Here is a 53,657-nt window from a genome sequence, read left to right on the forward strand (position 1 = left end):
TCGGTTTTAACGCTTTCAGGTACTTCGGCCAATGCTTGAGTAGCAAAAGCCAGAGGAGCAGCGGCAACAACGGCCAGTTTTGCGCCGTATTTACGGCAAGTGTTCATCAATTTCATGATGTTTTCCTTAACGAAATGTTTAAAAAAATGTGTTTGCGGGCTATGTGAAGGTTTTAGAGACCGCCCGCCGAGCCTCTTAAACTTAATCTTCTTTTGTATAAAAACTGAAAATTAAAAATTCGCCGCCGATTTCTTCAATCGCCGAACTGAAAGCATCTTCATAACTTTCATATTGACCGGCAGATTTAATGTTAGGCGTAAAGCCAATATCGCCGAATGGATCGGGATAGATAAATTCATGGTTTTCGAGTTCTTGTACAATAAATTTTTGCTGATACTTACTCATGATTCAGCCTTTCTTAGGCTTTGGGCGCTGCGCCTTTAACCTGAAAATCAAGCAATTTTGGAACAAGGCCTTTACCTGTTGATTCCATTGCAACGGTTACGTCAACCGCGCATGGGAATTTAAGATTTTTCAGCTTGTCGAAATTATGGCTATCGCCAAATTTCATGCTTGCCGCGGTAAAGCCTACGGCATTGCCGTTTGAAGGCATGGGGCTGGCTACCAAAACAGTGCAAGAATCGATTTTGTTACCGTCGATTTCGCCTTTAAATTGTTTTGCGCCCAACAGGGTTGATGAATACGTGGTTACTTGGCTTTGCTCAAACATTTTGAATTTCCTTTACTTGTTTAAAAAATTTGAAATAATTTTCTCTTCGAGTTCGATGTCTTTAATGTGTTGTTTTTCCCTATCTTGTGGGAATGCGGTTTCTTTCTCATCAAGCAAATCATCAAGTAATGTTTGCATGTTCAAATCATCAATTGCTTTTTGCTCTTCGTGTATATACTGAATCTTTTGTGTCTGATCTCTACAATCGTATTGTTCAGGTTGTAACCCTTTGGGATAACCTTCAATGCCTTTTACAAGTTCATCGACGATTTTTGTATCATCCCAGCCTATATCGCGGAGGAAATTAACCATCTTTCCAACCTGATTACGCGCATGAAACAGTTTATGATCGAAAGATAGATTTACTGTTTCTGTCTTGGCATCCATCCGCTTGGATTCTGTTTTGAATATCGCCGTACATATCGGATAAGCACCACCAAGATACGAACCGGGATAAAGCAAAACATCTAAGGGAATTTCTATATCGCCCGCCCGAAATTCAGTTTCAAACCTGACCCAAGGACTGTTAACATCGCCAAATTGTTTTCCTTTCTCATAAACACGTGTAAATTTAGAATTTCCGCGTTTACCTACATAAAATGTTTTGCCGCTACCATCATCATTGCGCCATGCAGTACCTCGGCATTCGCTTTTAGGCCTCATGTTATGCACGTCAAAATGACCGTTATCATGATCAAGTAATGCCTGATCGGGTGTGTATTCGCCATTAAAAAAATCATGGGCTACGTCAACACGGGTAATTTTTGGACGAATGCACTTACTTAAAAACTCATACAGTCGGTTTTCCCAACCGGGTATAGCAGCCTGACAACCTGTACCATTCAATTCAACCAGCATTGTTTCTCTCTGACCGCCGTAATGAACTTTTCCGTATTCGACGTTATCCGGGCCAAGTTGGTAACAGCTTTTATAGAAAAACTTTCCTTTGAACGGTAATTTTTGTGTAATACCAAAACCTAAAATTTCTTCTAACAGCTCGCTATACTTCACAACGAATTCCGTATCGGATACCAATCCTTTACCTGTTACTTTCGGCAAACTGTCTTCGTGAATTGTGAAAGTGATTTGGTCAATAAATGCGCCGTCATCCCTTCCTCTTCTTAACGGTATTTCAATGAATTTACCTTTTCCATCCGATACGAAATGGCTGAAATATTCAAATTCGAAGTCTTGGTTCTCCGATTTTTCCGCACCCTTCGGATTAGGGGTTTTATTTTGCTCCCCCCCTATTAGCCTAGGGGGGCAGCCTTCGGCGGTTGTCGCAGCCTTGCCGTCCGCTGGCGCGGCCGCCATGTCTGTGCCTACCGCCACGGCTTTATCTTCCCAAGCTTTCACGTCTAAATTCCTCATTCATCAATTCCCTTACTAGAAGTCTTCCGCATTCGTTTGCGGCATTTTCAGCCTTGTGTTTTAAAGCTGGATAAGAAATAGGAAAGCAAAGGGTTTTGACACATTGAGATTCATCATTTATATCCTTGAAAACTTTGAGGATATAAGACTTTGGAAAAGATACTGGTTCGGGATTTACGGTATAGAAAATAAGCATAATTAAAGCCCCTTCACTGGCTTAGTTAAGGGGCTTTACAAGAATTAAGAATATGCGCCCCTGATGGAACGCAATATATAAGGCCGTCTGAATGCTTGAAATTCAGACGGCCTTTAATGTTTTGTCTTAGAACAACGAGGCCAACCAAACAAACAGGATGGTCATTGCAATGGTCAATGCGCAGCCGATTTTGGCCACAGTGCCGATGATGAAGCCGATAAACGTACCGATACCGACTTTGCCTGCCTGCCAAGTGTCTTTGCGTGCGATAAATTCTCCGATGGCCGCACCGGTCAAAGGGCCGAGCAACAAGCCGGGAATAGAGAAGAATGCACCGACGATACCGCCGATAAATGCACCCCAAACCGCGGTTTTACTTGCTCCAGTATATTTTGCACCCAATGCCCCCGCCACATAGTCCATCGCAGTACCGAATACGGCAACGATGGCCAAAAAGGTCAGCGTACCCGAGCCAAACACTTGATAATCGCCGGCATAACCCAACAGCCATGCGCCACCAAACATCAAACCCAATCCGGGCAAGGCAGGGTAAATCGTGCCTAAAATGCCGACAACAATGGCGATCAAGCCGAGAACGATGAGAACAGCAGTCATGAGGTTCCTTTTGAATTTAAGAGTGTAATAACGGCAGTATTATGGGCACGTTTTGTTATATTTTCATGAGAGATTGTGCAATAAAATGAAAAATTATCCGGAGGAGTGCCCAATTAAAATCAATAGATAAATATCTGAGCGAATTATTGTGAATCACGCTCTGAATGATTGAATAAATTTCTATTCAAATATAAAAGCAGGCCTACCAATACGGCCAAGCACACTGCAACCCAATACGCATCTGTATAACCAATAGCCTTTGCCAGACGTAGGGCGGCGAAACCGGCCGCGTAACTGCCGAGCAGGACGACGGAAAATTGCAGGCTGCTGTCGAGTGCAGCGGTGGCGCGGTCGGATTTGTCCATCACCAAGGCCAGTATCACCGGCAGCAGCAGCGTGTAGCTCAGGCTCAGGGCAATGATTTGCGCGGGCGGCAGCCAAGGGTGGACGCGGGCGAGCGCGTCGATGGCGGTCATGGACGCCAAAAGCGGCAGTTGCAGCGCGTAGAGCAGGAACACGAGTTTGCGGCGCGGATAATTGCGCGAAAACCAGCCCGACAGCGGCGTCACAATCAGGCAGGCAACAGGAATACCTACCGCCAAAATTCCGCCCGTCTGTTTCGGAGTGAAGCCCAAATCCGCCAGCTTGGGTACAAAAGTTGCCGCCATAAACGCATATGGCGCGGCAACGGCAAATAGAAAAACCAGCCATCGCCAGCCCGTTTCAGGCTGCCGCCAAAAGGAGACCAGCCGCGCCGCCAACGCTGTCCAACTGCCTTGCGCCGTCGGGCTTTCCGGCTCGCGGTAGTACAAGAGTTGCAGCAGCATCAGTAGGCTGAACGCCAGCATAAAGCCGGCCGCCGCCGTCTGTCCGTATTCCTGATACAGCCACAATACCAGCGCGCCGCCGATCATCTTGCCGCCGCGTGCCGCCATCGTTTGAATCACGCCGCCGAAACCGCGTTCGCGGTGCGGCAGGACGATGCACGACAAACCCAGCATCGCGCAGCCGTACACCGCCGACATCGCCGAGAGCAGTACGCAGCAGGTCAAAAGCAGCGCGAAGTTCTGCGTTATGTCGGTACAGGCCATCAGTCCGAATACTGCCGAAAGCCCCAGCGTCGCCGCCAGCAGCCAGCCGCGAAACCGCCCGAACCACCCTGCCGGCCGCCGCTCCATCAGTGCGGCAAACAATACCTTCGCCGCTTCGATACCGCTGATTAAATGTATCCAGCTCAGTTGGTTCAGGCTGTAACCGTGATTTTTCAAAATAGCGACCAGCGCGACCAGATAAAAACCGGTTAGCGTGAATTTGTAAGTGCTGCCGCCGATAAGCAGCAGCCAGTCGCGTGAGTTTGGGGAAGTCTGATTGTCGGACATCACATGATTCTTTTGAAGATGAGGCAAATAAAGGGACAAGGCCGTCTGAACATATTGGGTGGCAATACTTGATTTGTATTTAAATAGGTTTAGTATCTTTTCAGACGGCCTTCAACGCTTCTTCTGCACGAAGCAGGGCGGTTGTTTCATCTGCTTCGACGATGTAGTTCACACCCAGCGCGGGGCCGAGTTTGGACGATTGTTCACGGAAGAACGCCAGTTGCGCCGCGTCGGGTTCGATAAGGAGCATGGCGGCGCAGCGTTCGGACAGTTGCGGCCGGTGTGCCTTTATCCATTCGATGTAGGTTTTGCGATCGGCAATGCGCTGTTCGTCGCTCACCTGCCGCCGCATCGGGGTGCAGACGGTGGCAAAGCGGGGGTTTTGGTTTAACAGGGTTTCGAATTCGGTCAGCCAGTCGGCGAAGTCGGCGACGTGGGTCAGGTCGGTCAGGTAGATGGTGCCTTCGGGCAGGGTTTTGGCGGGGGTGAAGTAGTGCATGGGATTCCTTTGGGTGTTTTGGAGGAATAAACGGTAGGTCGGGCATAAATGTCCGACCTATGTTTTTTCAGACGGCCTCCATCATTTCAGCTTCATTTAAAACTTCCATTCCGCGCTCACGCCCATGCTTCTGGGGCGTTGGTAGAGCGCGTCTTGGCGGTCGGCGCTGGAAATGAATATGGGTTGGCGGCGGTTGAACACGTTGTCGGCGTAGAGCGAGACGCGGCCTTGTTTGAAGTTGTAGGCGGTGTAGAGGTTGACTTGGTTGTATGCGCTGATTTTGCCTGATTCGGCATTGTCGGCAGCGGAGTAGTAGCCGCCGTAGAAGCGCACATCGCCGCCGGCTTCCCAGCCTTTGTCGTTCAGGTATTTCACGCCGATGTTGGCGGTGTATTTGGGCGCGCGGCCGAGTTTGTTGCCTTCGATACCGCTGTCGGGATAGCTTTTGATTTTGGTGTTGAGCAGCCCCAGTCCGGTGGTGAGTTTCAGGCTGTCGGTCGCCTGCCAGTCGGCGGTAAGTTCTGCGCCGTATGTGTGGACTTTTTTGGCGTTGCGGATGACGACGGAGTTGGTGCCGAGATAGAAGGGAAGCTGCATGTCGCGGTAGTGGTTCAGGAACAGGTTGCCGGAGAGTTGCAGGCGGCGGTCTGCGCTGCGCCAGCGGGTGTACCACTCGTAGTTGTTCACATATTCGGGTTCATAAGTGTAGGTTACGACGGGGCGGCCGAAGGTGATGCCCGCGCCGCCGGGGTTGTAGCCGCGCGCGGCTTTGATGCCGCTGACCCATTGGTCGGTGGGTTTGAAAGCGATGTCGATTTTGGGCAGGAACACGGTCTGGCCTTTGTCTAAATCGAGGTGCAGTGCGCCGCTGCCGCCGCTTCGTTTGTGCGTTTCTTTTTCAAGGCGGGCGGCGGCAGTGATGTCCCATTTTTCGCTGGGGCTGTATGTGGTTTCGGCAAACAGAGCGCGCACGTTGTTGCGGTCATCAAAGGTGTTGCGACCGCCGACGCTGCGGATATCCACCCATTCGTCTTGTTTGCTGTGGAAGTAGTGCAGCCCGGCAAGGCCTTTCAGACGGCCTTTGTTGGAAAAATGCAATACCGGCTCCCATTGCAGTTCGCGGCCTTTGAGTTCGGCGGGTACGCCTTGCGGGCTGACGGTCATCGGCAGATGCAGCCGCTCGTTGTGGTAGCGGCCGTAAACCAGTTTGTTTTCCAGTTTCAGATAGTCGTTAAGCTGCCACGATACGTCCCAGATGCCTGATGTCGAGCCGGTTACGAACACGGGCTTTTCTTTTAAAAAACGGCGGCTGGCGGTGTTACCCATGATTTCGTTTTGCGGCGCGCGCGAACGGATGTGGTTCAGCGTCAGGCGGCTGTAAAAATCGGGATGGCTTTCGGGCGTGAGCAGGAGTTTGAAGCGCACGTTGGAGTTTTCCACGCGGCGCGGGTTGCCGGTCGGCTCATAGGACACGAACGGCTCGTAGCTTTCGCGCTGCTGCCGTTCCGCGCTCAAGCGGAAGGCAAGGTTGTTTTTCACAATCGGACCAGACACTACGCCGGCAATGTTGCGCGTTTTCTGGTTGCCCAAACCCAAGCGCAGCGCACCTTCCCATTCGTTGGTCGGGTCTTTGGAACGCATCACCACCGCGCCCGCCACAGCGTTCTGCCCGCGCACATGGCTTTGCGGCCCGCGCAAGACTTCCACTTGCTGCATATCCCACAGCGACTGCGTGCCGAAGGCGTATTCGTTGTAAGTGGCGGAGCGGCCGTCTATGGACAGGTTCAGGCGCGGCCGCGTGCCCGCAAAAAACACCACCGCACCGACGGCAGGGCCGGAGCCGTCCACGCCGCGCACGGTCGGCAAATCGTTGCCGCTACCCAAGTCCACCGTGTTCACAGTCTGTTTGAGCAGGTCGGTTGCGGAAAGGTTGTGGCCGCTGCGGTCGATGTTCGGCGTGGAGAAAACGCGGTTGGACGTGGCGGTTTCAAAGCCGCTGCGGTTGGTGCGTTCGCCGGTGACGACGACTTCTTCTAACTGCACCTGTTCCGCATCTTGCACCGCATCGGCGGCATAAATCCATTCGGAGGCGAAAGCGGCAGCAATCAATAGGGGGAGGCGGCGGAGGGTGTGTTTCTGCATTTCCTTATCCTTTCAGACGGCATACGTCGGGGTGGATTGAACATCAGGTAATCCAATTGCTCCGTCAGTATGCAAATATTTGTGTTTACATATTTACATAAAACAAACTATTAATGTAAAGTATAAGAAATAAGAAACAGGAATGCAAGTGTTTATCATTCACTTTACTTCCCTCTTATCTTGTGAATTGTCCAAAAAAATCCCTCTCCTATTTTTGGGAGAAGGTTGGAGGAGGCAGATTCTGTAATCTTCATGAATTTGGCCTGCTAAGCATCCGACAGCCTCTATCAGTAGGGCAGTGAAGGAATAAGGAAAGAGGCCGTCTGAAACGCCGCCGTATTGCCATTGCCGCCGTGGGGAAATATGAAACCTAATGAGATAAATATATAGGGAATGATGAGATAAATGGGAAGAAGTGGGAAGAAGTAGGATGATGGGGGATAGGAAAAGTGAAAAAGAGTTACAGGTAGTGAAACAAAAAACGGACGGGTTTTCTCGTCCGTTTTTTGTTGTCAGAGTCCTTTTTTGAGGGCGGCGATGGCGATGTCTAGGATTCGGCGTTCGGCGTCTGGTTGGGGTTGGTTGTTGCCGTTGATGGGGAGATAGGGGCGCGCGGGGAGATTGGTTTTGTGGCCGCGACCTGCTTGACCTCCGAGGTGGTGGATGGCGGCGTATTTTTTGTTGCTGCCGATGCGGGCATAGTTGCTGCCGACCTGTGTTGTCAGGCTGGCGGCAAGTTGCCCACTTTTTTGCAGGGTTTTGCCTCCTTCGTCTGCGGCGCGACGGCTTTGTTTCCATTGCTGTACGCCCCAACTTTCGGATTCGAAGTTCTCTTCGGTCATAGACAGCAACTCAGTGGCGATGCCTCGCATCATGGTGCGGGTGTTAGAGGCATTTTTGAGCAGTGTACTTAAACCGTGATTGAGCCGGTTTGCGTCTAATTTAATTTCAAGCATGGTCAGATCCCCAATAATTCACGTACCCATGCCAACGATTCGGGGGTTAAGGCGTTTTTGAATTTTTGGTTAGTCATCATGGTCTTGATGGCGATACGAGCGATGTCCGGATGAGTTGCCTGTGCTTTGTCTACGGCGATTTGCGCCATGCGAGACAGCATAGATTTGCCTTGGTTGGCATTGAAGCCTGCGTTTGGGGCGATAAATTTGTTATTAATACGGATGCCGGTACGCTGTGCGTAACGATCCTCGCCGGTATAGGGATTTGAACCTATATCGACAGTAATGGTTTCAAGCGTCGGACGGGGTTGGACGCGCCCTTCGCCCGCACTGCGCGACAGGGGTTTGACGCGGCACCGACAGCGGAAATCAAGCGGCGGATATAAGGTATCCCAAACAGGGTCGTCTGCGGCATAGACACGGTTGTGCATCATACGGTGGGTTTCGCGGGTGCGACTGTCGTTGATGGCAACGTACTGCCAATAAGGGTGCGTATCGATGGAGTCCATCATTTCGGCGTAGCGACCCGCCATGTAAGCTGACTGCATATTGGTCAGATAGATGGTTTTCAGGCGGTGGGGGCTACCGAGCTGTACGCTTTGGGTTTCGCCTTCGGGATTTTCAATTTCCTGCCTGCCCCACCAGCCTTTGCGTTGCAAGACGGGGGCGAGTTCGCGGCTGAACTCTTCCAGCGTCCGCCCTTGTTCAGCGGCATCGACGACGGCGGAATAGATGTCTGAGAGCACATCCATTTTGGCGGTTTTGGCCACCGTAAAAGCAGTGGCGTGCGCGTCGTTCAACATATCCTGCCAGTCCCAAGATACGGCAATGCCTTTTTGCTTTAGATAGGCGACGGCGGCTTCCGGCGTCATGCCGAAGACGGCTTTAATATCTTCGGAGTTCACGATTTAATCTCCCGTGCTACTTCAACTTTGCCAACCAATTCGGAAAGAAAAATCAGGCGTGCCAACTCGTTTTGTAAGGCAGTATCGTCCATATTCGGATAGACGGCGGACAGACGGTCAAGCAGGTCTTCGGCGGTTTCTCCCTGCCTTAATTCGGCCACTAGAACGGCAGTCAGCCGTTCGCCTTGTTTATTCAGAATGCCTGTATCGGGGGCGAGTCCGTCGATGATCAAACCTGCATCCATCAAATCAACCTCGGCGAAATCGGCAGTTCTGCCCTCTCGGGTTGGTTGGACTTCGTCCGCCAAATCGCCGTCCTCAAGGCCGTATGTGCGCTGCCAGTATTGATTGGTAAACTTAGCACCGGCATCCACCATCATCTTATCTCTTTCGGCACGCTCTTTTGTACCGCTCTCCTCGTTTTCAAACAGCACGAATTTCGGCGCAGATACATCTCCGAAATTAATCTCTACCACCCACTTTATCAACTGATTTAATGCCGCCTCAACAATACGAGTATCGCCGTCACGGATGTCGTCCGTAACCTCCAAACCGGCGGTAGCGCTGGCATGGGTGCTGTCTTTTTCGGTGGTTTGGTCTTGTCCGAGCAGTGCAATGCTGATTTCGGACCGGCAATAACGGATGAGCTTGTCGTAAGCATCAATAGATGATGCCTTGCCGCTTGCCTCGTGGATTTCAACGCTGGAATCGCTGGGGATAGTGCCGACACTGTTACCTATCAAGGCTTCGAGCGCGTCCAGCAGTTTGTCGGTATCCTGCGGGGTATTGGAACGCGGCTCTTTTCCGATCAGCCAAGGAGCACCGTATTTCTCTGTGAACTGCATCCAAAATTTAAGGCCGCCGCGTTTGAAGGTGACCAGCCAAAAAACCAAGCCTAAATCGCCTAAGCCGTAGGGGTTAAGATAATCTGCCTCATGTGTCGGGCAGAGAAACTTATAAGGTGGGGGAATGGTATCGGTCAGGCCGTTTTGGATGTAACGCAACTCGCCGTCGTCGTTGAAGGCAAACCACTCTTGCGGTTTAGCGATCATTTTGTCCGGCAGCCATGCAGAATCGGTACGCCAAATCAGCTCGATCGGCTGATAGCCGTAAAAAACGGCGTTTAAAACGTCTTTAATCAGGCGGTACACATCGGTTTCAGCCAGCCAGCTATCAATAAAATCACGGATATTTTGGGGCGTATCTTCGCCCTCAAGCCGCCATTCGAGACGTGCGACGGCGGCTTTTCGGCGGCGTACCAACGAGCCGACCAAGGGGTCGCGCATCAGCTCGCGGTAAACCGAGATTTGCCTGCCCATTTTGCGCAAAACGGGGTCGGGATTAGGCAGCCAGCCGTTAAAACCGCTGAAAAACTGGCGGGAAACGGCGAGATGGGCAGATAAATCCTGCGGTTTGAAGGTCATGATGCCTTGACTGGTTTTGAGTTTGAGGTGGGGTTTGGGCATGATATGTACTCTTTAAATACCTTAATAACCTTTGGTTAATGCGCTTTTTCGGCGGATTCGGCGGCTGGCCACGCGTACCGGTCCGGTATTGAGTTCGCGGCTGGCGTAATGGGCAAGGACAAAGGCAATCGCTGCGTCGCCGTGGCGTTTTTTGCCGTCTTGACCTTTGGTTCGGGTGTCTGGAATACGAGGCACGCCTTTGACTAATTCGAACGCACGTAAATCGGTGAGGATGTCTTCATCTCGTGGTAGGCCGTCGAGTGTGCCGTCTTCGAGGGCGGCTTTGAACGGAGCGGTATGGGTGCGGTACCAGTTTTCCGACAGCATCACAGCTTCCACCACTTCTGCGCCGAACGCATCGCGCATGGCTTCTGCCAGAGATTGACCGTTGCCTCGTGCATCTAAAGCCGCGCCGCGCAGATTGGGTAGCTTGGCCAACAGGTGCTGCATAATTTGCTCCTGCTGGGCAAACGGCATATTGCCCAGCTCCAAAACAAACGGCGGTTTTAAAATCAGGTCTTTGCTTTGTAAGAGCGGAACAATCACGGTGCGGTCGCCGCTGCGGGCAAAGTCTTCGCCGACAAAGGAAACCTGGGTTTTATCCAAACCGTCGAGCAGCGGCTGCAGGGTATCGGCTATCCAGTCGGCCACCTCCGTTGCGCGGCGCGGTTCGGGCAGCAGGCCGAAATCGTCGGTCTGGTCGTAGCGGATAACCGGCGTGTATGGGGTCATACGGCTTTCAATTAAGGCACGGTTCAACCATTTGCCGCCGCCGTTTTTCGGGATACAGTCCAACTCTTCGCTGGCATCTTCACCGTAGAAATCACGAATTTCCTTACACCACGCGGATTCACCTTGGGGTGTCCAATCCTTGCCCAAACGCAGACAGATACGGCGGTACAAACCTTGTTCAACCGCTTCGTCAAAGGTAATGCGGTGGACGGAATAAGGTTTTTTCCCTGCACGCACATCGTTAATCAACTCGTTGAACGGGTTGTCTACGCCGTCATGCGTAGAGATGATATGCACCTGGCCGCCCCACATCAGCAAGGCCATTGCCGCTTTAAGCAATTCGCCAAGCTGTTCGTGGAACGCTGCTTCATCAATAATCACGCGGCCTTGTTTACCGCGTAGGTTGGAAGGCCGGCTGGATAAAGCGGTAATGCGAAAGCCGGAAGCAAAGCGGATAACGAAGGCTAACACGGCCTGGCGGTCGTCGCCTTCGACAAACACTTCCTCGGTTTCTTCGATTTCGCCTGCCGCCAGCTGGTAATGCTTCGCCCAGCCTGCACAGTCGCGGATAAACTCCAAGGCCATGTCTTTGTTATAGCCGATGTACCATGCGTCCATGCCTTTAGCGGATGCGGCCAGCAAGGCGGTGTCCGCTGCTTCGCCCCAGCTCAAACCGATACGGCGCGATTTTTCGCACAGCTTCACAGGTGACTGGTCGGCGCACCAAGCCTGCTGATACGGCAATAAGACCGTAGGGGTACGGTCTGCTGATGGGCGGGTATTTCGGATTTCAGACGGCGTCATGATGCAATCCCTAAAATATGCTTGCGGATGGCTTCGACCGATTCTTCAGACAAGCCGCCTTTCTTGGCCTGCTTGGCTACATCTTCGGCGGCCGCCTGTACTTTGGCTTTGACCTTGGCCTGATACTCTTTCAGGCGTGTGCTGGCGGAAATCAGACCGCTAATTTTCTTCGCACCCTCGGCCATCACGCCGAAACGGTCGAGCGCGTTTAATTCTTCGCTGTCCATCTCGCCTATGGCTACCAATGCGTCGAACAGTTCGGTTTGCAGCATGGCCATCAGGGCTTCGCTACGGGTATCGCCTTCATCGGCTGCGCCTTCGGCAATCAGTCGCGCGGCTTCGGTGCTGGATTTGATGGCAGCAAAACGACGTTGCACTTTTTGGCCGTAGCGGTGGGCGGCTGAGCGGCTGATTTCATAGCCTTGGTCTTGCAGCCATTCAGCAATGGCTTGGTAGTCTGAAAAACCGTTTTCTACCAGCTTCCGTTCAAATTCATGTCGGACGGCTTCGGGGAGTTTTTCAATGCTGCTGCGTTGCGCCATGCCTAGCTCCATACTTTCTCAGGCCGTGCAATACCGGCACGGCACTCCACCGTATATTCGGCAATATCGACACCCAAGCTGGTCAAGTCGGCAAACCACAGGCCGTGCGGGGCTTTATTGAGGTCTACCATTTTGCGGTCAGCCAGATAATCAAGTTGTTGGCGTAGCTCCAGTGCGGTGGTTTGCGGATAAATCGCGTTCATGATGTCCAACAAGAAGGTTTCGCTTGTCGTGTGCGGTCGGGCTTTATTAAGGGTGTTGATAATGTTCCAACGCATACCCTCGCGCCGTTGTTTGGCGATCAGTTCCTGGCTAATCATTTTTTTACGCTTTCCATTTTGTAGATTTCAGTGAGTTTTTCTGCGACGTTGTCGAGTTTGGCTTCGAGGACGACTTGATTACGGATGTAGTCTTCGCGCAGGACGTATGTGAGCGGCAGGCCGGCATTGAATTCCGCCAGTTTGTTTTCCATGATTTCGACTTTACCCTGTAGGCGTTCCTGCTGTTTTTGGCGTTCGTCCTGCTGCTCGCGGAATTGAGCCAGCAGCATTTTGCCGAAGGTGAAACAGATGCCGAGGAATGAGAGTAAAAAGCCGACAAGTTGCCAAAACTCGATGTGAATAAAGGTTTTTTCCATTTTTAAGGCCATCCGTGTTCAAAATATTCTTGGCAGACAACGCAGCGCGTACAGCCTTTGACTGCCTGTTGTCTTGCTTTTGGTATCGGTGCACCGCAATCTTCACAATGACTGAGGCTGGCGGTGGTTTCAGACGGCGGTTGATGCTTTGCCAGGGATGCTGCGAGAAAGATGGCTTCGCGTTCGGATGCGCGGTCGGCAAAATCAGTCATTTTTCAGACGGCCTTTCTTGTACCATGTCTGCCAGCCGGAAATTTGTTTTTCCAGTTTTTGGCAGTATTCGCCATAGCGGACGGCGTGGTTTAAAAGTTGTTCGGGAGAGCCGCCACTCAGACGCTCGGGGCGTTCGTGAACGAGCAGCAGCTCGGAAGAGACGGGGGGGATTTCCGCAACGGTAACGGTTTTAATCGTGGCCGAGGGCACGGTTGTAGAGTTGCACGCTGTTAGTGCCAAGGCCGTTAAAACGGTTGCCGTCTTTTTGTACAGTTTCATCAATCTGCTTCTCCAATTGAGCCGCTTGGCGGCCGATTTGCTGATAGGCGGTTGCCAAATCGCGGCTTTGTGCTTGTGCGAAATCAAACCAACGCTGTTTTTCTTCATTAGCCGCTTTGAGCTTTTCGGTATAGAGCTGCTCGGCGACCAAGGCTGAAGCCTGATAAGTAGCAATGACTTCGGCTTTTTCAGCTTCCGCCTTCTTTGCTGAGGACTTATAGCCGCAGAAATAAATCGTTGGTACTGCACCTGCTATCAGCAAAATCAGAATCAGGGTCTGCCAAATAGGGTTAAGCGTTTTCCACATCGTCTTTTCCTTTATGGATTTCAGCGACCTGCGGAATCGCCGCGATGCCGCGTTTGATTAATGCATATCCGCCGACCAATGCGCCATAAGCCCACCAGAGCCATTCCGGCGCATCCGCTGTTTGCGAGAACTTATAGGTCATAGAGGCGGCTGCCACGTTTGCCCATAGTTTGGTATGGCTGATTTTCCCTGTGGCCGGATTAGATACCAAGCCGCCCAACCATTTGAAAAAGGCGGTTATTTGCGACGCTTTTTTTTGGCTGCGCGTTTCGCGGCGGCTACCCCGCTCTTGCGGTGGGCTTGCGTCCAGCACCCCTGAGTTGGCATGGCGTAGCGAATGCCCAGGTCGCTGTGGCTGAAATCGGGCAGCATGGCTGCGGTCATTAGGGCGATGAGTGACTTTTTTGACATGGTTTGTCTCCCTTTAATCGGTGTTATCTGCAGACGCATGAATCAGGTTTTGCGCCACGCGACGAATCCAGCCTTTGCCAAAAGATCCGAACGTACCCAGCTTGGTATAAAAGACCAGACGCTCGGCGTTGAAACGGAGCAGGAGATCATTTTCAGGAAGTGAATTGATGGCTTTGAGGCTGACTGCTCCGATAACGCCGTCGTCCGGTACGCCAACGGCGCGTTGCAGCATACGGGCAGCATTGCCATGACCGTGGTTGATGCAGGCATCGAAGAATTGGAACGCAACCGCTTCCGGCATTTGATCGGCGTGGTAACGCTCCCAAAATGCTTGACGGTAAATGCCGATCGCCTGTTCGCGCGTCATGGCACGCATAGAGCCGTTGTAGCCGTTTGCCTGAGCAGTGCGTTTGGTAATGCCCCAGTTGGTCTCGCCGCCGGGGTCTTTGGGATGATTGACGTAGCCGCCCTCGTGGGAGAGGACGCGCTCAATGAATTGGTTGAATTTGGTGGACATAAAAAATCCCTGTATCTATTGATAGGTACAGGGATTTTAGGTAAGGCTGTCTGACTAAGCCTTTAATGCGGGTTAAAACTTAATCAGTAGAGAGAGATGTGAGGATGATTTTTTTAGGCTTACGAGAGCCATTTTGCTTTAAGTCATACTCAACTGTTACATTTGCACGGATAGTAGCATTGTTAGCCAGCCTATTCAAATCAATATCTTCAGGCAGTTCTAATCGAACACGTGATGGAACAATTTGGTCTATGACTGCATACCACCCTGAATTTTTATCACGGTCAGTAGCACGAATTTGCACATCAATATCGGTGTAATCTTCAGTCAATGGCGTATTACGTAAGTCCACATCTTTAGGCAAAGTTGCTACAGTTTGTTGTGCAACGGGTTCAATCCGAACATCATCTGTCCCAAGGGTAATACTGCCATTATTTTTACTTGCTGGGGCATATACTTTTGCCACATTTTCTGCAGTTTTTTGCTTGCTGCTTCCTGTTACTTCTTTTACCACTGAAACCAAATGTTCACCATCCAGTGCGACAGAACTATCAGCATTAATGACGGTAACGATGTTGTTGGTTATTGCCTGCTTCTCTTGTGGCGGGTTTTTAAACAAGAGATAACCAGCGCCTACCCCTAAAAGTGTAGTCATTGCAAACATAATGATTTTGGACATATTAATACTTCCGTCCTGATTTTCTGTTCCTAGAAATTTTCGTATTTTAAGACAAAATTCATTATAAGCATCTTCATCTTTGAAAAATAAATTGAAAATCAGTTTTTCAAGGAAAGATCCTCTTTCAATTTCAGATACAGCTACTTTGATTTTTTGGATTTTGACATCAAACAGCTGATTCAAAATCGCCGGAAGATAACTACTTGTCAGTGTTTCATAAGCTTTTAGAGAACTAATCAAATCAGCGACTAAAATAGGCTCATCAAAGGTATAACGAAACTCGTGTGATACAGCAAAAACGGAATATTCCTTTCCATCTACAATAGAAATACTTTTCTCAATCATCATTTCCCTTTCTATTTTTTCTACTTAATAGATTTACTCAGCTTTTGCCGTCAAAACCACGCTCGGTAAATTGGTAACAGTGACTTTATAAGCAACCCCACCACGCGCCCATTCTCGGGTTGGCTCTTTTTGAGCATTATGGCTGTCAATCGCCATTTTGATTTGGTCGCCGGTATCACGCAGCAATGTGCGGTCTTCCGGGGCGGTTGCCGCAATCAGGGCAGCGGCGGCTTTGGACAGTTTTTCCGCTTTTTGAGGCACTGCATCTGTGTTCCAGACTACTCGGACGGCGGTAATTTTGTCGGCTTTATCGGTATCAACGGTTAATGTGAGGCCGTCTGAAAAGTCATGCAGCAGATTCTTCCCTTCCGCATTATTGGTTGGGGATATATGTTCAGGCAGGGTCAGCCCGGTTTTTTGGTCGGCAAGCCCTTTATTGGCTGCTAATTGATAGTCGGTATAGCTTACCGGCATGGTTTTTAATTCGGATTGTGCCTGCTCTTGAGGTTGGGCAGATGCCGGTTGTTCTTCAGCTTGGCCGCCACACGCAGATAATGCAACTAAAACCGATAGTGTAAGTAAGATTTTCTTCATGAGTTTCCCTTGGTCTGATTGGTTTATTTCTTATGCTTTTTCGGACATTTCTTACCGTTGCCGCCGGGGTTGCAGTCGCAGGCTTTCCCATCGCCATCACGATCTAAACTTTTCCAGCCCGGCTTCTTGGCCAAATAATACTTTTGCGCGGCTTGATGTGTCGGGAAATCTTTGCATTTGGCTGCAGCAACAGCCTGATGCGGCATCAATAGACATAAAACAGGCAGTAATGCCGCAAAAATTTTTTTCTTCATAAGTTGTTTTCCTTTGTTAGCTCAGGTCTTTTGAGATTTGGATCACTTGTCCGATGACCTGAATATCGGGGTGGTCTGCCAACATCAATGACATCGGCGGATAGGTTTCGTTGTCCGAAATCAGCAGCAGGCTGCCATCAATCTGTTTTTGGATGCGTTTGACCCACAGTGTGTCACCGGAGCGGATTACGTAAATCTGTCCGTCACGCGGGTTGTTTTTAGAGGTGTCTACCAAGAGTGTGTCTTTACTATGAATGGTGGGCTCCATGCTGTCTCCTCGTGCGGTAACGCAATTGAGGTCTTTGGCGAACAGGCCGCGTAACTTAAGCCAGTCTTTGCGATAAGCCAAGTGGTTGGCCGGTTCTGCCACTCCATAGGCGGCCGCGCCATTCCCTGCGGACACTTCTACGTCATACATGGGAATGTATGCGTATTCATCTTTGTCAATTTCCTCTATTGGGTGGAAATTCCCTCCTTTTCCAATCAGCCAGTTTGCATCTATTTGAAAATTTTCCACTATGGATTGGATCATTTCTAGCGGCGGACGCTGCTTTCCTCGCAGTACATCCTTCAATCTGGTTGGTTTTTCTCCAATTTTTTCGGCAAATTCATCAAGTGTAATCTTATTAAATTCAATAACCTGCCTAATTTTCTCCAAAACCATGCCTAAAATTCCTCAAATAAGTGGAAATAAACCTTGCAATAGTGGGATATTTCCACTATTATTTACACAACATTTAACCAAGATTGTTTAAATCTTTAAACAATCAGGAATTTTAACACGAGAACGAAACAGGAGATATTCCGTGAAAGCAGAAAAAATAAAAGCAGGTTTCCGAGAGCGCGGTGAAACGATTAAGGATTGGTGCGATGCGCGTGGCTATGACCCGACTTATGTGTCTCGGATTTTGAATGGAAACGTTAAGGCAAGCCGTGGTAAGGCGCATGAAATCGCGGTTGAGTTGGGGATGAAGTCCAAATTGGATGAAGTGAAACGGAGTGCGTGATGAGTGCCAAAGGTGTACGACTTTTGAAAGTCTTTAAGGCATTGGAAGCCCATCCGATTATCGGCATCAGTAACAAGGAAATTTCAGACGGCCTCGGTATTTCGCCGGTACATGTCAGCCGGGACTTGGAAGACTTGATTGCCGAGGGCTTAGTGGTCAAGCTGGATAACGGAAATTTTGCTTACAGCATTAAAACCTTGCAAATCGCGGAACGTTTCAGACAGCAACAAGAACGTTTGACTGCACGATTGCAGGAAATTGAACAACGAGTTTATTAAATGCGACGACGTCGTCGCATTTGCAGGAGATAAAAATGGAAGTATTAGGACACGCGGTTGGCGCAACGGCAAACGAACTGGCAATACACAGCATGGCGGTTATGGATCGTTTTTCAAATGGCGAGGCTTACAACGAGGCTGTTTGGATTGAACGGGGACGCTTTGCGGTACGCCAAACAATGGAAGGTATGTTTGAGCTGGGTCGCGCACTCATCATCATTAAAGAGCATACGCCGCATGGCCGTTTTGCTGAGATTGCCGAGAAAGAGTTTGGCTTAGGCCGCCGTGAATCGCAACGCTTAATGAATGCCACGTTGCGCTTTATTGACCCAAAAATGAAACAGGCGCAGCCACAGCTGATGAAACTCGGAAAGTCCAAACTGCTGGAGCTGCTGGTGGAAGATGACGACACCTTGTTGGAGTTTGCCGAAGGCGGCGAAATCAACGGCAATACGCTTGATGATGTCGACCGCATGACTGTTAAGGAGCTGCGTGTGGCCTTGCGCGAGAGCCGCGAGACGGCGGAAGCGAAAGACAAAGTCATTGCCGACAAGAACAAGAAGGTCGACGAGCTGGCCGAAAAGCTGGCTAAGAAGCAAACCGGTGTAAGAGAGCCGAAGGCGGAAGATGTGGGCAGTGAATTGACGATGCAGTTATCAAGTCTTGAGGTTGGTATCCGCAGTCAAGTGAGCCGTCTGAAAGATTTGTTCGACCAACTTAATGCGCACAGTGAGGCGCACGGGATTAGTCATCAGGCAAAAATGGTCGGGGCGTTGAATCAGATTATTTTGGATTGCAACGGCATCCGCGAGAGCTACGCTCTACCGATGGAAGCCCCTCAAGATGAGACGCCGGAGTGGTTGGGAGAATAAATCATGAACGCCGGATTGGTAGAAAGACTGACTGAAATCGAGGCTCAAGCCGCTTTGCTTGGACGGGGAGAACGGTCGGAGTATCTGAAACGGTCGGCACAGGATTTAGGGGTATCGCTCGCTACGCTCTATCGGAAATTGGAGTCTGTGAGTGTTAAGCCGAGCCGAAAACGGCGAAGCGATGCCGGTAAAACGGAACTGAAGCTGGAAGAAGCCAAACTGATTTCGGCTGTACTGGTGGAGGCCATGAGGCGCAACGGCAAGCGGTTGATGTCGGTCAAGCAAGCAGTGGAGATGCTGCGAGCCAACGGCAAAATCGAGGCGGCGCGGATTGATGAGGAAACGGGGGAAGTAAGTCCTCTTTCTGAAAACACCATTACCCGGGCTTTACGAGAGTACAAGCTACATCCCGACCAATTACTTCAGCCTGATCCTGTCAGCCGTATGAAATCTGAACATCCGAATCATTGCTGGCAAATCGACCCTAGTTTGTGTGTTTTGTATTACCTGCCGCGACACGGCAAGGATACGGGGCTTAGGGTGATGAAAGAGGAGGAATTCTACAAAAACAAACCTAAAAATGTTGTGAAGATTGAGCAAGACCGCGTGTGGCGTTACACCGGCACCGACCATGCCAGTGGAACGATTGTCGCCCGGTACTACTTCGGTGGCGAGACGAGTGCGAACTTGTGCGATTTCTTCATCTTCATGATGCAAGCCAAGGAGGATGTACATAAGGATCCTATACGCGGTGTGCCGCGCATGGTCATGCTTGACCCGGGAAGTGCGAATACGTCGTCTGCTTTTAAAACGCTGTGCAAGTCGCTTGATGTGCATGTGCAGATCAATAAACCCGGGAACCCCCGTGCCAAAGGTCAGGTAGAGAAAGCCAATGACATTGTGGAAACGTCATTTGAAAGCGGTTTGCGCTTTACCGAGGTGCACGATATCGACCAACTGAATGCCCTGGCAGAGCGTTGGATGCGTTACTACAACGGTACACAGATTCACAGCCGTCACGGTATGACCCGCTATCAGGCGTGGAACAAAATCAAACCGGAGCAGCTGATCCTGCCGCCTCCTGCGGAATATTGCCGAGAGCTGGCAATCAGTGCGCCAAAAGAAGCCAAGGTATCGGCTGATTTAGAAATACGCTTCGGCGGTCGTTTCTACAGTGTGAAAGCCATTCAGGGAATATTGGTTGGGCAGAAGGTTTTAGTAGCCAAAAACCCTTGGGAAGAGAACGGAGCGCGAGTAGCAACGTTTGATGCAGACGGCCGCGAAACATGGGTGGCTGTGCCGGAAGTGGTGTTTGACGATATGGGCTTCAGAGCCGATTCGGCAGTCATCGGTGAGGAGTACAAGGCACCGGGCAATACTGCTACCCAGCAACATGCGAAGGAACTCGACAAGATGGCTATGGGTGCGGAAACGCTGGAACAGGCCGCAGCCAATCGAAAAGGCAAGGCTGTACCGTTCGGTGGATCTATAGATCCATTCAAGCACCAAGAAGATACGCTCGCTACACGCAATACGCTCTATTTGGATCGTGGCGGCCAGCAGATGGAATACAACCGGATGGAAGTCGCCGAGCAGGTATTGAGCAAGGTGGAAATAGCGAAGCTGTTGAAGCCGCGTATCGAAGCCGAAGGTGGCGACTGGAAACAGGCTGTTGCGCTCATTACCAAACACTACCCAGGCGGTGTGGCCGCCAGTCAGTTGGAAGCGGTTTTTGACAAGCTGAAAACGGCAGGCCGTCTGAAATTACATAAAACCGGTTAGGCAAATGCGACGACGTCGTCGCATTTGTAGAGGATTAAAAATGGAAGCAATAACTATCTCTAAACATGAGTATGAAAATTTGAAAAAGCTGGCTGAATCTGCACGTGCTTTAAACGACTTTTTCCTGCCGAAAGTGAATTACGGCGCGAGTTTTTTAGATGCGGACGCACTGGCGGCACTGAGTGATTTTTCGGTCGAAATCGGAAAGGCTGCCGGAAATGAAGACAACGTTTAAGCAAATCGGCAAATCCTATGCCGCCGCCGCAGCCGAAATCGGATGCAGCAAGCCGATGCTGGTGGCGGTAGTCAATCACGGGCAATGGCCGAAAAAAAACGCAGCCGAGCTGCGAAGGAAATTGAAACAATTTTTTGAAAAGAATGGTGCGGAAATCCCAGCGAGCCTGAGAAACGAGCCGGAAACCGCACCTGCCCAAGCAACTTACGAAGACAAGGACAATGAGATGTTACTACGAAAAGCAACCCTGAACCAAGCCGCAAAACAGCATTTTGGATTATTCCGCGACCCGTTCAACGATGAAATCCAGTCGGCAGACGATGTGTATATGACGTCAGATGTGCGTTATGTACGTGAGGCAATGTTTCAGACGGCCTGTCATGGCGGTTTTGTGGCGGTGGTCGGTGAAAGCGGCGCGGGTAAATCTACACTGCGCGAAGACCTGCAAGACCGTATCAACCGCGAAGGCCGTCAGATTGTGTTGATTGAGCCTTATGTGCTGGCAATGGAAGACAACGACCAAAAGGGCAAGACACTCAAAGCGGTACATATCGCTGAGGCAATTTTGGAGGCGGTTGCGCCCGGAATAAGCCCAAAACGCAGTCCGGAGGCTCGTTTCCGCCAAATTCATCGCGCTCTGACTGAAAGCGCAAAAGCCGGTAACAAGCACCTGCTGCTGATTGAAGAGGCTCATGGCCTGCCTCTGCCGACCCTGAAACACTTGAAACGCTTTTTTGAGCTGAAGAACGGTTTTGAACGACTGCTCGGGATTGTCTTAATCGGTCAGACGGAGTTGGCGCAAAAGCTCAGCGAAAACAATCCTGCTGTGCGCGAGGTGGTGCAACGTTGCGAGGTGGTTACCCTCCTGCCTCTGACTGACGGCAAGCTGGAAGGTTATTTGAAACACAAGTTTGCCCGGGTCGGTGCGGATGTTTCAAAAATCTTGAACCAAAGTGCAGTGGATGCAGTAGCGGAACGTTTGACTGTGAAGAGCAGAACGAGCAAAGGGATTGAACAGAACAGCCTGCTCTATCCTCTGGCCGTCAATAATCTTGTGGCTGCGGCGATGAATCAGGCGGCGGAATTGGGGTTTGAACTTGTTGACGGCGATGTGGTACGGGGGGTGTGAGATGAGTATGCGTACGAAAATTAAAGTTATCTGTTTGTGTTTCATCGTTGGGGCTGGTCAAGCTTTTTTGTGGGAAACCATTAGCAGTAAATCTGTACAGCCAAACTGCGATAAAGAGGTTGCCGACCAGTTATGGGAGGCGGTGTATGGCGGAATGAGCGATACGGACAAAATGGCAGGCGTGGTTTTGGAGCCCATCGGAGCGGAAAAATGAACAGGGATTACAGCAAAATCAAAGTGTCGGTATGGCGCGAAAAAGGCGGTCATCTTGTCACTGAGCTGACAACGCTGTCGGGTAAGTTTGTGATGATGTATGTGTCATCTCGGCTATCGGATGAAATTGAGGATGTGGTTCAGACGGCATTGCGGTGTTTGAGCCGTAAGGATTTGGAGATGGTGAGATGAAAGTACGCTGCCCTACCTGCGGTGCGGTGATGAGCTTGGATGTATTAATCGCCCATGATGATGCCCGCGAAGCCCTGATTGCCCTGACCGGCATTTCGGACGAGCTGGTCAAAGCGATATTGCGGTATTTGACACTGTTTCGTCCGGCTGAAAAGGATTTAAGTTTTAACAGAGTTTCAAAGCTATTGGGAGATTTGCTGCCTATGATTCAGGCAAGGATGGTCGAGCGTAACCGTAAGCAATATGCAGCTCCCCGTGAAGCATGGATTTGGGCTGCAAACCGATGTATTGAGGCGCGTGACTCAGGCCGTCTGAAAACTCCACTGACAAGTCACGGATTTTTACTGGAAAACATTACATTTTGGCAGCCGGAAAGAATGGCTTCAACTCCTACTGTCTGTAATGCGGCTGAATCAGGGACAAAGCTTCGTACCGGTGTGGGGAATTTGATGGAGTGGGCAGGAAATGGAGAACCAGCATGAATGGTTGAAAAAGGAAATCGCCAAAGGGTTTATGTTGCTATCTGCCTTAAATCTAAAAGGCCGACCGGCTGCTAAAGACCTGACGGCGGTAGCCCAAGTGTGGTACGGCCTTCTGCTCAAACAAAAATGGCAGCCTGATCGTGATGTATCAAGGGTAAAAATGGCGTTTGAGAGTATCGCTGTCTCACAGAACGAATGGCCGAATCCATCTGACTTAATCCGCTATCTGCCGCCTTTGGAAATAAAGATGGTGCCTAGGTTGGATGAAAAATATACTCCTACTACATACGGTAAACAGCAAGCAAAAGCATTGAAACAGAAGTTGGCAGTATTGAAAACTGCACCCTGTATGAACAGGGATTGGATACACGGCCAACGCCACCGGACGGTGGATGAATGTAGAAAGATATATGCCGACAGGCAGAAAGGTATTAAAAATGAATGAACTGGATTTGAGCAAATACCGCAAAGATGCAAAAGGTAATTTGGTGCCGGTAGACAATATTAAGGAAATGGATTTATTGCGCGACGAGCTGGTCATGGAGCTGGCAGGAAAGGCTCGGTCGGTACAAGAAAAGATTGTGGATTTCAAACGTGGTGCTGTTGAGGATATTGCGGCGTTTGTACAGCTCTCCGCCGACCGTTACGACGTATCGTTGGGCGGCAAGAAAGGCAATGTCACTCTTCACAGCTTCGACGGGCAATATCGCGTAAATCTTGCTATGCAGGACACGCTGGTCTTTGATGAAGGTCTGCTTGCCGCCAAGGCTTTGATTGATGAGTGCATCAATGAGTGGACTGAGGGCAGCCGGACGGAGTTGAAAACGCTCATTAATGCGGCATTCCAGGTTGATAAAGAAGGCAATATCTCTACTGCTCGTGTTCTTGGGCTGCGCCGGTTGGCAATTAAAGATGAGAAATGGCAACGCGCTATGGATGCTTTGAGCGATAGTTTGCAAGTTCATACAAGCAAGCAATTTGTACGGATTTACGAACGTGGTCAAGACGGCGAGTATCAGCTGATGAACTTGGATATTGCGAAAGTGTGACTATGCTGCTGTTTTTATTTTCTGCCTCAATCTTCGTCTATTGGTTAATCCACTTGATATTTCGGGTAGACGATTGGAAAGACCAAGATGAAGACAACTGGCTGGACGGAAAAGATTAAAGAGTTTAACCACGCGGCACGGTCTGCCGCTTTTATTAAATCATTTGGAGTTAATCATGCATAAAACTGAATTGGTGGCCGCATTGGCCGAAAAAGCAAACGTAAGTAAATCTACTGCAGCTGATGTCTTGAATGCCTTTGAGACTGTTGTGACTAACGAGCTGATTGCCGGTGGCGAGGTTCGATTAACCGGTTTCGGTACGTTCTATGTTGTAGACAAGGCAGAACGTCAAGGTCGCAACCCTAAGACCGGCGAGGCATTAGTCATCGCTGCCCATACTACGCCTAAATTTAAAGCCGGTACGGATTTGAAAAAAGCAGTCAATCCATAGCCAGGCTATAAAAAAGGCCGTCTGAAACTTTCAGACGGCCTTTTTTATTTGCCAAATGACTACCGGTAAATGTAGAATCAGGCATAATATATTGATTTATTTAAATATATGAAACAGCGTTTCAGTATGTGAAAAGAAAGGATTAGCATGGAAACGGCAAAAGCGAAAAAACAGCGTTTAATCCGTCTGATTCACGTCGGTAAAACGCAGTTGATGATGGCCGATAGCGAGTACCGTACGCTATTGGCCAATATTTCGCGCGGGAAAACGAGCAGCACTAAGTTGTCGGTCGATGAGTTAGAACTGGTGGTAACGGCTCTGAAGGCGCGTGGTTTTGTAGTAACGACAAAAGCGCAGGCGGCATCAAGCAAGCCTGATTTACCTGTACATATGCCAAACCGCATGATGGAGGCGCAGGTCAAAAAGATACGTGCGCTTTGGTTGGAACTGCACCATTTGGGCGCGGTGCGAAGCCCGTCTGAATTGAGCCTGGCTCGATTTGTCAAACGCATGACGGGCATAGATTATCATGGATGGTTAGGGACTGATGACGCGATACGGGTCATCGAGCATTTGAAGAAGTGGAAAGTGAGGGTGGAAAATGGCGGACAACAGAGTGCCTGAGCTGGTGGCAGACTTGGAAGACCAAGCAGTCGCCTGCTTGATGTCGGTATTGCCGATGGAACGACAGCAAGCAGTCGAGGTATCTAAAAAGCTGTCTCATCATCTGACCAGTAACTGGGGCGGGCAGTTGATTTATTTCCCAAAAAACCTTTTGGGCAGGGTATCTGAGCGCGACCTGAAGATTTATAAGGAGTTTAACGGCAAGAATCATGTGGAGCTTGCCCGCAAATATGATTTGACCGTTCAGCACATCTACCGCATCGTCAAGGAGGTCGGGATGGCGGAGCGGGCAAAAAATCAGGGAGATTTGTTTGTGTGATTATCCGATTTATTCAAGATAGCGGTCAGGATTCGTCCTGACCGCTTTTTTAGCGCATTTATCGGCTCGGATAAGGATTTGCCTATCCAAATGGTAAAACGCGCTAAAAACGCGATTTTAACGCCTTTTTGAACAATCATTCTTTAAGCCGCATTAAAAGCGGTTTCAGACGGCCTTTGCCACAATAGCCTCATCCATCCGATGAGGCTTTTTTATGTCTTACGAAATTTTCCGTGCAGGGACGCGTACCGATGCAAACGGCAATACGGTAACGATTACCGAGGCCGACCTTGCCGCCGCTGCCCAAGCATATGACCCGAAGGTGCATGAGGCTCCTATTGTGGTCGGGCATCCCAAGGCAGATGCGCCCGCCTATGGCTGGGTCAAGTCGCTTAATGTGCAAAACGGCGTGCTGACAGCGGACTTTGCCCAAGTCGATGAGGGCTTTGCGGATTTGGTTAAAGCTGGACGATATAAAAAAGTGTCGGCGAGTTTTTACCCACCAACCAGCCCGAACAATCCTAAACCGGGCGTTTGGACGCTGCGCCATGTCGGCTTTTTGGGCGCGCAACCGCCCGCAGTCAAAGGTTTGTCCGCTATCAGTTTTGCCGAGGGCGAAGTTTATGTCGAGTTTGCCGAAGACGCACATCTTCAGACAGCCTCGTTATTAAGCCGTTTCAGAGACTGGTTTATCGGCCGTTTCGGTCTGGAAGAAGCCGATAAAGTACTGCCTGACTGGCAAATTGAGGCAATTAAAGAATTGGCTGCCGTGCCTCAAACCCATGCACCTGCCGAATTTACCGAATCACCCCCACCCCCAGAAAACCATGAAAACAAGGAGACCCCTATGTCGCTGGAACAAGAGCTTGCAGCCGAAAAGGCCGCCCGCGAAGCTGCCGAGAAGAAGGCCGCCGAATCGCAGGCGGAATTGAAAAAGCTGCAAGACGAGCAGCATGCCGCCCTGCGCGATGGTGCGCATGAGCAAAATGCCGAATTTGCCGAAGGCTTGGTTAAAGAAGGTCGTCTGAAACCTGCCGACAAGGATTTGATCGTCAAGGTTTTGGATTTTGCCGAATACCCTGACGACGTAACTGCCGACTTCGGCGAAGGCAGTAAGAAGCAGCCTTTGTCTGCTGCGCTGCGTGCGTTTTTTACCGCCGTGCTGCCGAAGCAGATTCAGGGTGGCGAGATGGCTAAAGGTGAAACGCCGTCGGGATTGGCGGCAGACTTTGCCGAAGCGTCGGACCCGGAAGCCTTGAGCCATCATCAACGTGCATTGGCATTGGCGGCAAAGGAAGGTATCCCTTACGAAGAGGCTGCCCGCCGTACTATTGCTTAAATCATCAACCCGTCAAATGCGACGACGTCGTCGCATTTGACCTAAAAAAGGATAAAACATGAGTGCATCTCATTTGCGCGGCCTGCGTGGCCAGCTTGATCCGGTTTTGACCAATCTCGCACTGGGCTATAAGCAGGCAGATTTCATTGCCGAGAAAATCTTCCCGGTGGTGTTTACTGAAAAAGAAGGCGTGCGTGTGCCTGTGTTCGGCAAGGGTTCGTTTGTCGAGTATCAGACCGAACGTGCGGTCGGCGCGGCATCGAATGTGATTACGCTGGACTCGCCAAGCTTTATGCCGGTCGTGTTGGAAGAGCATGATTTGGCCGCCGGTGTGGATTACCGCGAACAAGCCGAATCCATGTACGACGAGCGTGCCAAAGCAACACGCCGTGCGGTCAAGGGCGTGCAGCTGCGTCAGGAAATCGAAACTGCTGCTCTCCTGCAAAACAAATCGGCTTATCAGTCCGGTTTCAGCAAAGACTTGGCCGCCACCCAAAAATGGAGCGATAAAAACTCTGATCCGTTGGCAGATATCGAATCCGCCCGCGAGACTGTGCGCGCAGGCTGCGGTGTACGCCCGTCGGTACTGGTGGTAGGCGCGAGCGTACTGTCGGCACTGAAACGCCACGAGAAGCTCATCGGCGCACTGGGCGCGAATGAACGCAAGTCCCTGCTCACGGTCGAGCAGCTGAAAAACCTGCTGGAGCTGGACGACATCATCGTCGGCGAAGCAGTATCTACGCCTGCCGCCAATAAGGCCACCCAAGATATTTGGGGCAAATTCGCCAGCCTGATTGTGCGTCCGAATGCAGCTTCCGGCGGCAATGACGAGGGTGAGCCGAGCTTCGGTTATACCTTCCGCCGCCGCGGTATGCCTGTAGTCGACCGCTACGAAGAGGTCGGCGGCAAGGTGGAATACGCGCGCTATACCGACATCCGCAAAGCGGCGGTGGTCGGCGGTGCATGCGGTTTCTTGTTTGAAAACGCGGTTGCTTGACAGGTAAAAGCCGTCTGAAAGGCTTCAGATGGCCTGTGGAGAGAAAAATGACGTTATTTTTAAAGCGTGAAGATTTGGTTGCGCGTATTGCCGATACTCGATACCACCGTGTCGAAGGTACGACTGCTACCGTATGTACTGTGATTTTGCATTCCGGCTTTGTGGTTATCGGCAAGTCTGCCTGTATTACTCCCGACATCTTTGATGAGGCAAAAGGCCGCGAATTTGCCTATGAGGATGCGCTCAAAAATTTGTTGGACCTCGAAGCGTACCGCGTCAAAGAAAATGCGCATGACGCGCAGGAAAAGGAGTCTTAAATGGCACAAACGAAACAAGTGGTCTTGGTAACCACCGTCAAAACATCAGGCAAGGTGGTCAAAAACCGCTTTGTGGATTTTGCAGGCAAACAGGCAGCCGCCGGTGTGAAAGTGCTGGGTACTGCTACTTTGGATGCGGATGCGGGCGAAATGTTGGCCGTCGATGTATTGGGTATCGCCTTAGTCGAGGCAGGCGGCACGATTGCCGTCGGCGACGAAGTGGCAGCCGATGCACAAGGCGCGGCAGTCAAAGCGGCAGGTAATGCCAAGATTGCCGGTACGGCACGTTCTGCAGCAACAGCGGCGGGCGAAGTCATCCAAGTATTTTTGAAAGGCTGATCATGGCTAAAGTTTATATCGCAAACACTCCGTTGATTTTGGAAAACGCCCAAGGCAACCAATTTCGCGTCGAAGCCGGCGAAGCGGTCGAATTAACGGCGGAACAGTATGAATCAGTCGCGGCACACGTTACCCCGACACTGACAACCGGCGAAGAACTGGATGCGCAACAAAATGACACCCCGCCGTCCGAAGATACGCCGTCAGATGATGCAGGCACTGCGGGCGAAGTTGAAAAGCCGAAACGCGGTAAAAAACCGGCAGCAGCCGAAGAGGCGGAGTAAGCCATGTATATCGGCGCAGATGATTTGACGGCTGCGATGGGCAAAATGGAGTTGGTGCAATTGACCAACGACAATGCGCGCGGGACGGAACCTGACGCTCAGGTGATTGATGCGGCAGTGCGTTATGCCTGCGATTTGGTGGACGGATACCTGCGCGGCAGATATGTGCTGCCTTTGGCGGAAACGCCGACGGTGTTGCAGCCTTTATGCATCAACATTGCCCGCCATTTTTTGCACAGCCGCCGCATCAACCGCGCCGACTTTCCGAAACCGCTGGAAACCGCCTACAACGCGACTATTAAGACACTTGAGTCTATCCGCGACGGCAAAATCCATATCGGCATCGCCACATTGGATAAGCCGTCGCAACCTGAGCCGGGAGCATATCACGTCCGCGCGAGAGAAAAAATGGATTTGGGGGGCTACTGATGAGCGCGACACGTCCGATTATTGATGTGGTAGTAGAGTATTTGCAGACCGCTATCCCGTGGGTCAGTGTAGAAGCTTTCCCAGAGCGTCCGTCCGAGTACCAATTTATTCATCCCGTCGGGGCAATCTTGGTCGGCTACGGTGGCAGTAAATTTGGCGATATTGAGCAGCTCGGTCGTATTGCGCAACAGCGCGATGTCAGACTGATGCTGACCATCTTTGGCAGCAGCCTTAATGCGGATGACGGCACGCTGGCGATTTTAGATGAGACACGTCTTGCTATGGTTGGTTTTGCGCCTCCGAACTGCCAGCCCTGCCACCTTATCAGTGAGGAATTTTTAGCCGAGGATGCGGGCGCATGGCAGTATCAGCTTGTCTTGCAGACTGAGACTCAGCAGGTCGAAGTCTGCCGTGAGGAAAAACGCCCCCTTTTCAATGCCGCCATCTATCGCTGCCCCGAACAAGACCTCAACCCCGATTTAAAACCTAAAAAATAGGAGTATCCATCATGGCAGCAGCCTACCATCACGGCACGGAGACCATCCGCATCGACGGCGGCTCCAATCCCGTCTATACCGTTGACGGCGCAATTACCGCCATCGTCGGCACTGCGCCGGTCGGCGCGGTCAATGAGCTGACGGTATGTCAGACTAAAAAAGACTTTGGCCAATTCGGCGGTGAGCTGACCGCTCAAGGCTTTACCCTGCCGGATGCCGCACACATTTGGACGCGCTACGGCAGCGGTGTCGCCTATGTTGTCAATGTTTGCGACCCGGCCAAACACAAAACTGTCGTCAGTAATGAGGTTTTGACAGTCGATGCCAATACGCTAACCGCGAAAACCGCCAAACCTGGGCTGCAAAAAGGCTATACGGTTTCAGACGGCAATACCGTCCTGACCGAGAACGCCGGTTACAGCATCAATACGCTGACTGGCGAAATCGTATTCAAAACCAAACCGGCAGCTCCAAAAATCAGCTACACCTACACTGACCCGACGAAAGTTACCGAAGCCGACATCGTCGGCGCATATGTCGCCGCTACCGGTAAGCGTACCGGCCTGGAACTTTTGACCGAAGGCTTCAACCGCCAAGGTGTGGACGCTAAAATCATCATCGTACCGGAATATGATAAGACTGCCACCGCTCGTGCGGCAATGGAAGTCATGGCAACCAAGCTCAAAGCCATTGCCTATGTCAATGCGCCGAAAAGCACGACCCTGAGTAAGGCCTTAGAAGGACGCGGTCCGTTGGGAAGCATCAATTTTCAAACCTCATCCGACCGCTGCCAGCTCTTTTACCCCTACGTCGTCGGTTTGCTGGGTTTGGAAAGCCTTGCTACCCATGCGGCAGGTCTTCGCATGAAAACCGATGTGGAACAAGGCTACTGGTACAGTATCTCCAACCGCGAACTTTTGGGCGTAACCGGCGTGGAAATCGGTCTGACTGCTCGCGCCGACGACCCGCAGTCCGAAACCAACCGCCTCAATGAAAAAGGCATTACTACCGTCTTCAATAGCTATGGTACTGGGTATCGTATGTGGGGCAACCGTCTTGCCTGTTTCCCGACTACTTCTCACATCAAGAACTTTGAGGTAGCCCAACGTACCGGTGACTTGATTGATGAGTCTGTCCGTCGTGCCGAGCTGCAATATGTCGACAAACCGATTGATGATGCGTTAATCGACAGTTTGATTGAGACAGTTCGTACTTATTTGGGTACGCTGCCCTCCATCGTGGGTTTCTCGGTTGGTTTGGACTATGACTACGACCTTCCAGATGCGTTCAGTAAAGGTCAAGTGCCGATTGTTTACGACTACACGCCTAAACTGCCAGCCGAGCGTCTGACCAATGCCAGCGTGATGACCCGCAAGTATCTTGTCAATCTGGTATCGGCCAACTAAGGTCGTCTGAAAAGGAAGAAATATGTCTGCAATCAATGCAATCTACAATGCCAACATCTATATCGATGGTAACAACCTTTTGGGTAATGCTTCCGAGTTTAAGCTGCCTGAGTTTGAGTTTGGCCAGGACGATCATACCGGTCTGGGTATGGTCGGTACCATCAAACTGCCAAACGGTGTTGAAGCCCTAGAAGGCGAAGTTACTTGGAACAGCTTTTATCCCGAGGTGGCGAAGAAGGCATCCAACCCATTCAAGGCCGTGCAACTGATGGTGCGCGGTAACCTGCAAACCTTTAATGCAGCAGGTTTGGCGGAAGAAATCCCCATTGTTACCACGGTAACAGCGATGTTTTCAAAAAACGCTTTAGGTGGCTACAAGCCGAAGGAAAAGGCGGAATTCAGCTCAACCTACCAGGCAACAGAAGTCCGCCAAGTCGTCGGCGGTCGCGAAGTGCTGTACTACAACGCGTTCAAAAACATCTACCGCGTGGACGGTCAGGACGTTTTGAACCAAATGCGTAAAAACATTGGCGTTTAATCTTTAAATCGGATTAAAAGCCGTTTCAGACGACCTTTGGAATAATCACCGTATCTTTACCGATACGGTGATTTTTTTATTTTTGGAGAACGAAATGAACGAAGCAAAACAAATGCAGGCGGATTTGGGTGTGCATACCGTTGTGAAATTGAAATATCCGGCCAAACTGGCGACAGGTCAGATGTTGGAACAGGTAACGCTTCGCCGCTTGTGCGTGGGTGATTTGCGCGCCGTCTCGCATCTGACGAATGAGGTGGAGCAGGAGCTGGCCCTGTTTGCCCGCATGACAGGCATGATTCCCGAAGACTTGGATTGTTTGGATTTGGCGGATTGGAAGCAGTTGCAGGAAACGTTTCGCCGCTTCACGGAATCCGACCAAGACAAATAGTCCATCTCTTTCAAAGGCTGAAGCGCAGCGGCAGTTGCTGTCTGCCGCTGCTGATTTGGCATGGTGGTTCGGTTGGAGCGTGGATGAGGTTTATGCGCTGCCTTTGGACGAATTTGAAGGCTGGCAGAAGGAAGCAACCCGCCAAATAAAGGCGGGTTATCGGAGAGGCGGGATTTAGAATTTCAGAGCCGTGCCGTTCGCGGTGCGGCTTTTGATTTTGTCTTTAATAAATACTGTTGCAGCCGATAAACCGCCAACCAGCACTCCGACAATAAATGTCGGAATGAATCCGACAAGCAACCAAGCAATTGCCCCTAAAAAACATGCCAGCAGCAGAACGGGCAACATGACGGCAAGGTCGGCAGGCGTATTAGTTATAACAGCCCAAGCAATGCCCAGCATATAAACGGCAAACAGACCTTTTGCCGCTAGGTCGCTGATGCGGTCAAACACAATTTCATATTTGCTGTTGATATACATGGCCATCCCTTTCTTTTCTTGAACAAATTCTAAATTGCAGGCAGTCATATGGCAAGCGGTTTTTCTTTAGGCATTACCATCGGCGCATCGGTCGGTGGTGCAGTTGCCGGTATCAAATCAGTCAAGTCGTCTTTGGACGTTTTGGATAAAACAGTCAAAGGTCTGGCGGCCCGGCAAAGCCTGCTTGGCGAAACGTTGCAAAATCCTCTACGGATGAGCCGAAAACGTGTTGGCGAACTTAGACGAGAATATGACCAGCTTGGTCAGACTATCGCCAAAATTAACCGCAAACGCAGCCTCGTTGCTGATTTGCAGCAGCAGAAACAGGCTCATTACGACCGCCGCCGAGCGATCAAAGACGAATTTTGGGGAGCAGCCGGAGCTGTAGCAGGGGTGGCATTCCCGGTGAAACTGGCCGTCGAATTTGAATCGGCAATGGCAGATGTCAAAAAGGTCGTTGATTTTGATACGCCCAAGCAGTTTAAGGAAATGGAACAGGACATTTTGCGCCTGACACGCACTATCCCTATGGCAGGGACAGAGCTGGCAAAAATCACTGCATCAGGCGGTCAGCTGGGCGTGGCGCGCAAAGACTTGCCTAAATTCACAGAAACCATCGCCAAGATGTCAGTAGCGTTCGATATGGCTGCCGATCAGGCAGGTGACAGCATGGCAAAACTTGCCAATGTCTATCAGATACCAATCGACCAAATCGGCAAACTGGGCGATGCAGTCAATCATTTGTCCAACTCAAGCCCTGCCAAGGCGGGCGATATTATCAATACGCTCGGTCGAGTGGGTGGCGTTGCCAAACAGTTTGGGTTGACTGAAATTCAGACAACCTCTTTATCCAATGCGTTTATCAGCCTAGGCAAAACGCCTGAAATCGCCGGTACGGCAATTAACGGCATGTTGACCAAATTAATGACCGCAGATAAGCAAGGAGCGAAATTCCAACAAGCCCTGAAAAATATGGGCATGGAATCAAAAGATTTGAAGAAAGCCATCAAGGAAAACGGCGAGCAGGCGTTGATGGACTTTTTAAAACAGGTCGGAAAACTACCGAAAGAAAATCAAATGGGTGCACTGGTTGATTTGTTCGGTTTGGAATATGCCGATGATGTCGCGGTATTGGTTAGCGGGTTGGAGACCTATAAGAAATCAATCGATGAACTCAAAAAAACCTCAAAAGACGGTAAACCTGCGTTTATCGGCAGTATGGATAAAGAGTTTGCCGCTAGGTCTGCCACGACAGCAAACAACTGGCAAATATTTAAAAATAGTTTGACGGAAATCGGTATCACAGCGGGCAGCGTATTGTTGCCTGCGCTCAATCAGCTGATGACGACCATCCGCCCAATCATAAACAGTTTTGCAGATTGGGCATCAAAAAATCCCGAAGTTGTATCCGCACTCGTGCATCTTGCGGCAGGGTTTGCGGCGTTGAAGGTCGGTGGGCTAATGTTCCGTTTTGTCGGGAATGAGTTGTCCGGATTTATGGTGTCGTTTCGGCTTGCAAAAGCTTTGCTCGGTGTTGACTGGCTTGCCACTGTTATCAGGTTTAAATCAGGCATTGGTGCGTTGGCCCGTATTTTCGGTGTAGTAAAAACAGCGGCAACACTGTTGGGTACTGGTCTGATGAGTCTGGGTAGGTTTTTATTAATGTCGCCTATTGGCATTGCTTTAGTACTTCTTGGTGTTGCCGCTTATATGCTTTATAAAAACTGGGATGGTGTAGTCGGTGGTGCAAAAGCATTGTGGCAAGATTTAAGTAATTTCATCAGCGGCGTAGTTAATTCCATAGCCTCTTTTTTCGGTACATGTTGGGAACGCATCAAGACATTTTTCAATAGCGGCATAGGCAATATCTCAGCGCAGATTATCAACTGGTCTCCATTAGGGTTGTTTTATCAGTCGTTTGCCTCTGTTATGTCTTGGTTCGGCGTACAGTTGCCGTCCAGTTTCACGCAGTTTGGCACAAATATCATTCAAGGGCTGTGGAACGGCCTTAAATCCAAATTCGAAGCGGTCAAGGCGTGGTTTGCGGAAAAGGCAGCATCGCTCAAACAAACATTTGCCGGTGTAATGGGCATTCATTCGCCCAGCCGTGTTTTCCGCCGTTTTGGTGGATGGATGATGGAGGGGCTGCAAATCGGCTTAGACAAGGGCGCGGCGAGTCCTGTTGCTTCGGTGGCCAATACGGCTGGTCGTCTGAAAAGCAGTTTTGCAGAGCATATGGGACAAATGGCGGCGCGGGTGTCATCAGGTCGTGCAGCATTCGCGGATGCTCGCAGCTCCCTGTCAACAGGTGGGATGACCATCAATTACAACCCGACCATCAATGCGCCGAGCGGTAATCCTCAGCAGATTGAGGCTGCACTGCAAATCGGTTTGCGTGAATTTGAAGCAATGTTCCGCCGTATGATGGAAGACAAAGCACGGAGGGCTTATTGATGTATGCGATGTTAGGTGATGTGCGCTTTGAGCTTTTAAACAGCTTTACTTCGCTGGAGATGGAACATGCGGCGAACTTCGCCAAACATGAGGTCTTAAAAGGCCGACCGCGCCTGCAGGCCTTGCAAAACGAACTGACGACGCTGCGTTTTTCGCTCAAGCTGCACTGGCGACTGGGCAATCCTGACACAGCCTATAAGGGGCTGCTGTCAGCTTTAGAGGCACAGCAGGCAGTGTCTTTGGTTTACGGCAGCGGTCGTTTTGTCGGATGGTTTGTACTGGAAAGGTTGACGGAGCGCACGTTGATTCAGGACGCGCTAGGCCGGACGGCGGCTCGGGAATTGGATGTGGAACTGACCCAGTTTGTCGGCGACCCGAATAACCCGCTCCCGACTCCTGCCGTCAAGTCGGGCGGTCAAAATCCGCTCCTGTCCTTATTGCCGGAGAGTGTGCAGGCAAAAGCGGGCAAATTGATTTCGGCGGTGGAAAAAGGGGTGAAAATTTACCGAGCAGCCGAAGCGGGCATCAGCGATATGCAGAATCTGATACAGGCTGCCAAAAATCTGAAAAACGACCCGTCAGGGGCATTAAACCTGTTGGGGGATGCACTCAATATCGGAGGCAGTACGTTAGGACAGCTCAATGCTTTGCCCGAAGTAACGGCAATTTTCGGCGACCTGAAAGGCGCGGCTGAATTTGCATTGCAGGCTGGGCAAGCGGCCAACAGGCTAGGTGGTGCCGTCGGAGCATTGCGTGCCGGGTATGAGAGTGGCTCTGTCGGCGGCTGGCTGGATGCCGTTGGAGACGGTGTTGCCGAGGCATCTGATGCGATGGCAAACGGCTCTGCCGCTGCCCAGGCTTTGACCGGCTGGCTGGCGGTAAGAAAGGATAAATGATGAGTGCGGTAATACGCTACACCACCCAAGACGGCGACCGATGGGATTTGATTGCGCACAAGCATTACGGCAATGCGCTTTTGATTGATGGCCTGATTGCAGCCAATCCGCATTTGCCATTAGCGGAAGAGTTTCCGGGCGGTATCACGGTCTTTGTTCCCGTCCTTGAAACCAAACCGAAAAACAACCAAGAGGAGCTACCGTGGTGGATGCGTTAGGTGCGTTTTTAAAATCAAAAGGCCTTGACGGCGGCGGCAGCACTCATCCGGTTACCATGCCCGATTTTGTCCTGTCTTATGACGACAAGGATATAACGGCAGATGTCGCGCCGTATCTGATTTCGTTTAGCTATACCGATTACCTTGAGGGGCAGTCGGATGAGTTGCAGGTTGAGTTTGAGGATGCGGACGGACGCTGGCTGCGTAATTGGTATCCTGAACAGGGCGATGCTTTGTCTTTGAGCCTAGGCGACCAATTTACCGGGCTGTTGTCTTTTGGCAAATTTGAGATTGCCGAGATTGAGTACAACCATCCGCCGTCAACTGTCAGCCTGAAGGCCCTATCGACCGGGATTACCAAGTCTAGCCGCACTTTGCGCGGTAAGGCGTATGAAAACACGACTCTGGCCGCCATTGTCCGTCAGGTGGCAGGCCGTTTAAAGCTGGAGGTAACGGGTACGGTCAAAAACATCCCCATCAAACGTGTGACGCAGTATCAGGAGCGCGACATCGAGTTTTTGGCACGTTTGGCGCAGGAGTACGGCCACAGCTTTAAAATCGTCGGCAACAAACTGGTCTTTGCCGATAATGCCGAGCTAAAACAGCGTCCTGCCGTTGCTATATTGCTGCCCGAGGACATCATCCGTATCCGCCTTCGCGATTTGATTAAGGGTGTGCCGTCCAAAGTAGATGTCAAAGGCTATGACCCTAAATCCAAACAGACCGTGTCGGCCAGCCGCAGTAGTAAATCAAGACGCGGTAAAGCCAAACACGGCAGTACGGGCGATACATTGCGTATCGTGCCGAATAAGGGTGAGAGCGCGGCGCAATTAAATGCTAGGGCAGATGCCAAATTGGCGGATGCGCAGGACGACCAATGTGCGGGTACCGTTACACTGGTTGGCAATGCGCTGTTTGTGGCAGGTCAAATGGTACGGCTTAAAGAATTTGGCAAGTTCTCGGGTAAATATCTGGTCAAGCAATCAAGACATGATTTCACGCGCCACGGCGGATGGACGACCGAATTGGAGATCAAAATGACGGAGTATGTAGCAGACGAGGAGAAAAACAATGAAAACCCATGATTTTACAGCAACGATGCAATTTGGCATTGTATCGGCGATTGATGCGGCGGCGCACAGTTTGCGAGTAAAAATTCCCGTACTCGACGACATGGTAACCGACTGGCTGCCTATGGCGACCCCTGCGGCGGGCGGCAACCGTTTTTACAGCCTCCCCGATGTGGGCGAACTGGTTGTCTGCCTGCTGGATGCGCGAGGTGAGACCGGCTGCGTTATCGGCGCGATTTACAATGCCGCAGATAAACCGCCGGTATCCGACCAAAACAAATGGGTCAAACGGTTTACCAACGGCACGGTCATCTCGCACGACCGCAGTAGCGGCGAAGTAGTCGTTGAGACGCCGGGTAAAGTCCGAATCAAAGCGGCGAAAAAAGTAGACATCCAATCACCGGAGACAGAAATCACGGGTAATGCGACGGTAAAAGGGCTGTTGACTTATACCGCAGGTTTGACGGCCAGCAATGACGGCGGCGGCGACGCGGCAAATATCAAAGGTACAGTCAACATCACCGGCGACCTCATCGTCAACGGCATCAACATCGGCAAGCACATCCATGACGGCGATTCAGGCGGCCAAACCGGCGAGCCGAAAAATCATTAAACCGCATTAAAAGGCGTTTCAGACGGCCTTCTCTACAATCCCTGTATCTATAAGCGATACAGGGATTTTTTGATGTTTTACGCCGCGCCTATCTCGAAACACTGGCAGCTCGCGCCCGAAGGCTCGGGCGTGGTTCAGGGCGCGGACGACATCGACCAATGTATCCGCAATATCCTGTCCACCCGCAAAGGTGCGGATGTTACCCGTCCTGATTTCGGCTCCGACCATTACAAATGGCTGGACACACCCGAAGACGTGTTTATCCCGAATGTCGTCCGCTCAACCATGTTGGCAATACAGACGTGGGAGACGCGGGTAGTAGTCGAAGACATTATTTTCGGCGGCGCTGCGCCTCATCTGACCATGACGGTTTACTGGCGCGTCGCGGATGAGGTGGCGGGCGAGATTTATAGCACAGACATCAGATTGGAGCAGGCGGCATGGATTTGAGCAAACTCAATCGGGACGAGGTTAAGGTGGTTCCGGATGACCTGGCCGAAATCTTGGCGCAAACCATTACGGGTTATGAGTCCCGCAGCGGTAAAACCCTGCAACCCGCCCACATCGAGCGTCTGCTCATCAACACCTATGCCTATCGTGAGACTTTGGTGCGCAAAGCGGTCAATGAGGCCTACCGACAGCAGCACCCGCGTTTTGCAACGGGGCTGATGCTGGATTTGTGCGGCGATGACGTCAATACCCCGCGGCTTGAAGCCTCCGCCGCCCGATGCACCATCCGTTTTACGTTGGCTACCGCCAAAGCGGAGCCTGTTTTGATTGCACAAGGCACTCAAGTGGCAGCCGGAGCGACCGTGTTTCGGACGGTTGCATCCGGCACGCTCTCGCCGTCAATCCGTACTTTAGATTTGGAGGCTGTCTGCATCCAAACCGGCGTGTCCGGTAATGGTTTTGCCGCTGGGCAGGTTAATACGCTTGTCAATCCAATTGACGGCGTTACAGCCGTCAACACTACTGTGCCGACAGGCGGCGCGGCGGAAGAGTCTGATGAGGCATACCGCCAACGCATCCTGCTTGCCCCCGAAAGCTTTAGCGTTGCAGGCCCTGTCGGGGCTTATGAGTATTTTGCCCGCCGTGTCAGCCCTGCTATTTGCGACGTACATGTGGGCAATTTAACGGGGTCGGACGGCCTGCCGATAGGGGGGCAAGTAAGGGTAACGTTATTAACCAAAAACGGGTTGCCGTCTTCGGAGCTTGTGAGCGAGGTGCAAAGTTTTTTGTCCGGCGAGCGCGTCCGTCCGCTTTGCGACACGGTAACCGTAACTGCTCCGGCAGCAGTCGACTATACGCTGGACGCAGAACTGGTTTTGTATGCCGGGGTTAATGCTGCCGAGGTTTTGGCGACGGCAAAACAAGCATGGTCGGAGTACGAAGTAACGCGCCGCGAAAAATTGGGCATGGATATTGTGCCTTTGGACATCCAAACGGTTTTAAAAGTCCCCGGCGTTTATAACGTGGTCCTTAAAAAACCGACCCTAACCGTTGTCAAGCCAGACCAATGGGCAAGATGTACGTCCGTCAATATCCGGGCATCGTCCGAAACGGTAGAGGGGTAGCAACAATGGCAACACTGAGTTATGCCTCCGTTATCGAGCGCGATCAACGTTATCGGATGCTGGCCGATTTAGGCTTGAGGATGAGCGACATTGACGCGGTCAAGCTGATGCCGCGTTTGACTGAGCTGGTCGCGCCCGAACACTTGGGCTTGTTGGCGGAGAGTCGAAGCATATTGGGCGAGGACGGCTATTGGCTTGCCGAGAGCGACGAAACCCGCCGCAAACTCATCAAGGGTGCCTACCAGCTCCACAGGTACAAAGGCACACCCTGGGCAATACGCGAGATTGTGCGCCGTCTCGGGTTCGGTGAAGTGGAAATTATCGAAGGGCTTAGTAATAAAAAGCATAACGGCGAAATCCACCGTAACGGTAGTTATACACACGGGCATACAGACCGTTGGGCACATTACCGCATCATTATGACCAATACCATCACCAACGATCAGGCAGCCTTGCTGAGGCGCACATTGCGGGCATTTGCACCTGCCCGATGTGTTTTGGCGGCATTGGATTACCAACACGTCTCCTTGAGGCACAACGGACAAGCATTAAGGGACGGCACGTTTAACCGAGGTACAGCATAGATGGCAAATTTAAGCGAGATGAGCCGCTGGGAGGCGGGCATTTATCAATGGGAGACCTCCGACCCTGTACAGGGCGGCCCTAACGGTATCGACAACCGCCCGACACGGGAGCTGGCAAACCGTACACGCTGGCTTTATGACGAGCTGGGCAGAGTAAAAGCCCGCATGGACGACCCCAATTTTTACAAAAGCATCACCGTATCCGACAGCAAAGCATTGTTTGACGCGAATAATTATCTGCAAATCGGTGCTGATGCCGCAGGCGGCTACATCCGCAATAAAAAGACAAACAAGGGCATACAGATTAAGAATGATGGCACGCTCCAGTACGACGGGTCAGACATTATTACCGCCAGAAAAGTAAGCCACAGCCCCGATGACTACACGGTTGCAACCGTCCCATCATCGTTTGCGCTCAATAAGGCGTTTGACAACTCAATCAAGCGCGGAGGAGCAATCGGGCTAGGCGGCGCGGCGCATCAGATTGCTATTGGCTGGGACACGCCCGGACTGGTCGCCAAAGTCGATAACAACGTGATGAATGTAGGCGTCCCCGTTGGTACCGTCGCCTACTTTGCCCAAGATGTCCCACCATTTGGATGGTTAAAAGCAAACGGCGCGGCAGTATCCCGTACCGTCTATGCCAACCTGTTCGCCGCCATCGGTGAACGTTACGGCCGTGGTGACGGACGCACCACTTTCAACTTGCCCGACTTGCGCGGCGAATTTATCCGATCATGGGATGACGGCAGAGCCATTGATAGAAATCGTGCTCTAGGCTCATGGCAGGCTGATGAATTCCGCAGCCACAGCCACGGCATCGGCGTCAACCGCATGTCCGACACCGACAGGGGTAGTAATCCGTCAACCGTATCGGTTGACACTGTTGGCCAAACCGACCCGGCTGGCGGCATTGAAACCCGTCCTAGAAATATCGCCCTGCTGGCATGCATCAAGGCATAAGCCGCCTTAAACCGTTTAGAAAGGTAAAAAAATGACCCAAAACATCCAATGGACAAAACCCGTTTGCCAACTTGACGCCGACCATCTCTACATCGGCCAAACCACAGCCGATCTGGACATCATGGCACGCGACGGCAGCTATCTGATTCCCGCCGGTTGCATCGACACCGACCCACCTCAAATCAGCGCAGGCAAAACTGCCCGCTGGAACGGCGAAGGCTGGGATGTCATCGAAGACCATCGCGGCAAGACTGCCTACCGAAAAACTGATCGCACAGCCGTTATCATTGACCAAGTCGGCAGCCTTTCAGACGACCTGACATTTTTAAAACCTTCCTCACGGTTTGACGAATGGGATGGAGAAAAATGGATGGAAAACCAAGACAAAAAAGCACAAATTGAAGCCGAATTTTTAAACGCGTCCAAGGCTGCTTTAATCCGCGCCATCAACCGTCAAGCCCAAACCATTGTTGCCCAAAAATCAGGCATGGACGACCTCCCTGCCTTTGAAGTGCAGAGCTGGCCTATCCAGGCCGCCGAAGCCCGCGCATGGTCGGTAGATAAAAGCGCGGCCACGCCCGTTTTAGATCAAATTGCCCAATCGCGCGGAATAGATGCAGACAAACTCAAAGCCGCCGCCCTGCGCAAAACCGTTGCCTATGAGTCCCTCTGCGCTACCGTTGCAGGCAAACGCCAAGCCATCGAGAAACAAATCGAAGCCGCCCAAAACTTAGACGAACTCAACGTCATCAACACCGAAATCAATATCTGATTTACAAGGCCATCTGAAAATGAAATCAAACATTAAAGCCTACTTCAAGAATCTTGCCATTGCTGCCGACCAAACAATTAATGCCGTATTTGGCGGCTACCCGGACGAGACCCTGTCCAGCCGCCTCTACCGCAAAGATAACAATGCCCACTCGGGCAAGGCCTCAAAATGCTGGACATACGCACGAATTACCGTGGATAGACTCTTTTTTTGGCAAAAAAGCCATTGTCACGCGTCCTATCTGCGTGAAAAGGACAAAGCCCATTTTCCGAAAGAGTTGCAATGACGATCCGCACCGACTTTTCTGTCCGTCGAAACACGACCATGCCATTGACCTTTACCGTCCTCGACGCTAAAGGCAGACCGCATCCGACGCTCAAGCATTTGGACAGTGCCATTTTGATCATCCGGCTGATGTCCGGAGACACAATCACTGTTCCGCTGTCCGTCAAACACGGCGGTGTCGGCACGGTCTTGACTGCCGAGCAGACACGCAGTTGGACATGGCGGTGGGCACGGTATGAGGTAGCGGTTGAAGTCAAAGGCATCCGCTCCGTAATTTACGAGGGCAATTTGACTTTGGATAACGATTTGGGAGCGTGAAATGACAGAAATCAAAGGCGGGATTACCGTCAACGGCGGCAAAGTAGAGACCATGCCGGTCATACTGGACGGCAGAAAAAGCCTATATGAAGAGGCAATTGAACAAGGATTAATCGATAAAGACGAGAGCTACGAGCAATTTATCAACCTTTTGGCGGTTAAACCTTCCGAATTGGACAAAGTTGTCAAATCCGCTGTTGCCGAAAATCTGGAAAAGACTGTCAATACGGCAGTTGCAGCAGCAATCGGTATGTTGGATTTAAACAAACCGATTACACCTACGCATAGCCAACCCGCCGGAGATATATCAGACGCCACGCTCGCAGAAATCAAAAAATTGTTAGGAAACGAAGAATGACACAATCCAACCTTGACCAGGCAACCCTAATCATCGCCCGCGCGACCGCTGCCGCTCAAAAAGATGCGGCTGCCGCCAAAAAGCTGGCCGAATCTCCTGCCGTATCCGCCACTATCGATACCGAAGGCCGTCTGACCCTTAATGGCACAGCATCTGACATCCACCTCATTACACCCGCCAAGGTATCAGAAGCAGTAGGCAATGCCTTTGCCGATGTCAAAACACCATCGCTGATTATTACCGAGCAGGCCAAGTTCGAGGGCGAACAAATCGAGGCTGCAGCCAAGATTGCCATTGAAAAAGGTAAGTTTCACATCGAAGACGCCTTGACGCCCGAACTGCGTAAAAAAGTTTACGACGGTTGGTACAAAAACAATCCGTCCAAAGAAGACGCATTGAATATCGTCCGTCTGATTCAGGCATGGTACGACCGTCTGCCGTCTAACGTCTTTATTTCTTCGCGCGGCGGCTTTTTCCCGGTAACGAAGAACACAGGTTACAAGCCGGAATACTACGGCGCGGACAGACGGCAAATTTCCGTCGGCGGCATGATGCTGACAGTCAACGGCCAACAACCGTGTATTACCTTTCATCATTCCGTTTTTAATGTATACGACTTCTCGTTGGCAGAATTTTGTGTGGAAGAAATGGGACAGGACGTGTTCCACTTGTGCGGCAAATCAGAGGGCAACACCATTCTGCACGGCGGCAAAATTACCACACGCGCCTATAAGGACTATGGCTACACATCAGGCATGGCCGACCCTGACAAACGCTGGATTCCGCATATCGACGGCTGGACGCGCGAAAAACCTCACATCGGCACAGGTATGGCGCTGAAAGGTACGGCGGAGGCAGGTTTCAATACCACCACACTGTCCCACGATGTTGCCCGTTACATGAACAATTCGGCTGATACATCAGGCGTACAACAACCTGAAGGATATACACGCGAAAAAATCCGCCAACTGCACATTGACGAATCGAGCCAACGCTACCGCAGCGTCGGCGGCTACTGGAATTCAGACGGCCTGTCGCAATTCCCGCAAGATGACGGTACGGTTGCGCCCACATTCGGCCTCTGGCGCGGTGGTCAGGTATGGAGTCGCGGTTACGGTTGGCGACTGTTCGACTGCCGAGGCACAGAAATACGCTACTTCGACGTACGGGGATTTACTGGCGGCGCAGTGATTGCAGGTTTACATGGTTCTCCGTCCGGAGAGGATGTAGGCGCCGGCGAAGTCGCCAAGGCCTACGAAAAAGGCATGGTTGCCGTCAATACCCGCATCACGGGCGGATACTTTACCCACAACTATACCTGCGGTGTGGAAGCAGTCCGCGCATCAGGCTACGAACTTTGCGGCATCTTCGCCCCTGATTCTGTAGTCGGACACCCCGATGCACATCTGGAACATGTGCGTGGCTGGAATAATTCCACCGTCAGCCTCGATCCGGGTTATCAGCAATGCACATCCCGATACCTGCCAATGGACAACCTATTCATCCACGACAACGTGTTCGGTTTTGGCAAGCGCAAGGTAATGGATATTCATACCGGCAACAACGTCAAAATCGTAAACAACAGTGGCCGTGCCATGTACTACGGCATTTCCACCGTGATCGAAGAAGTATTTGCCGCGACGGACGGACGCGCCTCCAAAATTGCAGACCCGTACAGTTTCTATTACCAAGACAGCAATATCGAAATTACGGGGAATACCATTGTCAGCGGCAACATCGGCATTCATCCGATTAATGGTGCATTGGGAGTGCTTTCTCGCCGCAATCAGAAGAAATGGTGGCTGCGTTGCCGTCAACTGATTAACGACAATACGGTCTATGCCCCGCGCGGTTTGCAATGCAACTACGGGCACAACCACTTTCTGATTGAACGCAACCAGTTTACATTTGCCCTGCCGTTCGGCGATTTTTACGGCATGCGCTACGTTTCAGGATTTGCCGTTACCAATGGCGGCAGCGGCTATACCACCGCCCCTAAAGTCATCATCACAGGAGGCGGTGCGGAAGCCTTCGGTGCAGAAGGCGAAGCAGTAGTGAAAGACGGAAAAGTCACTGAAATCAAACTGCGCCGCATCGGCAGCCGCTACGACACACCGCCAACCGTAACCCTCGAAGGAGGCGGTGGTACGGGTGCGACGGCTACCGCAACCGTCAACACATCGACATACGGCATGAGCGTGGGCGCAGAAGCGCGTTACGGCACAATGTTGGCTGCACAAATCCGCGGGAACTACATTCAAAATTCACCCGACGGCAACTTCATGCGCCAGATGATAATTGGCAAGTTGCGCGGCGCGTCCATTGTCGGCAATCACTGCGACATTACCCCGTACAAAAACGCCGAGCAGGGCAAAACCGAAGTAGGACAACCCTATACCGTTGACACAGTTAAATACCGAAACGGACTACTAAGTGCAGGTTTCTACCCTATCGGCGAATTAGACAACTGCACCGTTGCCGAGAATTACATGCACAACCAACTGACCGATACAGTAGAAGTATGGACAGGTGCGCGTAACCACAAAAATACACAGACTACTGACTATGCCGCCACCCTGCTGCAGGCGAAGCTGTCAGATTTAGAGGCCGAAATCACTAAACTCAAAGCATCGACAGTAGGTAAAGCATCTGAAACAGTCACACAGCCGACACCAGAAACAGCAGTACCAAAAGCTGATTCAGCAACGCCTAAAGCAGAACCTGAACAACCGACCTCCACTGCTAACGAACAGCCCGCACCTGCCGCCACAGAAACATCCATTAAATTCACATTTAACGGCCTCAAATCCAGCGCCACCGAAGCCATTGGCAGCAATAGTGAGGCTCGTCTAACGAGCGTCATCAATGCACTCCGCGCAGGAGAGCCTGAAGGATGGACAGGCGCATTCGGAGAAGAGGGTAACATCCGTTACATGAAGGCACAGGCCGGCGAAAACGGTAGAGGCCACCGCTATATCGAAAGTAGCGGAGTTAGTGCCGCAACCGGTACTCCGACCACAGTTATTATGCCGTTCAAACTTGAAAAAGGAGGCACACCAGGGGCAGCGTTTATCCTGCTGCCGATGACGGGCGAAAGTTCTGCCGTTGGCGGCGTAACCGCCACTCATGGCGAAAACGGTTTTACCCTACGCATGCCGGAAAATGCCACAGTGGATGGCAAAGTCAACCGAGCAGGCAATACCTATTCCTACGGTGAATGGCATATAGCCGTTGTACCTTGGAATACCGCTTTCGACAAAATCCGTATCGGTACCAGCCACGTTGCCAATACAGGCCGTACAGTTCGAATCGGTGCAGGGTTTGAAATCGTACAAGGAGATGTGTCAAAAGCCGCCGACAAAGGCGCGGCATTGATGACAGGGATTTACCGCAAAGATGGACAGTGAAGTTCAGATGTCCGATGAAGAAAGGATTAAAGAGGAAAAGATACAACAACTCAAAGTGGGACGGCGACGTAGCGGTGCAGCAACACCGCTACGCCAGCCAAGCAGAGCAACCCTGCATTGACTTCTAGGCCGCCTTAGTCTCTAGAGACCGAGGCATTCTATCCGTGATATGGGAGTGAGTGCAAATGCAAATCTACCGCGAAATGCGCTGCAAATACTGTGGCAAACTGCTTGCCAAAGGCAGCGGATGCGTGCAAATCAAATGTGCACGCTGTAAAAACATCAATTCATTCAGTAACTAAAAAATCATCAGAGTGCCGTTGAGCATCATATTAAATCTGATTTAGAGCATCGCGAATGCCATAATTTAGGAGTATATATGATGCAAAAAATGCAACAGACATTACCTATTATCCCCTGGATGGGTGGCAAACGTCGTTTGGCAAAACATCTTTTGCCCATGTTCCCCGAGCATTCTTGTTATGTTGAATTGTTTTCTGGTGGTGCGGCGTTGTTCTTTATGCGCCCAACGCCTGCTAAAGTAGAGGTACTCAACGACATCAACGGACAGCTCATCAATCTCTATCGGGTGGTACAACACCATTTCGACGAGTTCGTCCGTCAGTTCGAGTGGACGCTGACAAGCCGAGAGGTCTTTGCCCGTCTGCAAAGCACACCGCCTGAATGCATGACCGATATACAACGAGCTGCCCGGTTCTTCTACTTGCAGCACACCGCCTTCGGCGGCAAAACCGTACATCAACATTTTGGTACGGCTACCACTTCAAAAGCTTGGGATACGTCTCAGATTAGGGCAAGACTGACAGCAGCCCAAGCTCGGCTGAGAGGTGTGTTCGTCGAAAACGAGACGTGGGATCGATGCTTCAAGCGGTATGACCGAGAGCATACTTTCTTCTACGCCGACCCGCCGTACTGGCAAACCGCAGGGTACGACCACGCATTCGATTGGCCTCAGTATGAGCTGCTGGCCAAAGCGATGGCGGAGAGTAAGGGTAAATTCATGCTATCTATCAACGATCATCCTGATATAAGGGATTTATTTAAAGACTTCCGGATTGCCCAGCTTACGCTTACCTATACAGTTGGTAGAGACAAAACTGGTAAAACAAGTGGTGAGTTGGTTATATGTAATTGGTAAAATAAAAAGCGACGTCACCGTCGCTTTTAAAAAAATGAAAAAGAATTACAAATAGTGAAACAAAAAACAGAATAAATTTTCTCAAAAAATGTTTTATTTTTTCGCGGGCGGCTTCAGAAATATGATGAGTATCCGACTTGCGGATAACTTTAATGAAAACCCTTTATGAACAAAATCAAAATCTTCTTACCGTCATGACCGCCAGCAAACAACAAACCATCGCCGACACCGCCCGCCGCCTATTCCGCGAACATGGCTTTTCCGCCGTATCCGTAGGCAGTATCTGCGCCGAGGCCAGTGTCAGCCGCGTCACTTTTTACAAATATTACAGCGGTAAAAACGCACTCTTGCAGGAAATTGTTACCGAGCAGAAAAACCGCGTTCGTGCCGAATTTGAAAATCTGCTTGCACGGCAATGCAGCCTGCGCGAAGCCGCCGAGGCTGTGTTTTCCCTACAAAAACAATCGTTTGAAGAACTTTATTCCGCCGCTTTCCTGCGCGACATCGAAGAGAATACCGATTTGGAGCTGGAGCGGTTTTTCCACGAATTGAACGAAGAAAAATACGCTTTTATGCGCGGATTCTTCCATACTCTGCAGCAACGCCGCCTGATTCAGCCTGATTTGCCTGTGGAACTCATCGACCTGTTTATCCGTCAGGCGGATATATTGATGCGCCATCCTCAACTGACCGCGCTTTATGCCGCCGCGCCGCAAAAGTTGCCGCAAGACGTATTGGGATTGCTGCTGCACGGTTTGTCAGGGAAAGAATAGATAAAAAAGAATAGAAAAATTTTAAATATGAATATTCAGACGGCCTTTCGGTAAATAGCTACCGAAAGGCCGTCTGAAAATTAAATGGAATTATAAACCGCAGGTTTTGGGTTTGTTTGCCAAAATATTGATGACTTTGCGTTCGGCTTTTTGCGGTTCGATTTTGATTTCGCTTTCGTCTTCTTCGCTGCCGTCGGAGAAACGTTCCGGCATTTTTTCGCTGTCAAACGCTAAGTCGCCGCCGTGTTTCAGGCTTTGACCGCGTTCCAAGCCGACAAAGTCGAAAAGTTCGGTATCGGCCAAATGCGATGGAACGACGTTTTGCAGGGCGGAGAACATAGACTCGATACGACCGGGGAAACGTTTGTCCCAATCGCGCAGCATGTCGCCGATGACTTGGCGTTGCAGGTTGGGCTGAGAGCCGCAGAGGTTGCATGGGATAATTGGGAATTGCTTCATCTCGGCGTATTTGATCAAGTCCTTCTCTTTGACATACGCCAGAGGACGGATGACGATGTGTTCGCCGTTGTCGCTTACCAGTTTGGGCGGCATGGCTTTGAGTTTGCCGCCGTAAAACATATTCAGGAACATGGTGGCAAGGATGTCGTCGCGGTGGTGTCCCAAGGCGATTTTGGTGCAGCCCAATTCTTTTGCGGTGCGGTAGAGGATGCCGCGGCGCAGGCGGCTGCACAGCGAACAAGTCGTTTTGCCTTCGTCCAATACGCGCTTGACGGTGGAATAAGTGTCTTCTTCAACGATTTTGTAGGGAACGCCGATGCTTTCGAGATAGGTCGGCAATACTTCTTCAGGGAAGCCCGGCTGCTTTTGGTCGAGATTGACGGCGACCAGTTCAAAATCAATCGGCGCACTGGCTTGAAGCTGGCGCAGAATATCTAACAGGGCGTAACTGTCTTTGCCGCCTGAGAGGCAGACCATGATTTTGTCGCCCGGTTCGATCATGTTGAAATCGTTAATGGCATCGCCGACGGCATGGCGCAGGCGTTTGCTGAGTTTGTTGTTTTCTAATTCTTGCTTGGTTTTTTTGGACATGGCTGTTTGTGCTTTGAAATAATAGAAAAATTTAAGGGCGGTATTGTACCGCAAAAGAATAAAGGCCGTCTGAAAAACTGCGCTTGCTTGGTTGAAGCGGCGTTTTCAGACGGCCTGATATTTGTGCTTTATTTGATTTGAAGGGCGGTAATTTTGATTTCAACCTTCCAGTCGGGCGAAGCCAGTTTCGCCTCCACGCAGGCACGAGCCGGAGCGCGTTCAGGGGCTGTCCATGCGTCCCAGGCTTCGTTCATGGCGGCGTAGTCATTCATATCGGGCAGATAGATGGTAGCCTCCAAAATATGGGCTTTGTCGGATTGGCATTGTGCGAGCCATGAATCGATTTGCGCCAAAACGTTTTCAGTTTGCGCTTTGGCGTCGGCTTCAGGATTTTCGGGAACCATGCCGGAGAGGAAAACCAAGCCGTTGGCTACGACGGCTTCTGAATAGCGTTTGCTTGCACCAAGATAGCGGATGTCCATGTTGTCTCCTGATTTCAAAAAGAAGGTATGGTAACATTGCAGTTGTTTACGTTCCACATTTAAGAGGGGCCGTCTGAAAAGGATGGTGGGAAACAACCCATGAGTAAAGCAGAATATCCGGTTACGCAGGCAGTACGCTTTTTACGCAGTAAGAAAATCGATTTTGTCCCTTATGTTTACGCGTATGAAGAACATGGCGGTACAGCGCGTTTTGCCGAATGTACGGGCAAGCCCGAGCATCAGGTCATCAAAACAATCGTTCTGCAGGATGAGCATAAAAAAGGCTTGGTTGTTTTAATGCACGGCGACAAACATATTTCCACCCGCAATCTGGCGCGTGAACTGGGCTTGAAACACATCGAGCCGGCAACGGCGGATCAGGCGGCGAAATGGACGGGCTATTTGGTCGGCGGGACGTCGCCGTTCGGTATGAAAACTGCGTTGCCGGTTTATGTGGAAGAAAGTATTTGGGCTCTGGACGAGATTTTTATCAATGGCGGCAAGCGAGGGTTTATCGTGGGCATGAAGCCTGAAAACCTGCGGACGCTCAATCCGCAAAATGTTCATGTTGCAGTCGATTCATAAAGGATAGGAATACAGATGGAACAATTAAATTTATACGAAATCTTGGGTGTATCTCAGGATGCTGATATTAACGTTATCCGCGAGGCTTACGGTAAATTGGTGGCCAATCCGGATATTCAGAAAGATGCGGAGCGGTTTAAAGCCATCGGACAGGCGTTTGAAGTATTGTCTTATCCGGAAAAACGTCTGGCTTATGATGCGGCTATGCAGTATGAACGTCAGGAAGTCAAAGATAATAGCTTCAATGATACGGCAGCCAATCATACGGCAAACTATAATACAGGGAGCAATAATACGGCGGCGAACGTGGTCAATACGTCCAAATCCGAAGTGAAAAACTATGTTTTTATTGCCTATGTCACATATGCGTTGGGCTTGTTTATTTGGTTTACACCCGTCGTCGGTGTGATTTTGGCGTTTATCAAACGCGATGAAGCGCAAGGCAGCATTTACGCCAGCCATATTGATTATCTGATTAAGACATTTTGGGTGTCTTTGATTGGTATGGTTTTAGGGATGCTGACCATACTTATCTTAATCGGTTGGCTGATTTTGGCGGCAACCGGTGTTTGGCTCATTTATCGTGTAGTCGTCGGATTGATTAAACTGAATGAAGATAAGCCTGTTTCCACTCAAGGATGGTTTTAAAGCATGGCATATTTATTGGCAAGTATCGTTTGCAGCGTGTTGGTTTCCGTATTGCTGAAAGTGGCGCGCAAGCAAAAAATCAATATCGAGCAGGCGGTAGCAGTGAACTATATCGTTGCCGTCACTTTGACCATGCTGGTGTTAAAACCTGATTTGAGCAATCCGCAGGTATTTTTGCCGACTTGGTGGCTTTTTGCGGCCTTGGGCATCTTGTTGCCAAGCGTGTTTGTCATTATGGGCAAATCCGTCGATGCGGCAGGTATCGTCAAATCGGATGCGGCGCAACGCTTATCGCTGTTTCTGCCGATTGTCGCTTCATTCACGCTTTTCCATGAGCAGTTGACCGAAGGCCGTCTGATCGGTTTGGTATTGGCATTTACGGCACTGTTTTTCTTGCTTTGGAAAAGCGATGGCGGCAAGAAATCCGGTGGCTTCAGCACGCAAGTAATGCTGCTTTTGGGCGTTTGGTGCGGCTACGGCGTCATCGATATTTTGTTCAAGCAAGTGGCGAAAAGCGGTACCGCGTTTGCCGGTAATTTGCTGGTGGCGTTTTGTTTGGCCGGTATCTTGATGTTTGGCTACCTGTTTGCCAAAGGAAGCAAATGGACCAAAGAGGGCATAGTGGGCGGTATGATTTTAGGCTGCCTGAACTTTTTGAATATTGTTACCTACATTTCTGCACACCAAATCATGAAGGATAATCCGACATTGGTATTTGCCGGTATGAATATTGGTGTGATTGTTTTGGGTACGCTGATTGGTGCGGCAATATTTAAGGAAAAAATCAGCAGCATTAATGCAGCCGGTATCAGCATTGCTATTTGTTCGATAGCCTGCCTGTTTTACTGGCCGCAGATTCGCAGCTTACTGGGTTAAAAATACTCAGGCCGTCTGAAAGTTTTCAGACGGCCTTATTTTTATTATAAAATAGCCATTCATGCGCCGATTTGTCCGTATGGAAATTAATTTGCGCTTACGGGCGTTTCTATGTTAAACAAAGAAGTTGAACTCACACAATAATATCGATAGTTACATCATGAAACATATTAAAAAACACATTCAATGCGCCGTTCTCGGCATGCTGGTATTGTCCGGCTGTCAATCGTATCAGGAAGATCAAAGCCGTCGCAGTAAAATGGCTCAATTCGCGCTTAACCATCCCGTAGCCGCCCAAGTTATCGGCATGGAAGACGAAGGTTTAATCAATATGACCAGCAATGCCACACGCTTTGCCGAGCGTTCAGGTTTGGATGACAAAGCAAACGGCGACAGCAGGGGAACACAAGTCAATGCCGTACGCCAAGCATTGTGGCAGGCGGCGATTGCTTCCAAATTCGACAGCATTATTGCAGAAAAAGCAGGTAATGCGCGTCTGACGGATATGGAATTGCGTGAAGGTAAAGATGACTACTTCAGCCGCTACCTTGCCGACCAAGCGGTCGATCAGCGCAACAACCGTATCGGCCGCAGTATCGGCAGTGCCAAGCCTGACAGCGATATGAAAACGCTAGCGGCAAGCATTTTGTTCTACTACAACAAAGTAGGCTTATGGACGGCTTCCGAAGTGAAAAACCGTTGGCACATCAAACAGGAAAAACTTTCAGACGGCCAGTATGCCGAGGCATTGAAAAATATCGCCCAATTGGATCAAAACGGTATGACCGAACAGGAACGTAGCGGTTATAAAACCGATACGCTCAGCGAAATCAAGCGTTCGGTTAAGGCCATGCGTCAAGTCGAAGACTGATTTTAAGACTTCATCATTTAAAGGCAATTATTATGAATTTCCCTCCGCGTTATGTCTCAAACACCCGTATGCGCCGTATGCGTAAAGACGATTTTTCACGTCGCCTGATGCGCGAGCATACTTTGACAGCAGATGATTTGATCTATCCGGTTTTTGTATTGGAAGGCCAGAATCAGGAAGAGGCAGTCCCGTCCATGCCCGGTGTCAAACGCCAAAGTTTGGACAAATTGTTGTTCACTGCTGAAGAAGCATTGAAGCTCGGCATTCCTATGCTGGCTTTGTTTCCCGTGGTAACGCAAAACAAAACCGAGCTTGCAGAAGAGGCTTATAACCCTGAAGGCTTGGTACCGACAGTAGTAAGAACCCTGCGCGAGAAATTCCCAGAGTTGGGTATCATGACCGACGTTGCCTTGGACCCTTATACCATTCACGGCCAAGATGGTTTAACCGATGAAAATGGCTATGTCCTCAACGATGAAACCATTGAAGTTTTGGTAAAACAGGCTTTGTGTCATGCTGATGCAGGCGCACAAGTCATTGCCCCATCAGACATGATGGACGGACGTATTCTTGCCATCCGTGAAGCCTTAGAAGATGCTGGACATATCCATACGCGCATTATGGCGTATTCGGCAAAATATGCTTCAGCGTTCTATGGCCCGTTCCGCGATGCTGTTGGCAGCTCCGGTAATTTGGGTAAGGCAGACAAGAAAACCTACCAAATGGATCCTGCAAACACTGATGAAGCCTTGCACGAAGTAGCATTGGATATTCAAGAGGGCGCAGATATGGTCATGGTAAAACCGGGTCTGCCGTATCTGGATGTCGTCCGTCGAGTCAAAGACGAGTTTGGCGTACCGACTTACGCTTACCAAGTTTCCGGCGAATATGCCATGCTTCAGGCTGCCATTCAAAACGGCTGGTTGGATGGTGAAAAAACCATTTTGGAAAGCTTATTGGCATTCAAACGCGCCGGTGCTGATGGCATTTTGACTTACTATGCGATTGAAGCGGCAAAATTGTTGAAGAAGTAAATAAAGAAATAAATTAAAAAGCGGCAAACAGTGTTTATTCTGTTTAGCCGCTTTTTTGTATTGCTTAAGATTGGCTTAATAGAAACCGACTAAAGTTCATTTTTTTAAAATCTAAAGAGTTTTGCATAAATAAAGGCCGTCTGAAAAACAGTTTCCTGATTTTTCAGGCGGCCTTATATGATTTAAACCTTAGTGATGGCTGCAACCGCCGTGGGTTTCACGCAAAGCTTCGGCTGCTTGTTCGTCAGCGTGGTAGCTGGAACGAACCATTGCGCCGATGGCGGCATTGGTAAAGCCCAATTCGTATGCTTCTTTTTCAAAAACTTTGAATTGGTCGGGCGTTACATAGCGCAAGACGGGCAAGTGGCCGTCTGAAGGTTGCAGATATTGGCCGATGGTAATCATCTCGATATTGTTGGCACGCATATCGCGCATGATTTCGCGCAC

At 50.6% G+C, this 53,657-nt stretch carries 74 protein-coding genes (1 of these 74 only partly in view); 47 read left to right on the forward strand and 27 right to left on the reverse strand.

All coding sequences use genetic code 11. The annotated features are described in order from the left end of the window. Window positions 1–201: 201 nt before the first annotated feature. The 23 genes from HMPREF3047_RS06705 to HMPREF3047_RS06815 all read right to left on the reverse strand — a co-directional run bounded on the left by HMPREF3047_RS06705 (window position 202) and on the right by HMPREF3047_RS06815 (window position 17,237). A complete protein-coding gene (locus HMPREF3047_RS06705) occupies window positions 202–405 on the reverse strand; it encodes a hypothetical protein (protein ID WP_049336678.1) in 204 nt (67 codons plus the stop codon). A 13-nt stretch (window positions 406–418) separates the two neighbouring features. Next, window positions 419–730 (reverse strand): hypothetical protein, encoded by a 312-nt coding sequence (locus HMPREF3047_RS06710; protein WP_070712770.1) that lies wholly within the window; start codon window positions 728–730, stop codon window positions 419–421. Between the two features lie 12 nt (window positions 731–742). Continuing rightward, window positions 743–2,044 (reverse strand): replication initiation factor domain-containing protein, encoded by a 1,302-nt coding sequence (locus HMPREF3047_RS06715; protein WP_168165905.1) that lies wholly within the window; start codon window positions 2,042–2,044, stop codon window positions 743–745. A gap of 379 nt (window positions 2,045–2,423) precedes the next feature. After that, complete coding sequence (locus HMPREF3047_RS06720; protein WP_070712772.1) at window positions 2,424–2,912, reverse strand: DUF456 domain-containing protein; 489 nt, start codon at window positions 2,910–2,912, stop codon at window positions 2,424–2,426. Between the two features lie 143 nt (window positions 2,913–3,055). Further along, window positions 3,056–4,291, reverse strand: coding sequence for an MFS transporter (locus tag HMPREF3047_RS06725; protein ID WP_070712775.1), 1,236 nt, complete (start codon window positions 4,289–4,291; stop codon window positions 3,056–3,058). Between the two features lie 100 nt (window positions 4,292–4,391). Further along, entirely contained in the window at window positions 4,392–4,790 is a 399-nt protein-coding gene (locus tag HMPREF3047_RS06730; RefSeq protein ID WP_063068105.1) for a hypothetical protein, read from the reverse strand. A gap of 96 nt (window positions 4,791–4,886) precedes the next feature. Then, window positions 4,887–6,932, reverse strand: coding sequence for a TonB-dependent receptor (locus HMPREF3047_RS06735; protein ID WP_070712778.1), 2,046 nt, complete (start codon window positions 6,930–6,932; stop codon window positions 4,887–4,889). Window positions 6,933–7,444: 512 nt separating this feature from the next. Next, window positions 7,445–7,888, reverse strand: a complete 444-nt coding sequence (locus tag HMPREF3047_RS06740; RefSeq protein ID WP_070712781.1) for a phage virion morphogenesis protein — start codon at window positions 7,886–7,888, stop codon at window positions 7,445–7,447. A 2-nt stretch (window positions 7,889–7,890) separates the two neighbouring features. Beyond that, window positions 7,891–8,793 carry a phage head morphogenesis protein gene (locus HMPREF3047_RS06745; RefSeq protein ID WP_070712782.1) on the reverse strand — a complete coding sequence of 301 codons (903 nt, stop codon included), beginning with the start codon at window positions 8,791–8,793 and terminating at the stop codon, window positions 7,891–7,893. Beyond that, window positions 8,790–10,259, reverse strand: a complete 1,470-nt coding sequence (locus HMPREF3047_RS06750) for a DUF935 domain-containing protein (RefSeq protein WP_070712784.1) — start codon at window positions 10,257–10,259, stop codon at window positions 8,790–8,792. The genes HMPREF3047_RS06745 and HMPREF3047_RS06750 overlap by 4 nt, the downstream gene beginning before the upstream one ends. A 21-nt stretch (window positions 10,260–10,280) precedes the next feature. Beyond that, entirely contained in the window at window positions 10,281–11,795 is a 1,515-nt protein-coding gene (locus tag HMPREF3047_RS06755) for a terminase large subunit domain-containing protein (protein ID WP_070712787.1), read from the reverse strand. After that, entirely contained in the window at window positions 11,792–12,337 is a 546-nt protein-coding gene (locus tag HMPREF3047_RS06760) for a DUF3486 family protein (RefSeq protein WP_049322363.1), read from the reverse strand. The genes HMPREF3047_RS06755 and HMPREF3047_RS06760 overlap by 4 nt, the downstream gene beginning before the upstream one ends. A gap of 2 nt (window positions 12,338–12,339) precedes the next feature. Next, a complete protein-coding gene (locus HMPREF3047_RS06765) occupies window positions 12,340–12,657 on the reverse strand; it encodes a hypothetical protein (protein WP_049322364.1) in 318 nt (105 codons plus the stop codon). Then, entirely contained in the window at window positions 12,654–12,974 is a 321-nt protein-coding gene (locus HMPREF3047_RS06770) for a hypothetical protein (RefSeq protein WP_013448349.1), read from the reverse strand. Before HMPREF3047_RS06770 ends, HMPREF3047_RS06765 begins: the two co-directional genes overlap by 4 nt. 2 nt (window positions 12,975–12,976) lie before the next feature. After that, window positions 12,977–13,186, reverse strand: coding sequence for a TraR/DksA family transcriptional regulator (locus HMPREF3047_RS06775; RefSeq protein WP_049332755.1), 210 nt, complete (start codon window positions 13,184–13,186; stop codon window positions 12,977–12,979). Then, complete coding sequence (locus HMPREF3047_RS06780; protein ID WP_049322366.1) at window positions 13,179–13,397, reverse strand: hypothetical protein; 219 nt, start codon at window positions 13,395–13,397, stop codon at window positions 13,179–13,181. The genes HMPREF3047_RS06775 and HMPREF3047_RS06780 overlap by 8 nt, the downstream gene beginning before the upstream one ends. Further along, entirely contained in the window at window positions 13,378–13,773 is a 396-nt protein-coding gene (locus tag HMPREF3047_RS06785; RefSeq protein ID WP_049322367.1) for a hypothetical protein, read from the reverse strand. Before HMPREF3047_RS06785 ends, HMPREF3047_RS06780 begins: the two co-directional genes overlap by 20 nt. Next, a complete protein-coding gene (locus tag HMPREF3047_RS06790) occupies window positions 13,757–14,086 on the reverse strand; it encodes a hypothetical protein (RefSeq protein ID WP_070712790.1) in 330 nt (109 codons plus the stop codon). Before HMPREF3047_RS06790 ends, HMPREF3047_RS06785 begins: the two co-directional genes overlap by 17 nt. Window positions 14,087–14,197: 111 nt before the next feature. Next, window positions 14,198–14,701, reverse strand: coding sequence for a glycoside hydrolase family 108 protein (locus HMPREF3047_RS06795; protein WP_070712793.1), 504 nt, complete (start codon window positions 14,699–14,701; stop codon window positions 14,198–14,200). Between the two features lie 79 nt (window positions 14,702–14,780). After that, window positions 14,781–15,728 carry a hypothetical protein gene (locus HMPREF3047_RS06800; protein ID WP_070712796.1) on the reverse strand — a complete coding sequence of 316 codons (948 nt, stop codon included), beginning with the start codon at window positions 15,726–15,728 and terminating at the stop codon, window positions 14,781–14,783. Between the two features lie 30 nt (window positions 15,729–15,758). Continuing rightward, entirely contained in the window at window positions 15,759–16,319 is a 561-nt protein-coding gene (locus tag HMPREF3047_RS06805) for a hypothetical protein (protein WP_070712798.1), read from the reverse strand. 23 nt (window positions 16,320–16,342) lie between these two features. Beyond that, a complete protein-coding gene (locus HMPREF3047_RS06810; RefSeq protein ID WP_079454253.1) occupies window positions 16,343–16,573 on the reverse strand; it encodes an excalibur calcium-binding domain-containing protein in 231 nt (76 codons plus the stop codon). A 16-nt stretch (window positions 16,574–16,589) separates the two neighbouring features. Next, complete coding sequence (locus HMPREF3047_RS06815; protein ID WP_049322372.1) at window positions 16,590–17,237, reverse strand: LexA family transcriptional regulator; 648 nt, start codon at window positions 17,235–17,237, stop codon at window positions 16,590–16,592. A 142-nt stretch (window positions 17,238–17,379) separates the two neighbouring features. On the opposite strand from HMPREF3047_RS06815, the gene HMPREF3047_RS06820 reads away from it, so the two are divergent. The 25 genes from HMPREF3047_RS06820 to HMPREF3047_RS06940 all read left to right on the forward strand — a co-directional run bounded on the left by HMPREF3047_RS06820 (window position 17,380) and on the right by HMPREF3047_RS06940 (window position 31,918). Then, the gene (locus HMPREF3047_RS06820) at window positions 17,380–17,580 is read left to right on the forward strand and encodes a DNA-binding protein (protein WP_049322373.1); all 201 of its coding nucleotides are present in this window, start codon (window positions 17,380–17,382) and stop codon (window positions 17,578–17,580) included. Further along, window positions 17,580–17,858: a helix-turn-helix domain-containing protein gene (locus HMPREF3047_RS06825; protein ID WP_049322374.1), complete on the forward strand. Its 279-nt coding sequence runs from the start codon at window positions 17,580–17,582 to the stop codon at window positions 17,856–17,858. The genes HMPREF3047_RS06820 and HMPREF3047_RS06825 overlap by 1 nt, the downstream gene beginning before the upstream one ends. 35 nt (window positions 17,859–17,893) lie before the next feature. Further along, a complete protein-coding gene (locus tag HMPREF3047_RS06830; RefSeq protein WP_049322375.1) occupies window positions 17,894–18,730 on the forward strand; it encodes a hypothetical protein in 837 nt (278 codons plus the stop codon). 3 nt (window positions 18,731–18,733) lie between these two features. After that, entirely contained in the window at window positions 18,734–20,512 is a 1,779-nt protein-coding gene (locus HMPREF3047_RS06835) for a DDE-type integrase/transposase/recombinase (RefSeq protein ID WP_141756556.1), read from the forward strand. A 40-nt stretch (window positions 20,513–20,552) separates the two neighbouring features. Next, on the forward strand, window positions 20,553–20,747 hold the full coding sequence (locus HMPREF3047_RS06840) for a hypothetical protein (RefSeq protein ID WP_070646923.1): 195 nt from the start codon (window positions 20,553–20,555) through the stop codon (window positions 20,745–20,747). Continuing rightward, complete coding sequence (locus HMPREF3047_RS06845; RefSeq protein ID WP_070712801.1) at window positions 20,731–21,876, forward strand: ExeA family protein; 1,146 nt, start codon at window positions 20,731–20,733, stop codon at window positions 21,874–21,876. The genes HMPREF3047_RS06840 and HMPREF3047_RS06845 overlap by 17 nt, the downstream gene beginning before the upstream one ends. A gap of 67 nt (window positions 21,877–21,943) precedes the next feature. Continuing rightward, window positions 21,944–22,090 (forward strand): hypothetical protein, encoded by a 147-nt coding sequence (locus tag HMPREF3047_RS11435; RefSeq protein ID WP_168165904.1) that lies wholly within the window; start codon window positions 21,944–21,946, stop codon window positions 22,088–22,090. Next, entirely contained in the window at window positions 22,087–22,281 is a 195-nt protein-coding gene (locus HMPREF3047_RS06855) for a hypothetical protein (protein WP_070712807.1), read from the forward strand. Before HMPREF3047_RS11435 ends, HMPREF3047_RS06855 begins: the two co-directional genes overlap by 4 nt. Next, complete coding sequence (locus HMPREF3047_RS06860; protein ID WP_070712809.1) at window positions 22,278–22,763, forward strand: hypothetical protein; 486 nt, start codon at window positions 22,278–22,280, stop codon at window positions 22,761–22,763. Before HMPREF3047_RS06855 ends, HMPREF3047_RS06860 begins: the two co-directional genes overlap by 4 nt. Before the next feature lie 4 nt (window positions 22,764–22,767). Beyond that, window positions 22,768–23,208, forward strand: a complete 441-nt coding sequence (locus tag HMPREF3047_RS06865) for a hypothetical protein (protein WP_349267139.1) — start codon at window positions 22,768–22,770, stop codon at window positions 23,206–23,208. Next, the gene (locus HMPREF3047_RS06870; protein WP_070712813.1) at window positions 23,201–23,812 is read left to right on the forward strand and encodes a DUF3164 family protein; all 612 of its coding nucleotides are present in this window, start codon (window positions 23,201–23,203) and stop codon (window positions 23,810–23,812) included. Before HMPREF3047_RS06865 ends, HMPREF3047_RS06870 begins: the two co-directional genes overlap by 8 nt. 175 nt (window positions 23,813–23,987) lie before the next feature. Continuing rightward, window positions 23,988–24,263, forward strand: a complete 276-nt coding sequence (locus tag HMPREF3047_RS06875) for an HU family DNA-binding protein (protein ID WP_070646936.1) — start codon at window positions 23,988–23,990, stop codon at window positions 24,261–24,263. 147 nt (window positions 24,264–24,410) lie between these two features. Next, window positions 24,411–24,887: a gp16 family protein gene (locus HMPREF3047_RS06880; RefSeq protein WP_070712816.1), complete on the forward strand. Its 477-nt coding sequence runs from the start codon at window positions 24,411–24,413 to the stop codon at window positions 24,885–24,887. Next, a complete protein-coding gene (locus tag HMPREF3047_RS06885) occupies window positions 24,865–25,206 on the forward strand; it encodes a Mor transcription activator family protein (protein ID WP_205836768.1) in 342 nt (113 codons plus the stop codon). Before HMPREF3047_RS06880 ends, HMPREF3047_RS06885 begins: the two co-directional genes overlap by 23 nt. A gap of 214 nt (window positions 25,207–25,420) precedes the next feature. Next, on the forward strand, window positions 25,421–26,545 hold the full coding sequence (locus tag HMPREF3047_RS06890; protein WP_070712819.1) for a 2-oxoacid:acceptor oxidoreductase: 1,125 nt from the start codon (window positions 25,421–25,423) through the stop codon (window positions 26,543–26,545). A 58-nt stretch (window positions 26,546–26,603) separates the two neighbouring features. Next, window positions 26,604–27,542: a major capsid protein gene (locus HMPREF3047_RS06895; protein ID WP_070712822.1), complete on the forward strand. Its 939-nt coding sequence runs from the start codon at window positions 26,604–26,606 to the stop codon at window positions 27,540–27,542. 47 nt (window positions 27,543–27,589) lie between these two features. After that, complete coding sequence (locus HMPREF3047_RS06900) at window positions 27,590–27,859, forward strand: Gp49 family protein (protein WP_039405105.1); 270 nt, start codon at window positions 27,590–27,592, stop codon at window positions 27,857–27,859. Next, window positions 27,860–28,198 carry a capsid cement protein gene (locus HMPREF3047_RS06905; protein ID WP_039405103.1) on the forward strand — a complete coding sequence of 113 codons (339 nt, stop codon included), beginning with the start codon at window positions 27,860–27,862 and terminating at the stop codon, window positions 28,196–28,198. A gap of 2 nt (window positions 28,199–28,200) precedes the next feature. Beyond that, the gene (locus tag HMPREF3047_RS06910; protein ID WP_070712824.1) at window positions 28,201–28,482 is read left to right on the forward strand and encodes a hypothetical protein; all 282 of its coding nucleotides are present in this window, start codon (window positions 28,201–28,203) and stop codon (window positions 28,480–28,482) included. A gap of 3 nt (window positions 28,483–28,485) precedes the next feature. After that, window positions 28,486–28,911, forward strand: coding sequence for a gp436 family protein (locus HMPREF3047_RS06915; protein WP_070712828.1), 426 nt, complete (start codon window positions 28,486–28,488; stop codon window positions 28,909–28,911). Continuing rightward, window positions 28,911–29,408: a Gp37 family protein gene (locus HMPREF3047_RS06920; protein ID WP_070712829.1), complete on the forward strand. Its 498-nt coding sequence runs from the start codon at window positions 28,911–28,913 to the stop codon at window positions 29,406–29,408. Before HMPREF3047_RS06915 ends, HMPREF3047_RS06920 begins: the two co-directional genes overlap by 1 nt. An 11-nt stretch (window positions 29,409–29,419) precedes the next feature. Further along, the gene (locus tag HMPREF3047_RS06925; RefSeq protein WP_070712832.1) at window positions 29,420–30,814 is read left to right on the forward strand and encodes a phage tail sheath family protein; all 1,395 of its coding nucleotides are present in this window, start codon (window positions 29,420–29,422) and stop codon (window positions 30,812–30,814) included. A gap of 22 nt (window positions 30,815–30,836) precedes the next feature. Further along, entirely contained in the window at window positions 30,837–31,352 is a 516-nt protein-coding gene (locus tag HMPREF3047_RS06930) for a phage major tail tube protein (RefSeq protein WP_070712834.1), read from the forward strand. Window positions 31,353–31,446: 94 nt separating this feature from the next. Continuing rightward, entirely contained in the window at window positions 31,447–31,740 is a 294-nt protein-coding gene (locus tag HMPREF3047_RS06935) for a phage tail assembly protein (protein ID WP_070712991.1), read from the forward strand. A 34-nt stretch (window positions 31,741–31,774) separates the two neighbouring features. After that, window positions 31,775–31,918, forward strand: coding sequence for a GpE family phage tail protein (locus HMPREF3047_RS06940; protein WP_070712837.1), 144 nt, complete (start codon window positions 31,775–31,777; stop codon window positions 31,916–31,918). Here the strand turns inward: HMPREF3047_RS06940 and HMPREF3047_RS06945 are convergent. After that, window positions 31,915–32,220, reverse strand: a complete 306-nt coding sequence (locus tag HMPREF3047_RS06945; RefSeq protein WP_283127041.1) for a trehalose-6-phosphate synthase — start codon at window positions 32,218–32,220, stop codon at window positions 31,915–31,917. The genes HMPREF3047_RS06940 and HMPREF3047_RS06945 overlap by 4 nt on opposite strands. Before the next feature lie 48 nt (window positions 32,221–32,268). Between HMPREF3047_RS06945 and HMPREF3047_RS06950 the strand changes: the two genes are divergently transcribed. The 17 genes from HMPREF3047_RS06950 to HMPREF3047_RS07025 all read left to right on the forward strand — a co-directional run bounded on the left by HMPREF3047_RS06950 (window position 32,269) and on the right by HMPREF3047_RS07025 (window position 47,664). Next, complete coding sequence (locus HMPREF3047_RS06950; RefSeq protein ID WP_070712842.1) at window positions 32,269–34,674, forward strand: phage tail tape measure protein; 2,406 nt, start codon at window positions 32,269–32,271, stop codon at window positions 34,672–34,674. Next, entirely contained in the window at window positions 34,674–35,570 is an 897-nt protein-coding gene (locus HMPREF3047_RS06955) for a phage tail protein (RefSeq protein ID WP_070712844.1), read from the forward strand. The genes HMPREF3047_RS06950 and HMPREF3047_RS06955 overlap by 1 nt, the downstream gene beginning before the upstream one ends. Beyond that, window positions 35,567–35,788, forward strand: coding sequence for a tail protein X (locus HMPREF3047_RS06960; RefSeq protein WP_070712847.1), 222 nt, complete (start codon window positions 35,567–35,569; stop codon window positions 35,786–35,788). The genes HMPREF3047_RS06955 and HMPREF3047_RS06960 overlap by 4 nt, the downstream gene beginning before the upstream one ends. Next, window positions 35,776–36,873, forward strand: a complete 1,098-nt coding sequence (locus HMPREF3047_RS06965; protein WP_070712994.1) for a phage late control D family protein — start codon at window positions 35,776–35,778, stop codon at window positions 36,871–36,873. Before HMPREF3047_RS06960 ends, HMPREF3047_RS06965 begins: the two co-directional genes overlap by 13 nt. After that, entirely contained in the window at window positions 36,860–37,471 is a 612-nt protein-coding gene (locus HMPREF3047_RS06970; protein ID WP_070712849.1) for a phage baseplate assembly protein V, read from the forward strand. Before HMPREF3047_RS06965 ends, HMPREF3047_RS06970 begins: the two co-directional genes overlap by 14 nt. Before the next feature lie 72 nt (window positions 37,472–37,543). Continuing rightward, window positions 37,544–37,921, forward strand: coding sequence for a GPW/gp25 family protein (locus HMPREF3047_RS06975; RefSeq protein WP_070712850.1), 378 nt, complete (start codon window positions 37,544–37,546; stop codon window positions 37,919–37,921). Next, window positions 37,912–39,045, forward strand: a complete 1,134-nt coding sequence (locus tag HMPREF3047_RS06980) for a baseplate assembly protein (RefSeq protein ID WP_070712852.1) — start codon at window positions 37,912–37,914, stop codon at window positions 39,043–39,045. Before HMPREF3047_RS06975 ends, HMPREF3047_RS06980 begins: the two co-directional genes overlap by 10 nt. 5 nt (window positions 39,046–39,050) lie before the next feature. Further along, complete coding sequence (locus HMPREF3047_RS06985; protein ID WP_070712854.1) at window positions 39,051–39,629, forward strand: phage tail protein; 579 nt, start codon at window positions 39,051–39,053, stop codon at window positions 39,627–39,629. Then, window positions 39,630–40,592 (forward strand): phage tail protein, encoded by a 963-nt coding sequence (locus HMPREF3047_RS06990; RefSeq protein ID WP_070712857.1) that lies wholly within the window; start codon window positions 39,630–39,632, stop codon window positions 40,590–40,592. Window positions 40,593–40,623: 31 nt separating this feature from the next. After that, window positions 40,624–41,364 (forward strand): tail fiber assembly protein, encoded by a 741-nt coding sequence (locus tag HMPREF3047_RS06995; protein ID WP_070712860.1) that lies wholly within the window; start codon window positions 40,624–40,626, stop codon window positions 41,362–41,364. 19 nt (window positions 41,365–41,383) lie between these two features. Further along, window positions 41,384–41,650, forward strand: a complete 267-nt coding sequence (locus HMPREF3047_RS07000) for a hypothetical protein (protein ID WP_070712862.1) — start codon at window positions 41,384–41,386, stop codon at window positions 41,648–41,650. After that, window positions 41,647–41,967 (forward strand): hypothetical protein, encoded by a 321-nt coding sequence (locus tag HMPREF3047_RS07005; RefSeq protein WP_070712864.1) that lies wholly within the window; start codon window positions 41,647–41,649, stop codon window positions 41,965–41,967. The genes HMPREF3047_RS07000 and HMPREF3047_RS07005 overlap by 4 nt, the downstream gene beginning before the upstream one ends. A 1-nt stretch (window position 41,968) precedes the next feature. Continuing rightward, entirely contained in the window at window positions 41,969–42,325 is a 357-nt protein-coding gene (locus tag HMPREF3047_RS07010; protein WP_070712867.1) for a hypothetical protein, read from the forward strand. Then, entirely contained in the window at window positions 42,322–45,732 is a 3,411-nt protein-coding gene (locus HMPREF3047_RS07015; protein ID WP_070712869.1) for a hypothetical protein, read from the forward strand. The genes HMPREF3047_RS07010 and HMPREF3047_RS07015 overlap by 4 nt, the downstream gene beginning before the upstream one ends. A gap of 185 nt (window positions 45,733–45,917) precedes the next feature. Then, window positions 45,918–46,034: a zinc finger domain-containing protein gene (locus HMPREF3047_RS11025; protein WP_082815485.1), complete on the forward strand. Its 117-nt coding sequence runs from the start codon at window positions 45,918–45,920 to the stop codon at window positions 46,032–46,034. Window positions 46,035–46,111: 77 nt separating this feature from the next. Beyond that, on the forward strand, window positions 46,112–46,891 hold the full coding sequence (locus HMPREF3047_RS07020) for a DNA adenine methylase (protein WP_083315954.1): 780 nt from the start codon (window positions 46,112–46,114) through the stop codon (window positions 46,889–46,891). 152 nt (window positions 46,892–47,043) lie between these two features. Continuing rightward, window positions 47,044–47,664 (forward strand): TetR/AcrR family transcriptional regulator, encoded by a 621-nt coding sequence (locus tag HMPREF3047_RS07025; RefSeq protein WP_070712871.1) that lies wholly within the window; start codon window positions 47,044–47,046, stop codon window positions 47,662–47,664. Window positions 47,665–47,754: 90 nt separating this feature from the next. Here the strand turns inward: HMPREF3047_RS07025 and ttcA are convergent, their stop codons facing one another. Both ttcA and HMPREF3047_RS07035 read right to left on the reverse strand, forming a co-directional pair. Beyond that, window positions 47,755–48,714 carry a tRNA 2-thiocytidine(32) synthetase TtcA gene (gene ttcA / locus HMPREF3047_RS07030; protein ID WP_070712998.1) on the reverse strand — a complete coding sequence of 320 codons (960 nt, stop codon included), beginning with the start codon at window positions 48,712–48,714 and terminating at the stop codon, window positions 47,755–47,757. Between the two features lie 128 nt (window positions 48,715–48,842). Continuing rightward, a complete protein-coding gene (locus HMPREF3047_RS07035; protein ID WP_003683286.1) occupies window positions 48,843–49,196 on the reverse strand; it encodes a RidA family protein in 354 nt (117 codons plus the stop codon). 99 nt (window positions 49,197–49,295) lie between these two features. Between HMPREF3047_RS07035 and ybaK the strand changes: the two genes are divergently transcribed. The 5 genes from ybaK (at window position 49,296) to hemB (ending at window position 53,210) form a co-directional block, all read left to right on the forward strand. Beyond that, window positions 49,296–49,781, forward strand: a complete 486-nt coding sequence (gene ybaK, locus HMPREF3047_RS07040) for a Cys-tRNA(Pro) deacylase (protein ID WP_070585395.1) — start codon at window positions 49,296–49,298, stop codon at window positions 49,779–49,781. Window positions 49,782–49,796: 15 nt separating this feature from the next. Beyond that, window positions 49,797–50,429 (forward strand): DnaJ domain-containing protein, encoded by a 633-nt coding sequence (locus HMPREF3047_RS07045; protein WP_070712873.1) that lies wholly within the window; start codon window positions 49,797–49,799, stop codon window positions 50,427–50,429. A gap of 3 nt (window positions 50,430–50,432) precedes the next feature. Then, window positions 50,433–51,305: a DMT family transporter gene (locus HMPREF3047_RS07050; protein WP_070585390.1), complete on the forward strand. Its 873-nt coding sequence runs from the start codon at window positions 50,433–50,435 to the stop codon at window positions 51,303–51,305. 160 nt (window positions 51,306–51,465) lie between these two features. Beyond that, window positions 51,466–52,176, forward strand: coding sequence for a DUF6973 domain-containing protein (locus tag HMPREF3047_RS07055; protein ID WP_070585388.1), 711 nt, complete (start codon window positions 51,466–51,468; stop codon window positions 52,174–52,176). Between the two features lie 32 nt (window positions 52,177–52,208). Next, the gene (gene hemB, locus HMPREF3047_RS07060) at window positions 52,209–53,210 is read left to right on the forward strand and encodes a porphobilinogen synthase (RefSeq protein ID WP_070585386.1); all 1,002 of its coding nucleotides are present in this window, start codon (window positions 52,209–52,211) and stop codon (window positions 53,208–53,210) included. Window positions 53,211–53,399: 189 nt separating this feature from the next. On the opposite strand, the gene lipA is transcribed toward hemB, so the two are convergent. Next, window positions 53,400–53,657: the 3' portion of a lipoyl synthase gene (gene lipA, locus HMPREF3047_RS07065; RefSeq protein WP_049349829.1), read on the reverse strand. Its footprint extends 726 nt past the window's final position; the window shows 258 of its 984 coding nt (coding positions 727–984); its start codon lies off the right edge, out of view; the stop codon is at window positions 53,400–53,402.

The organism is Neisseria sp. HMSC075C10, from assembly GCF_001815615.1.
GTDB lineage: Bacteria > Pseudomonadota > Gammaproteobacteria > Burkholderiales > Neisseriaceae > Neisseria > Neisseria subflava_A.

Coding starts and splice junctions, on each gene's coding strand:
- HMPREF3047_RS06705 (WP_049336678.1), bottom strand. CDS start 405: ATGAGTAAGTATCAGCAAAAATTTATTGTACAAGAACTCGAAAACCAT.
- HMPREF3047_RS06710 (WP_070712770.1), bottom strand. CDS start 730: ATGTTTGAGCAAAGCCAAGTAACCACGTATTCATCAACCCTGTTGGGC.
- HMPREF3047_RS06715 (WP_168165905.1), bottom strand. CDS start 2,044: ATGGCGGCCGCGCCAGCGGACGGCAAGGCTGCGACAACCGCCGAAGGC.
- HMPREF3047_RS06720 (WP_070712772.1), bottom strand. CDS start 2,912: ATGACTGCTGTTCTCATCGTTCTCGGCTTGATCGCCATTGTTGTCGGC.
- HMPREF3047_RS06725 (WP_070712775.1), bottom strand. CDS start 4,291: ATGTCCGACAATCAGACTTCCCCAAACTCACGCGACTGGCTGCTGCTT.
- HMPREF3047_RS06730 (WP_063068105.1), bottom strand. CDS start 4,790: ATGCACTACTTCACCCCCGCCAAAACCCTGCCCGAAGGCACCATCTAC.
- HMPREF3047_RS06735 (WP_070712778.1), bottom strand. CDS start 6,932: ATGCAGAAACACACCCTCCGCCGCCTCCCCCTATTGATTGCTGCCGCT.
- HMPREF3047_RS06740 (WP_070712781.1), bottom strand. CDS start 7,888: ATGCTTGAAATTAAATTAGACGCAAACCGGCTCAATCACGGTTTAAGT.
- HMPREF3047_RS06750 (WP_070712784.1), bottom strand. CDS start 10,259: ATGCCCAAACCCCACCTCAAACTCAAAACCAGTCAAGGCATCATGACC.
- HMPREF3047_RS06755 (WP_070712787.1), bottom strand. CDS start 11,795: ATGACGCCGTCTGAAATCCGAAATACCCGCCCATCAGCAGACCGTACC.
- HMPREF3047_RS06760 (WP_049322363.1), bottom strand. CDS start 12,337: ATGGCGCAACGCAGCAGCATTGAAAAACTCCCCGAAGCCGTCCGACAT.
- HMPREF3047_RS06765 (WP_049322364.1), bottom strand. CDS start 12,657: ATGATTAGCCAGGAACTGATCGCCAAACAACGGCGCGAGGGTATGCGT.
- HMPREF3047_RS06770 (WP_013448349.1), bottom strand. CDS start 12,974: ATGGAAAAAACCTTTATTCACATCGAGTTTTGGCAACTTGTCGGCTTT.
- HMPREF3047_RS06775 (WP_049332755.1), bottom strand. CDS start 13,186: ATGACTGATTTTGCCGACCGCGCATCCGAACGCGAAGCCATCTTTCTC.
- HMPREF3047_RS06785 (WP_049322367.1), bottom strand. CDS start 13,773: ATGTGGAAAACGCTTAACCCTATTTGGCAGACCCTGATTCTGATTTTG.
- HMPREF3047_RS06795 (WP_070712793.1), bottom strand. CDS start 14,701: ATGTCCACCAAATTCAACCAATTCATTGAGCGCGTCCTCTCCCACGAG.
- HMPREF3047_RS06800 (WP_070712796.1), bottom strand. CDS start 15,728: ATGATGATTGAGAAAAGTATTTCTATTGTAGATGGAAAGGAATATTCC.
- HMPREF3047_RS06805 (WP_070712798.1), bottom strand. CDS start 16,319: ATGAAGAAAATCTTACTTACACTATCGGTTTTAGTTGCATTATCTGCG.
- HMPREF3047_RS06810 (WP_079454253.1), bottom strand. CDS start 16,573: ATGAAGAAAAAAATTTTTGCGGCATTACTGCCTGTTTTATGTCTATTG.
- HMPREF3047_RS06815 (WP_049322372.1), bottom strand. CDS start 17,237: ATGGTTTTGGAGAAAATTAGGCAGGTTATTGAATTTAATAAGATTACA.
- HMPREF3047_RS06825 (WP_049322374.1), top strand. CDS start 17,580: ATGAGTGCCAAAGGTGTACGACTTTTGAAAGTCTTTAAGGCATTGGAA.
- HMPREF3047_RS06830 (WP_049322375.1), top strand. CDS start 17,894: ATGGAAGTATTAGGACACGCGGTTGGCGCAACGGCAAACGAACTGGCA.
- HMPREF3047_RS06835 (WP_141756556.1), top strand. CDS start 18,734: ATGAACGCCGGATTGGTAGAAAGACTGACTGAAATCGAGGCTCAAGCC.
- HMPREF3047_RS06840 (WP_070646923.1), top strand. CDS start 20,553: ATGGAAGCAATAACTATCTCTAAACATGAGTATGAAAATTTGAAAAAG.
- HMPREF3047_RS06845 (WP_070712801.1), top strand. CDS start 20,731: ATGAAGACAACGTTTAAGCAAATCGGCAAATCCTATGCCGCCGCCGCA.
- HMPREF3047_RS06855 (WP_070712807.1), top strand. CDS start 22,087: ATGAACAGGGATTACAGCAAAATCAAAGTGTCGGTATGGCGCGAAAAA.
- HMPREF3047_RS06860 (WP_070712809.1), top strand. CDS start 22,278: ATGAAAGTACGCTGCCCTACCTGCGGTGCGGTGATGAGCTTGGATGTA.
- HMPREF3047_RS06870 (WP_070712813.1), top strand. CDS start 23,201: ATGAATGAACTGGATTTGAGCAAATACCGCAAAGATGCAAAAGGTAAT.
- HMPREF3047_RS06875 (WP_070646936.1), top strand. CDS start 23,988: ATGCATAAAACTGAATTGGTGGCCGCATTGGCCGAAAAAGCAAACGTA.
- HMPREF3047_RS06880 (WP_070712816.1), top strand. CDS start 24,411: ATGGAAACGGCAAAAGCGAAAAAACAGCGTTTAATCCGTCTGATTCAC.
- HMPREF3047_RS06885 (WP_205836768.1), top strand. CDS start 24,865: ATGGCGGACAACAGAGTGCCTGAGCTGGTGGCAGACTTGGAAGACCAA.
- HMPREF3047_RS06890 (WP_070712819.1), top strand. CDS start 25,421: ATGTCTTACGAAATTTTCCGTGCAGGGACGCGTACCGATGCAAACGGC.
- HMPREF3047_RS06895 (WP_070712822.1), top strand. CDS start 26,604: ATGAGTGCATCTCATTTGCGCGGCCTGCGTGGCCAGCTTGATCCGGTT.
- HMPREF3047_RS06900 (WP_039405105.1), top strand. CDS start 27,590: ATGACGTTATTTTTAAAGCGTGAAGATTTGGTTGCGCGTATTGCCGAT.
- HMPREF3047_RS06905 (WP_039405103.1), top strand. CDS start 27,860: ATGGCACAAACGAAACAAGTGGTCTTGGTAACCACCGTCAAAACATCA.
- HMPREF3047_RS06910 (WP_070712824.1), top strand. CDS start 28,201: ATGGCTAAAGTTTATATCGCAAACACTCCGTTGATTTTGGAAAACGCC.
- HMPREF3047_RS06915 (WP_070712828.1), top strand. CDS start 28,486: ATGTATATCGGCGCAGATGATTTGACGGCTGCGATGGGCAAAATGGAG.
- HMPREF3047_RS06920 (WP_070712829.1), top strand. CDS start 28,911: ATGAGCGCGACACGTCCGATTATTGATGTGGTAGTAGAGTATTTGCAG.
- HMPREF3047_RS06925 (WP_070712832.1), top strand. CDS start 29,420: ATGGCAGCAGCCTACCATCACGGCACGGAGACCATCCGCATCGACGGC.
- HMPREF3047_RS06930 (WP_070712834.1), top strand. CDS start 30,837: ATGTCTGCAATCAATGCAATCTACAATGCCAACATCTATATCGATGGT.
- HMPREF3047_RS06935 (WP_070712991.1), top strand. CDS start 31,447: ATGAACGAAGCAAAACAAATGCAGGCGGATTTGGGTGTGCATACCGTT.
- HMPREF3047_RS06945 (WP_283127041.1), bottom strand. CDS start 32,220: ATGTATATCAACAGCAAATATGAAATTGTGTTTGACCGCATCAGCGAC.
- HMPREF3047_RS06950 (WP_070712842.1), top strand. CDS start 32,269: ATGGCAAGCGGTTTTTCTTTAGGCATTACCATCGGCGCATCGGTCGGT.
- HMPREF3047_RS06955 (WP_070712844.1), top strand. CDS start 34,674: ATGTATGCGATGTTAGGTGATGTGCGCTTTGAGCTTTTAAACAGCTTT.
- HMPREF3047_RS06960 (WP_070712847.1), top strand. CDS start 35,567: ATGATGAGTGCGGTAATACGCTACACCACCCAAGACGGCGACCGATGG.
- HMPREF3047_RS06970 (WP_070712849.1), top strand. CDS start 36,860: ATGAAAACCCATGATTTTACAGCAACGATGCAATTTGGCATTGTATCG.
- HMPREF3047_RS06975 (WP_070712850.1), top strand. CDS start 37,544: ATGTTTTACGCCGCGCCTATCTCGAAACACTGGCAGCTCGCGCCCGAA.
- HMPREF3047_RS06980 (WP_070712852.1), top strand. CDS start 37,912: ATGGATTTGAGCAAACTCAATCGGGACGAGGTTAAGGTGGTTCCGGAT.
- HMPREF3047_RS06985 (WP_070712854.1), top strand. CDS start 39,051: ATGGCAACACTGAGTTATGCCTCCGTTATCGAGCGCGATCAACGTTAT.
- HMPREF3047_RS06990 (WP_070712857.1), top strand. CDS start 39,630: ATGGCAAATTTAAGCGAGATGAGCCGCTGGGAGGCGGGCATTTATCAA.
- HMPREF3047_RS06995 (WP_070712860.1), top strand. CDS start 40,624: ATGACCCAAAACATCCAATGGACAAAACCCGTTTGCCAACTTGACGCC.
- HMPREF3047_RS07000 (WP_070712862.1), top strand. CDS start 41,384: ATGAAATCAAACATTAAAGCCTACTTCAAGAATCTTGCCATTGCTGCC.
- HMPREF3047_RS07005 (WP_070712864.1), top strand. CDS start 41,647: ATGACGATCCGCACCGACTTTTCTGTCCGTCGAAACACGACCATGCCA.
- HMPREF3047_RS07010 (WP_070712867.1), top strand. CDS start 41,969: ATGACAGAAATCAAAGGCGGGATTACCGTCAACGGCGGCAAAGTAGAG.
- HMPREF3047_RS07015 (WP_070712869.1), top strand. CDS start 42,322: ATGACACAATCCAACCTTGACCAGGCAACCCTAATCATCGCCCGCGCG.
- HMPREF3047_RS11025 (WP_082815485.1), top strand. CDS start 45,918: ATGCAAATCTACCGCGAAATGCGCTGCAAATACTGTGGCAAACTGCTT.
- HMPREF3047_RS07020 (WP_083315954.1), top strand. CDS start 46,112: ATGATGCAAAAAATGCAACAGACATTACCTATTATCCCCTGGATGGGT.
- HMPREF3047_RS07025 (WP_070712871.1), top strand. CDS start 47,044: ATGAAAACCCTTTATGAACAAAATCAAAATCTTCTTACCGTCATGACC.
- ttcA (WP_070712998.1), bottom strand. CDS start 48,714: ATGTCCAAAAAAACCAAGCAAGAATTAGAAAACAACAAACTCAGCAAA.
- HMPREF3047_RS07035 (WP_003683286.1), bottom strand. CDS start 49,196: ATGGACATCCGCTATCTTGGTGCAAGCAAACGCTATTCAGAAGCCGTC.
- ybaK (WP_070585395.1), top strand. CDS start 49,296: ATGAGTAAAGCAGAATATCCGGTTACGCAGGCAGTACGCTTTTTACGC.
- HMPREF3047_RS07045 (WP_070712873.1), top strand. CDS start 49,797: ATGGAACAATTAAATTTATACGAAATCTTGGGTGTATCTCAGGATGCT.
- HMPREF3047_RS07050 (WP_070585390.1), top strand. CDS start 50,433: ATGGCATATTTATTGGCAAGTATCGTTTGCAGCGTGTTGGTTTCCGTA.
- HMPREF3047_RS07055 (WP_070585388.1), top strand. CDS start 51,466: ATGAAACATATTAAAAAACACATTCAATGCGCCGTTCTCGGCATGCTG.
- hemB (WP_070585386.1), top strand. CDS start 52,209: ATGAATTTCCCTCCGCGTTATGTCTCAAACACCCGTATGCGCCGTATG.